Here is a 57,671-nt window from a genome sequence, read left to right on the forward strand (position 1 = left end):
CCTTCGCGGCTACGCTCGGGCACCTGCAGTGCCGGCACCAGCGCCGCACACCCCAGCCATAACAATAGCCCCAGCCACAGCAGTTGGTAAAAGCGCTTATCTTCTGTTTGCCAGCTGTGCTGGCTTACTGCTGCCGCTGTCATGGTACCTCCGGCTTAGCCGGCGCCAGTGCTTCCACCGCCAGTGACAAGTCGCGGTATTCAGTAGCGGCACAAATCGCCATAAGCTGGCGCAACAAACCGTAGGGGGTGGCCGCATCGCCTAAAATAGTCAACGGCCGGCCGACAGCTTGCTGTGTCTCGTCAAGCGCACCGGCGCGGCTGGCCAGGTAATTCAGCTCAGCGGTTAATGCTTGCGTTAACTGCGGCAGCCACAGGCTGCTGTCTTGTTGCCAGTCGCCCTGCCATACCGGTTTACCCTGCACCAAAATGCCGTTGCCGGTAATGGTCAGCATCACTTTTTCTGTGGGTAACTGCTCTGATACCGAGCGTGGCAGGCTGATATCTTTATTACTCTGCAGCACTTTAACTTCAGACTGATTCACCATCAGGAAAAACACCAGTATGGTGAAAATGTCCATCAGTGCCACCAGATTCAGCTTACTGGCCTGTGCCAGGCGCTGATTTTGCCGCTCCAGGCGCTTAGCGCGAAATGACATCTTCATTCGCTCACCTCCGTCGGCAACGGGCCCAGCGCAATTTGCGGAAACAACTCGGCATCAACCAGCTGGGCCGCGACCACGGCTTTAAACGAGCGCACCGTGTCCATCGCGCTGACCAGGGTTTGATAGTCCAGATCGTCCGCGGCCAGAATACTGATATCCTGCTTATCAATATTTTTTTGCTGCAAGGTCAGCTTCAAGTCCTGTAAAAACAGGCTTAAAGCGGCAAAGTCATAGTGGCCCTGAGCATTAAGCGGAAATACCCGCAGCGGCTGGCCGGCCGGATAATTCAGCCTTAACCGGTCGGGGTGAATTTCCAGCTCCAGCTGCTGCGGTTGCTGCTGCTCTTGCTGTAATTGCTGTTCGGTTAACGGCGGCAGCTGAATATTCAGCACCCGGATTTGCGCAAACACCAGGCTGAGTAATAACACCGGCACCAGCACGATCATCAGGTTCATAAAAGACGTGATATCTAGCTCAGCCTCGGTGAGCAGGTTTTTACGCCGCTTGATCATCCCGCCCACCGTCTGTTTGCTTGGCAATGCTGTTCATCAGTTTAATACCGACCATTTCCATGGTGTCGATAATGGTCGCGGTTTTGCCCTGCAGCAACGCATGGACAAATACCAGTGGAATAGCGGTAATAAGACCAAAAGCCGTGGTGTTCATCGCCACCGAAATACTGGACGATAACAGGCTGGCTTTTTCCGACGGATCGGCATTGGCTACCGCCGAAAAGGCCGCAATAAGCCCCATAATGGTACCCAACAGCCCGAGCAGGGTGGCCACGTTGGCCAGTGTTGCCAGAAACGGCGTGCGCTTTTGCAGCCGCAGGCTGTATTCCAGCACCACCTCTTCCATCGCGTATTCCATATCTTCGCGCCGTTTTGACGAGCGCAACCGGTGTACGCCACTGGCCAGCATGGCAATCAGCGGCGCACTGCTTTGCTGTGCCAACTGCAGAATTTTACCGGTATCGGCCTGCGCCAGTGCCGGCTGCACCTGCGCCAGTGCCCGTTGGTTTACCGCATAGACCGAGCGTAAAAACCACCAGCGCTCAACGGCAATCACTATGCCTAACACCAGAATAAAGGCGATAGGATAGATAAAGACACCACCTTCCTGTAAAAACCGAACTATGCCGTTGAACAACTCCATGAAACCTGTCCTCTTATTGCTGTTTTTCGTTAACTGTGGTTGGGTTTAGTGCGCTGTTATTGTCTTGCTTCAGCGCGATAAAGCGTAAAAATTGCGGCCGATCGAGCGGCGACAAGGTGATTTTTCGCGCGGCCAAAGGCTCGGCCGCAATACGAATTTCGCCGACCGGGCTTTGCCAGGGCAGCACATAAATCGTTTTCGGCTGCTCCTGATTACCACTGATGGTGCTGTCAATTTGGACTTCGGCAGTTTGCTGTGCCGCTGCTGTGCTGCAAACGCACAGTAACAGCCAGGTTTTAGCGTTCATCGGTTTGCTCCTGCGCTAATTGTTGATCCAGCAGCGCCAGCCAGCCGGCCACCGCCGGATCCTGGCTTAAGGCTTCATATTGCTGATAGTGATAGCGTGCCTGTAATAACTGGCCTAAATATAACTCGTACAAAAATGCCAGGTTTTTATGGGCCGGCGCATACTGGCTATCGGCTGTCAGAGCAGCGCTGAAATACTGCTCAGCGTTGGCAAAGCGGCCCTGCTGGCGTGCCAGCACACCGGCTAAATTCAGCGCCGGCGCATACTGCTGTAACGATGGTAGCCTGGTTAAGGTCTGCTCGGCGCTATCAGTATCGCCCGAGCGCCACTGGCTTAATGCCAGATTATAAGCCACACCGGGCGCCTCTGGCAGTTGCTGCTGTAATAACGTAAAAGCGCTGACGGCGCTGGCAAAGTCGCCCTGGCGCAGCAAGGCGGCTGCGGCTGAAAACTGCGCTTGTTCGGCATCGGTCAGGCGTTGAGGCGCCAGCACCGGGCTTTTAACTACCTGATGCTGCTGTGCTGGCTCTGGCGCTTGCGGCGTATCTGGCAAGGCCGTTGTTGACGGTGTCTGGCTACAGGCCGCCAGTAACACCGCTAACATCAGGGTAAGACTGCGATTAATAGGCCGCATCGGCAGCTCCGCTATAAGCTTCAGGTTTATTAAATTTTGCCGGCAATAACTGCGCCAGGCGTTCAAAGCTCTGCGCTATCCAGCTGTCCCACAGTTGCTGCTGAGTAAGCCGGGTGTTTTGCTGATAAATGGCAATGGCCTGCTCTTCAAACGGGTAAGCCTGCTCCTCCAGCAATAGCTCGTATTCCTCCAGCGCCAGCTCGTCCAGGCCCTTTGGCCGGTCTGACGCTAAAATGGCTTTGGCCATTTGCTGATACAACTCTGCCACCTGAAACTGCGCTTCGCTAACCAGCTCTGCCACACCAAACTGCATACTTTGCTGGTACTGCTTAATGGCAGTACTCATATGTTGCTGTTTGGCTTTCAGGCTTTTGTTAAGTGGATGGCTCAGCGCTACGCCACGAAACAACAGGCTGTTGTGCCGGCCCAGCTCTAACAGCGCCTGCGCCGCCAGCTGCTGGCTGCGGCTATTACCGTCACTGGCGTATTGCTGCTCGAAGCTGGCAATTTTTTCCCGCCAGAAGTTTTGCCGGTACAGATCCTGCTGTTGTTGATACAGCGCCACTAATTGAGCGCGGGCTTCCTGCGCCAACAGATGCGGCTGCGGGTAACGGTTTGCGTAACTGCGCCAGCTATCCAGTGCCTGCTGCTGCGCACCGGCGCGCTGGTAGTACTGCGCCGCCAGATACAACGCCTCGCGCTGCTGCTCAGGCGCAGTACTATTTGCCGCCAGATAGCTCAGCTCGTCGGCTGCGGCTTGCCACTGCTCTGCCTGCTCGTAGCTGTCCAGCAGCATGGCACGGGCGCTAAGTAGGCGCTCGCTTTGCGGGTAACGCTGTATAAACTGCTTAAGCGATAAGATAGCGTGCTGATGCTGGCCTTGCTGGCGCAGCAAGGTTATTTGCTCAAAGGCCGCAGCCTGGTGATAGGCCGAGTCTGGCAGCACACTTTGTAGCCGCTGTAAGTGGCTTAAGATCTGCTCCGGGCTTTGCGCTGGCAGCTGAGCCTGCTGATAAATACTGGACGCCAGTTGCTCGGTTAACAGCTGACGGCGCTCTGCTGTCAGGTTGCTTTGCAGCAAGGCACTGATGCTTTGCTCAGCGGCGCTATACTGCGCCAGTGCCAGCTCGCTCTGGCAGTGCAAAAACTGCGCCTCGGCCACTAAAGCCGGCGTGCTTGGCGTTGGCCACTGCGTTACCACACTACTAAGCGTGAGCACCGCCTGATAGTCTTTTGCCTGATAGGCTTGCTGCAGCTGCTGTAGCGCCACTTGCTGCGCGGCAGGATGAGCACTGTGGTAGCGGACAAAGTCATGCTGCTGGCGCTGCCATTGCAGTATCTCTGCCTCAGTGGCGGTCTCACTTTGCGCCAGTTGTTCACTGAGCAACAGGGCTTTATAAGCTGCGTCGGGCGCACTAAACAGGCTGGCGTTAAGCTGTTGCGCATAACCGAGCGCCGTGTACAGGCTTAACGCCGCCTGCCACTGCTTAGCACCAAAGTGTGACTCGGCCAGCAAATAGCGCAGATCATCGGCCTGATAGCTGTTAGCTACCGCAGCGCGCTTAAGACGGGGTTCTTCCAGCACCTGTAACATTTGCTGCCACAGCGGCACCACAGCGGCATAGGCTGCCTGCTGCTGTGCCTGTGGCAGCGATTGGGCATTGGCATAACCACTGCGGGCAAAGTAATCCAGATATTGCAGCAAATAAGGCTGCACTTCACTAAGTGCAGTGCTATCGGCCTGCTGCCAGAAGGCAGCGGACGGGCCAAACAGGCTGATATACTGCTGCTGCGCTGCCAGCGCCGCACTGGCGTTGGCGTCTGACAAATGGTAACTGATGATATTAAGCTGCATTCGCGCTGCCAGCACTGAGCCGGGGTAGCGCTCAACAAAGGCGGCATAGCTTGCCAGTGCCGCGGCAGCTAACTGTTTCTCCAGCAGAAAATCGGCCAGTGCCTGATACAGCTGGGCCACCATTGGCAGCGGCCGCTGGTTGCCTTTAAAACTTACCCGCTCAATCAGCGCCGTTAAGCTGTCGGCCTGCGCCTGATAACTGAGTGAAATACTTAAGGTGCGCAGCACTTCCTGCTGGATGCTCTGGCGGCTGTCGTCCGCCGGCGTAATGGCATCACTGTACAGGCTGTCTAACAGCTGTAAAAACTGCTCGTCGGCGCGCTCAAACTGCTGCTGTTTAAAGTAGCTCCAGCCTGCCATATAGCGTGCCTGTGCCTGCAAACTGTGCTCACCGGTTTGTAGCACAGCCAGGTAGCCCTGCAGCGCCTGGTCATAGGCGGCGCGGCTGTAATAAATATCGGCCAGCCGAAACCAGGCTTCAGCGGCGAAGGCCGAGTCAGGATATTGCTGTAACAGGATTGTCAGCTGGTCCAGACAGGCCTGCTGCTCGCCAAGCAAGTCGTAGCTTCGCGCCAGCTGATAGCGGATAAGCTCGTTATTCGGATCCTGCGGGTATTCGCTAAGCAACTGCTGATAGCGCTGCACCAGCTGCCACAAGGCGTCACGCTCCTGTGCGGCCGGCAGCGTCTGGCGCTCCAGTTGGCTGGTATGCAGCTGCGACAAGCGGTATAAAATTTTCTGCCGGGTGGCTTCAGCGGGCGCTAACGCCAGTATTTGCTGATACAGCTTATCCAGTTGCTGCTCCGTCACCGCCGGGGCCTGTTGCAAGATGCTTTGGTCAAAGGCCGGCAAATCGGCCAGCCCAGGCCGTGCCATTAGGCGTTGCTCAGAGGCGCAGCCCGCCAGCAGCGCACTGCACAGGCTAAGCGAGACCAATAATGCCGGTTGACGCAGCTGAAATAGGCTCATCGGCTCACCTCAGCTTGTGTCAGTGCTGCCGGCAACAGCCGCTCCATCATGCGCGCCATCGACTGTTTATTGTGGCGCTGCAACTCGGTTAACCGCGCCAGTTGCGCTTTGCGCTGCTGCTGCAGTTGCTGGTTTAACTGTGCCAGTAACTGTTGCTGCTGGCTTAGCAGTGTCAGGTTTAGCTGCTGCTGCGACGCACTTAACTGCGCCAGGCGTTGTTGCTGGGCTTTTAAACGCTCGGTGCTGCTGCCCTGTGCGGCCAGCTGCGCCAATTGCTGCTCTGCCGTTTGCAGGGCGCTGCTGATTGCGGCCAGTTGCTGGCGGCGCTGATAGCGCCCCTGGGCACTATTATCACTGTAATGCCAATGCAATAAGCCACGCAGCCGCGCCAGCCGCTGGGCATAATTGTTGTCATAGTTGTTATCGCTATTAAGCGCGTTTTCTATACTGGCAAAACGCTGCCCGGCTTGCTCAACGCGGCGCAGCTGCTGATAGGTGTCGCCGTCGGTCAGGCTCAGCGCCAGCGGTTGCTGCTCGGCGTCAGCAATTTGCCGGCGCAAATCGTCATAACGCTGCTTGAGTGTGGCTGCAAGGCCGGTCAGCTGTGGCAGGCGGCTACTGAGTAATTGTTGTTGCTGGCCTAATTTAAACTGCACCACCTGGGTAAGCCGCTGCAGGCGCTGCTGGCGCACTGGCGCCGCCGCTAGCTGCTGCTCGACGGTTAAAATGTCCTGGCTAAGCCGGTACAAGTCATTGTGCTCGGTCAGCTGTAACTGTTGCCAGTCTGATAAGCCTTGTTGTAGCTGACTCACCTGTAACGGCCTGGCTTGCTGGTTAATTAAGCTGCTTTGCTGCTGATAATATTGCTCAGCCCATTGGTACGCTGCCAGCGCGTCGGAAAAGTTCGCTTGTCGCTCCAGTTGTTCGCCCAGGCGGGTGGCCCCCTGCCAGGCTGTCAGACTAAACGGCTGCTGCTTAATTTGCTGCTGCAAAACGGCCAATAGGGATGGAATATGGCGCTGCTCGGTCAGAATATGGCTGTATAAGCCAAGCGCGGTGTCACTAAGCACACTGTCGAGCGGAAAGCTTGCCAGCAGTGCCTCGGCATCTGCCAGCTCCTGCCGGTCGATATGCAGCTGAGCTTTGAGCAGGGTGACATAATCGCTCAGTGCTGCTTTTTCTGCCGCCGGATAAATAAAGCCAGCCGGCGCGCGCAGCGAGCGCCACTGACCGCTGAACAGCAGCGCCCAAAAACCACGCTGCTCCGGCACCCTTAACTGTTGCTGCAGCTGGTTAAGCCAGTTAAGCGCCACATCTGACTGGCCGGCCCTTGCCAGCGCCAGTGCCTGATTGCTGACGATATAGGGCATTTCACTCTGGCCTGCCAGCGCGCGAATCGGCGGCGTTTCAGGCAAGCTGATATCAGGCCAGTAGATTAACTGACTCAGTAACTGCTGCTCACCCAGCCACTGGCCGTCGGCGCCTATTTGCACCTGCGCCAGGTAGCGTTGTGCCAGCGCTTTGTTACCCAGCTCCAGCTGGTAACGGGCAAACTGCAATAAGGCAACATTACGCAGCGTACGCGGTAAAGCGTTATCGCCAACATCGTCTTGGTTTAGCAAGTGCTGCAGAATAACAGCGGCATGCTGCGGCATAGCCAGTTGCAGGTACAAGCCTGCTTCAAGCAGCGCGGTGCGCGGGTCTTGTGCTTTGGCCAGCTGCAGGGTTTCCAGCGCCTGTTCAGGCTGTTGCAAATAAAACGCCCAGGCCGCCTGACGGTAATGCCAGTTGTCGGGGATAACGGGTGACGCCGCCAGCAGTGAGGATGGCAGTAGCAGCGTCAGCAACAGGGCGCGGCTTAGTCGTTGGACCATGGCTTAACGACAAAATCAGGTTGATAATCACTGCTGCGATCATTGATCTGCAGCTCCAGCAGCACCGCGTCTTCGGCTTTGGTAAATGTATGGCTGACCGCACGGCGATAATCACGGTTATCCGGCCCTTTGCCAACAAATACCGCGGTCAGGTGATGCTCGCCGGCTTTAATATTGCCCTTATACAGCGGCTGAATAGCGCCACGCTTGATCGCGTCCCACTGCTGAGCAGTATACAAATGTGACTCAACCGGTGTGTCGTTTAACAGCAGTTGCACGCTGTCGAGCTGGAAAAACTGGCCGGCATCGGCCGATACAAACACCGCCAGCTGAGTTTGTGGCGGAAACAGCAACTCTTCTTCCAGCAGGAATAATTCGCGATTTAACTGGATAACCTGCTGCTTCAGCTGCTCCAGCTCAGTGGCCACCGGCAGCTGATCCGCGCGGGCCAGCAGGCTGGCAAACAACAAGGCAATACACACTAGCACTTTCATCTGGTTATCCTGTTAAAAATAAAGGCTAAAAAAGGCCCGCACTACATTGGCATCCAACCGGTATAACGGCTCCTGCCCCGGCTGCGCCTCGGTAATGGTGACATTACGAAAATTCTGATAGCTAAAACGGATATGATCCCACTGCAGGTTAAGCTCGGGTTTGGCAGCAGGCCAGAACGACCACAGCGGCAGCGCATAACTGGCGCCCAGCCCCAGGGTAATATTGCTAAACTCGCTGAGCTCTTTGTCGCGCGCCATAAAGTTTTGCTGATTGGCAAAGTCGAACAGGTCACGGTAAAACTCGGCCTGGCCCTGCGCATACCAGCGCAGTTTGGCTTCCAGTGTCCAGTCGGCATTTAGCGGGTGCACATACTCAAGCTCGGCATCTAATGCGCGGATATCCCAGCTATCCTGATAATGTCTGAGGTTGAAACTCAGCGCAGCGCGATAAGGCAGGTACACTTTATTCACCAGCGAGATGGCCAGCGCATTACGGGTGTCAGGGTAGACTTCACTCTGGTAGCTATAGCCGAGCGGGGCTGTGTTATCGCGGTAACGCACACTGCGATAGGGGTTATTTAAAAAGCCTTCGTCTAAATCGACCTGCATATTAAGCGCCGCTATCCAGCTGCTGCTCAGCACCTGTGTCCAACCCAGTTTATAGTTATAGCGCTTTACACCGGCAGTAAAACTGTCGTCGCCATTGCGCCCCACCGTATCATCGCCAAAGCCCGCTTCCAGGCTCAGCGTCGTCATGCCGCCAAAGGTGTCATGGGCGATGGCAAAGGACATCGATTTGGCGTTGTAATCATCTTCATCGCTTTGCGCGTAGTTCAGGCTGAGGATACTGTTACCGGCCAGATAATCGACACCTACGCGTTTTTCGTGCCGGGTTTCGGTATAGGCAGAGGCTGTTGCCTGCACATCAATAGAGGCACCCGAGACAGTATCAATGTAATAGTAGCCGGACAGTGACACAGTCTGGCCCACTTTTTTACGCAGCATCAGCGCCGGGCCATCAATAGATACACCGCCGCCCTGATAACCGTGATACATCAAGTCAGCTCTGTCCTGCGGCAATACCGCAGCCTGTAGCAGCGGGCTTAGCAGAAATAGTGCGGCAAACACCCCAAACGGCCAAAGCCCCCTAGTTACAGCCACAGCCGCCTCCGCCACTGCCATTGGCGCCTTTAGCCGCCTCACGCGAGTCCTGCACATGTACGATATGTTGCAGCGCTACCGGATGACGGCCAAACGCCATGATAGGGTCAGCCAGCTTGTCGCGCTCATAGGGTTTTACCCAGGGCTCTAAGCTGGCACAGCCACTAAGCAGCAATACAGGCACTAAACCCAGCACCCGCTTATTCACGCAGCAAGCCTTTGATATCGTTTTCATATTTCTTCTCATAACCCGGCTGATAACCGCGATGCACGCTGCGCACTGCACCGTTTTTGTCAACAATGACGGTGGTCGGCATCGCTTCTACCTGAAACGCCTTGGACACGCTGTTATCGACATCAAACAGCACCGGAAAACCGACCGGCACCTTGTTCAGATAAGCCAGCGCCGCTTTGCTGTCGTTTTCTACATTAACGCCCCACACCTGCACACCCAGCATCTGATATTTCTGTGCCAGTTTATCCAGTGCCGGCATTTCCTGAATACAAGGGCCACACCAGCTGGCCCAGAAGTTAATCAGCATAATGTCACCACGCTGTTCAGCCAGGCGCAGGTTGTTGCCATCCAGTGCCTTCAGGGTAAAATCCGGCGCCTGCGCCGCCTGCAGCGGCAGTGCCAGAGCGGCCAGTACTAATGTGATGATGCGAAGTTTCATGCTAGTTCACCTTCTCTATACAGCTAAAAATACAGCGCCAGCCCAAGCGACAAACTTAAGTTATGCGTGGTTTTGCTGCGCGCTAAAATAGTGGTTTCAAAAATATAATCGCTAAAGGTCAGCTCCACTGCCAGCCAGTCGGTGGCATACAACCTGAACTGACTGCCCAGGTGCAGTGCAAACACTTTATCGCCGGCAAAATCAACATTACCGCCGCCGGCAAACAGCGCCAAGCCGCTGTTCAGCGCGAAATCACGCGTTAAAAACACTTCGCCCGGCAACAACATATAGCCAACATGGGCACCGTAGTATTGCCATTTGCGCTGCTCGTCGGTTAACAGCGGTGCGGCGCCACTTAATTCTTCAAACGAGGTGCGACCCGCTTTGGCAAAGGCATACTCGGCACTGAGATAAAAGTCTTCGTTGATCTGGTAGCTTAATTGCAACGCCCCCAGCGCACTGCTGCCAAAATCTTCAATGCTAAGCACCCCGGCGCGCACCCCCAGCAGCCAATTTTCACTATCCAGCACATCTTCGTTAATGATGGTGCGCTCAATATCCGGTGTCACCTGTTGTGCGCCGGCCCAGACGGGGGCCAAACACAGCACTAAAAAAATACGCTGAAGCCAAGTTTCCATGTATCAATCTCTTCGTTGTCATTACGGTCGGTGACGATTACGCTGCGCCGGTAGCCGGCACGGGCAATAAAATTGCGGCTGATATAGTAACGCAGGCCAAGTTCGCTGCTGGCCAGCGTATTGTTGCGATCCGGCGTTTGCACCAGCACAGTGCGCGGCGTGGTACGCAGTACACCACCACCGATGCCAAAATAAGGCGATAAGCGCCAGTGTGGCATGGGGCTTAGGTAAATACTCAGCTCTGCCGACAGGTTATCCGCCTGCTGGCCATTGGCCTGGCCCAGCGCCAGTTCGGCCTGCACAAATTCGCTAAACAGATAAGATACAGACAGCTGATAGTAACTGCTGCCGTTAAAATCACCAAAGGCGACACCCGCTTCAAACTGACGCTGCCTGTACGCATCCAGTTTGTCGTCGCTGACACTAAAACGCGCACCGTCCTCGCTTTGTAACGCCATCAGATCAGTGCGTGCCAGCCAGTAACGTTGCTGCTTAAATTCTACCTGCACCCAATCCTGCCGCCGGCTAACTAAGGTTAACCTTTCTTGCTTTATCGCCACCTGTACAATCGGATAACCGCGGCCGGGGCCGGAATGTAAATTGACAAAATCGGTCTGCACCGTCACCTGCAGCGGCTCTGCCAATAGCGGCTTTGCCTGTAGCGACGAGCCTATCAATACCAGCAGAGCAAAAACGAAGCTGCGCATTTATTGCTCCGGTACGGCAAAGGGCGAGTTGTAATACTGGGCGCCGATATCTAACCAGTCCGCCAGCAGTTTTAGCTCGGCGGCTGTCAGGTAGCCCTGATGGCTGCCGCTTTGGCCAAAGCGGCTGAAAAACGCTGTACTTTGCAGGGCGCTGCCCGCGCGCATACTGGCGTTTACCGTAACGGTGACCATTAATGGGATCGGATTGCCGTTATCGTCGAGGATCAGATTGCCGTCTTCATCGGTGACAAACAGCAGGTTGCCGTCAGCGTCTGTCGCCTGCACCAGGCGGTCGACCAGTACGCCACCGACTAACTCCTGTTCATTGTCATTGCTTAACAGCTCACGGTAACTGCGATAGTGCGCAGCTTCCAGATCTGAGGGTTCAGCATCCAGCTCCAGTTGGGCTACCGGTATGCGGGCATTACCATCGGCATCGGTGCGGCTGTGACAGCTGACACAGGTATTATCGGCTATCAGCTCATTGCTTTGGCCATCAAAGCGGCGCCGATCCAGGCTCCACAGTGGCTGGATATGGGTCGGATAGTCAATGCGCAGCCGGCAACTGGCCAGCCATTGCTCAAAGCAGGCGACGCCGACCGGTAGCGCTGTGGTTAAGTCCTGATAACTGACTAACTCAGCTGCATCCGGTGCGCGCCGGGCCGGATCGGTCCAGATATCAATATAGCGCAGCGCTTCATCAAGCTCTGGCACACCATTAATACGGGCTGCGGTTTGCGCCATGGTTTCCCCCGGCAGGGCAATCAGTTGCGGGTTAGCATTGGCAAAAGGTGCCATAGCGCCTGCGCCACCATTGGCGGGGTCCGCCTCGCCGACGCCGTCAACCCGGCCATGCGGCGCAGTGCTGTCGGCGGTATGGCAGCCATTACAGCTGCGGGTTTCGCCCGGCCGTAAACTGAGCCATTGTTGGTGCAGCGGCGACACCGCCTGGCCCTGGGCATTTAACAGCGCTAAATTAAACGGCACATCGGCCGGCACCTTCACCAGTACTGAACCGTCTGGCTCGACCGCGACGGTACCGAGAATGTCGCGCATTAACTGGCGCCGGCTAACGCCAAAGGCAAAATCCGGCGTATCTAATACCTCTTCCGGCGGCAACGGCACGCCGCGCACTAAACGCAAATACCTGACCGGCCGTTCGCTGGCGGTGTTTTGCATCGGGTCCGCCAGGCTGGCAAGGTCGACACTGCTGCTACCGGCAAAATCATACACACTGCGGATCTCTAAAATAGCGGCGTTTTCATCAATCAGTGTAGTGTCCAGTGTTGGCTTGGCGGGTAAAAAAGCGCCATTGTCATAAGCCTGCAGCACCACCGGCTCACTGACCAAAAGCCCTTCCTGCCCCGGCCGGACCGGTACCTGAGTTTGCTTTACCGTATCGAACAACCAGAGGCCGTAGAGCGGCTGTGCCAGTTCCAGTTCGCTGGCGTCTTCCACCTGAGCACAGCTTAACACTTGCTCTGCCACAACAAGCCGGCACGGTGACCAGCTTACCAGGTAGCGGCCACTGCCATCTTTTAACGGCACATAGCTGTTTATCGCACCGGCGCGCTCGGTACGGCCGGTATTATCAAAAGCCCAGGGAAACAGCGGCGTTTGCGCCGGTTCAACCAAGGTCTGTCCGGCCAGCGGCTGGCTATTGTCGCTGGCAATATCAATAGCAATACGCTGGGGCCAGCTGTTGTAATAGGGCGCATCAACACTGCTTAATGCCAGCGATACACTGCCATCGTCCAAGACAATCGCCTTGCCAAACTCCACCCGGCTTTGCTCGGCGCCGCTATTATGTGAATGCCAGCCATAAACTAACTGGTTGTCAGTGCCATCCGGGCGCATTTGGTACCAGTTCAGCATATTGCGATCGCTTTGGTTATCCCAGCGGCTGTAGATAATGTGGCCATCCGGCAGCAGTGTCGGGTAAAGATCGTGGCTGAGATTAAAGGTTAATTGCTCAAGGCCAGTACCGTCGGCATTGATCACATGTAAGTTAAACGCCGGCGCATTTAAATCCTCATCTAACGCAGTGTACTGCGGCTTAAATTCGTCCAGCAGAATTTGCCGGGATTTTAGCTGGCGGGTAGAGCTGAAAATAATACGGCCGTCGGCTAAAAATGCCGGGCTGACATCATGGCCGCGCTGTGCCTGTTGCTGATCGGCTATCAGCGGGCTTAAACTGGCACTAGCCACATCATAACGCCATAAGTCCCATTTGGGCTGCAGCTCGTCCGGCACATTGTCGATATCGGGTGCACGCAGTGCAAACAGCAGCGTTTTGCCATCAGGCGATGCCACCAGATCTTTTACATCGTATAACGCATCGTCAGGGAATAACGCACTGGTTAAATCACGCTCGGGTGAGTCGGCAAAGGCATTTTGTTTCAGGATAAGGCGGGCACCTGGGTTAAAGGCACTGGGGTCAAATACCTGTGGCGCGAAGGGTTCGTCTTCGCTAATCAGCAGCGGACGCTCGACAAATGCCAGCGCAATTTCCTGCACTACAGGGTCAACAGGCTCTTGCTGCACACTGATGTCGGCTTTGCAGCCAAGCAGTGACAAGCAGACTGAAAGAAGGCATGCTCTTGTTATTATTATCATTTCTAATACCAGCTTGCTTCTACTGCGTGGGCAGGATGGCGCAACAGTTTAACTTACCATACCGACAGCTTATCGCTGGCTTAACAACACAGCAAGATAAAATTTATTACAAAAAAAGCCAGCATAGGCTGGCTTTATTAACGTTAGATGAACAGCTGTTATAAGTCGGCTTCAAACGCCTCAGGAATGGCCTGCTCTACCGGTGTTTCACCCGGCTTTAACAGCAGGCGGGCACGCAGCTCTTTTTCAATTTCATCTGCCACCGCCGGGTTGTCCTGCAAAAATTTCATTGCATTGGCTTTACCCTGGCCAATTTTATTGCCCTGATAGGCATACCAGGCGCCGGCTTTATCTACCAGGCCTTGTGCGACACCTAAATCAATCAGTTCGCCTAACTTATTAATGCCGGCGCCGTACTGAATAATAAACTCGGCTTGTTTAAACGGCGGTGCGACTTTGTTTTTCACCACTTTAACGCGGGTTTCGTTACCGGTAATTTCATCACCTTCTTTTACCGAGCCGATACGGCGAATATCCAGACGCACAGAAGCGTAGAATTTCAGTGCGTTACCACCGGTAGTGGTTTCCGGGTTACCAAACATCACACCAATTTTCATGCGGATCTGATTGATGAAAATACACAGCGTATTAGAGCGTTTAATGTTGGCGGTTAACTTACGCAGCGCCTGTGACATTAAACGTGCCTGCAAGCCCATGTGGCTGTCACCCATATCACCTTCAATCTCAGCTTTGGGCGTTAACGCCGCTACCGAGTCAACGATGACCACGTCTACCGCTGCAGAGCGTACCAACATGTCACAAATTTCTAAGGCCTGCTCACCGGTGTCGGGTTGAGATACCAACAGGGCATCCACATCAACACCCAGTTTTTTCGCGTATACCGGGTCCAGCGCGTGCTCAGCGTCGATAAAAGCACAGGTTTTGCCAGAGCGCTGCGCTTCAGCAATCACCTGCAGCGTTAAGGTGGTTTTACCGGAAGACTCAGGACCATAAATTTCAACAATACGGCCATAAGGTAAACCGCCGATGCCAAGGGCAATATCCAGCCCCAGTGAACCGGTCGATACGGCTTCGATATCCAGGGCGGTACTGTCGCCAAGGCGCATAATAGAGCCTTTACCAAACTGACGTTCAATCTGGCCTAAAGCGGCAGCAAGGGCTTTTTGTTTGTTGTCGTCCATTTTTATATCCATGGTTGCGCCGGCGTCACCGGACAATTAACACTGTATGCTCGTACAGTAGTCTAGTTTGCTTCTGCTGTCAACAGCGCAATACTCTGTTTCAGCGCGTAATGAATGGCTTGCTGGCGCACGGCAGCCCGGTCGCCGGCAAACACCAGCTGACTGCTGGCCAACTGGCCGTTAAGATAAAAACCAAAACAGACGGTGCCCACCGGCTTATAGGCCGAGCCACCGTCTGGCCCGGCGATGCCGGACACGGCAATCGCCATGTCAGCGCCGGCTGCAGTGGCCGCGCCCTGCGCCATCTCGCACACCGTTTGCTCGCTTACTGCGCCGTATTGCAATAAGGTGGCGCTGCGCACCGCCAGTAACTGCTGTTTGGCTTTGTTGCTGTAGGTAATAAAACCACGATCAATATAAGCCGAGCTGCCGGGCACGGCGGTTAAACTATAAGCAATACCGCCACCGGTGCAGGATTCAGCAGTGGTGATACTGTACTTTTTCCGTAATAATAGCTGGCCTAAATCTGTCGCCAGCTGCAGGCTGTCTGCTGCGACCGTCATAGCTTATCCAACAGGGAATACACAACGCCATTATGCCGTCAGAGATGAAAACGGAGCAAGCCTTAAGCGCACATACCCCGATGATGCAGCAATACCTGGGGTTAAAAGCCCAGCACCCGGACATTTTACTGTTTTACCGCATGGGTGATTTTTATGAGCTGTTTTACGACGATGCAAAACGCGCCGCAGCGCTGTTGGATATCTCGCTGACCAAGCGCGGCCAAAGTGCCGGCACGCCAATCCCGATGGCGGGCGTGCCCTATCATGCGGTGGAAGGCTATCTGGCACGGCTGGTGCAATTAGGCGAGTCGGTGGCCATTTGCGAGCAAATTGGCGATCCGGCGACCAGCAAAGGCCCGGTCGAGCGCAAAGTGGTGCGCATTGTCACGCCAGGTACGGTTACCGATGAAGCCTTACTAAACGAGCGGCAGGATAACCTGCTGTGTGCTATCTATCAGCAGCGCGGCCAGTATGGTCTGGCACAGCTGGATTTAACCAGCGGCCGCTTTTTATTAAACCAGGTGGATAACAGTGACGATTTAGCGGCCTTACTGCAGCGGTTAAACCCGGCAGAGCTGTTGTACCCGGAAGATTTCAGTGACAGTTACCTGACTGAAAAACGCAAAGGCGCACGGCGCCGGCCAGAGTGGGAATTTGAGCTGGCCAGTGCCAAACGGCTATTGTGCCAGCAGTTTGCCACCAAAGACTTACTCAGTTTTGGTGTGGAGGATGCCCCGGTGGCACTGATGGCTGCCGGCTGCGTCATGCAGTATGTAAAAGACACCCAGCGCGCGGCACTGCCGCATATCCGCGCCATCGCACTGGAGCGCAGCCAGGACAATATCGTACTGGATGCCGCGACCCGGCGTAACCTGGAGCTGACGCAAAACCTGGCCGGCAACTATGAGCATACGCTGGCCGCAGTGCTGGATCGCAGCCAGACGGCGATGGGCTCGCGCCTGTTAAAACGTTGGATCCACGCGCCGCTTCGCCAGCAGGCCCAGGTGAATGCCCGCTTAGACGCGGTAGCCGAATTACAGCCGCAGTATGACGAGCTACAGCCACTGCTAAAACAGATTGGCGATATCGAGCGGGTGATTGCCCGTTTAGCACTGCGTAGCGCCAGGCCGCGTGATTTTGCCAGGCTGCGCCAGGCATTAAGCCAACTGCCCGAGCTGGCGCCGTTATTACAGCCACAGCAAAGCGCTCTGCTGCGGCAGATCTGCCAGCACAGCCAGCCGCTGCCCGACTTGCAGCAACTGTTGCAACAGGCCATCGTTGAAACGCCGCCGGTGCTCATTCGTGATGGCGGTGTCATTGCCCCTGGCTACAACGCCGAGCTGGATCAATGGCGTGCGCTGGCCAGCGGCGCCACAGATTACCTGGAGCAACTGGAGCGGCGTGAGCGCGAGCGCACCGGCATCGCATCTTTAAAGGTAGGGTTTAATAAAATTCATGGTTATTACATTGAAACCGGCCGCAGTGCTGATACCAAGGTGCCGGCAGACTATGTGCGCCGCCAGACGCTGAAAAATAACGAGCGTTATATTATTCCCGAGCTAAAAGAGTATGAAGACAAGGTGCTGGGCAGCCAGAGCAAAGCGTTAGCGCTGGAAAAACAATTGTATGAGCAGCTGTTTGAGTTAACCGCGCCCTATTTGGCCGCGCTGCAGCAGTTAGCGCAGGCACTGGCTGAGCTTGACGTACTGTGCTGCTTTAGCGAACGTGCCGACAGCTTGCGTTATTGCCGGCCGAAACTGGTCAGCCAAACCGGCATTAAGCTTGAGCAGGCGCGCCACCCGGTGGTAGAGCAGGTATTAACCGAGCCTTTTATTGCCAACCCTTTAACGCTCAACAGCAGCCGGCGCATGCTAATGATTACCGGCCCCAATATGGGCGGTAAATCAACCTACATGCGCCAAACCGCGCTTATTGTGTTAATGGCCTACATCGGCTGCTTTGTGCCGGCCGACAGTGCCGAAATTGGCCCGGTCGATCGTATTTTCACCCGCATTGGCGCCTCAGATGATTTAGCCTCAGGCCGCTCGACCTTTATGGTAGAGATGACCGAAACCGCCACCATTTTGCACCATGCCACCGAGCACAGCCTGGTGCTGATGGACGAAATTGGCCGCGGCACCAGTACCTACGACGGCCTGAGTTTAGCCTGGGCCTGTGCCGATTACTTAGCCAGCCAGATCAAAGCCTTAACCCTGTTTGCCACCCATTATTTTGAATTAACCGAGCTGGCCAGCACTCTACCGGGCTTAGCCAACGTGCACTTAGACGCGGTAGAGCACGGTGATGATATCGTGTTTATGCACCATGTACAGGAAGGCGCTGCCAGTAAGAGTTTTGGTTTGCAGGTCGCCCAGCTGGCAGGCGTACCTAAAGCAGTTATACAGCGCGCACGGCATAAACTCAGCGAGCTGGAGCAGCATAACCAAAATGCTACACCAGAGGTTACGGCTACAGCAGCACAACCCCAGCTTGAACTGCTACCGGCTGAGCACCCTGTGCTGGAACAACTACGCGGCCTGGATCCGGATCACCTCAGTGCCCGCCAGGCATTAGAGCTGTTGTATCAGTTAAAACAGCAGTTATAACTTGACATAAAATGTATACATTTTAAATTAGGTATACTTTTTATCGTTGAGTGTTGCTATGCGAGTCAAAGATCTGAGTCTGTCGGCGATAGTTGCCGGCTTTGTCGCCGTGCTGGTAGGCTTTGCCAGTTCGGTGGCCATAGTGCTGCAAGCAGCCAGTGCGGCCGGTGCCAGTCAGGACATGATGGCCTCCTGGCTGTTGGCACTGGGTATAGGTATGGCCGCCACCTGTATCGGCCTGTCGTGGTATTACAAAGCGCCCATTATTACCGCCTGGTCTACGCCGGGCGCAGCCCTGCTCGCCACCAGTCTGCAAGGGTTAACCATCAACGAAGCCATAGGGGTGTTTATCTTTACCGCGGCCTTGGGTGTGGTTATTGGCCTAAGCGGCTGGTTTGATAAACTCACTCGGCTTATTCCGCTACCCCTGGCCAGCGCCATGCTGGCTGGCATTCTGCTGCAGTTTGGCCTGAGTATTTTTAGCTCGCTGCAAAGCCAGGCGGTACTGGTTGGCATAATGTGCCTCAGTTACCTGCTGGCGAAACGGCTGTCACCACGTTATGCCATTTTATGGGTGTTAGTCACGGGTTTACTCTGTGTGGTAACACAGGGCCAGTTTAACTTCAGCGCCGTGACGCTAAGTGTTACCACGCCGGTGTGGGTAACACCGCACTGGTCACTGAGCGCCCTGTTGGGGGTTGGCTTGCCATTGCTGTTGGTGACCATGGCGTCACAAAATATTCCGGGCATTGCCGTTATCCGCACCAGCGGTTATCAGACGCCGGTGTCACCGCTTATTAGCAGCACAGCGCTGGCGACCCTGCTGCTGGCGCCCTGGGGCGCCTTTTCTATTAACTTAGCCGCTATTACAGCGGCTATCTGCACCGGCCCGGAGGCGCACCCACAGCAAAGCAAACGCTATATCGCCGGTATCGCAGCAGGCATATTTTACCTGCTAGCGGGTCTGGCGGGCGCGACCGTAGTGGCGCTGTTTGCTGCCTTTCCCAAAGAGATGATTGCCGCCCTGGCAGGTCTGGCGCTGCTTGGCACCATAGGGGCTAATCTGGCGGTAGCCAGCAGCGATGGCGAGCACCGCGAAGCGGCCATAGTGACCTTGCTGGTTACCGCCAGTGGTGTCAGTTTCTTTGGCGTGGCCGCTGCATTCTGGGGCCTGATTGCCGGCGCAGTAACGCTGCTGGTGGTTAATGGCCTGCGCCGGAGCAGAGCATGCTAAAAAAACAGCAGCTGTATCAGCAGTTAAAGCAGGATATTCAGCTGCAATACTGGGCACCGGCACAGGTGCTGACACAGCAACAGCTGGCGGCACATTATGCGGTAAGTCGTATCGTGGTGCGCGATGTGCAGCAGCAACTGATGAACGAAGGCTGGCTTGATGCCCATGGTAAAGCCGGTATGCAGGTGGCCGGTTTTAGCGCTGCGGAAGCAGAGGAGCTGTGTTTGCTGCGGCTGCAACTGGAGCCGTTAGCCCTGCAGTTAGCTGCCCCAGCACTGAGTTTCAGCCAGCTGGGTCAGGCTGAAGATCTGCTGACACAGTTAGCGGCGCACACGGCCTTGCCTGCCTATCAGCGCGGCGAATTAAACTGGCAGTTTCACCGCCTGCTGTATCAAAGCTGTGGCAAACCGCATTTACTGCGCTTGCTGGATTTATTACACCAACAGGTGGCGCGCTATCTGGGCTATCAGGAGCAGGCTCTGGCCTACACCGATACCAGTGCTGGCGAGCATCAGCAACTGGTCACACTGTTACGCAGCGGTCACACGGCTGCCGCTTGTCACTTGCTGACAGAGCACATCAGCGCTGCCAGTGCCCTGCTGGTCCAATATCTGAAAAACACAAAAGGCGCCTGACAGCGCCTTTTGTGTTTATGTTAGTTAATACTCTTGCTTAACCTGTACCTGCGCTATTCCTGAAACAGCGTTTCGATATTCAGCCCCTGATGGGTAACTATTTCACGCAGCCGCCGCAGGGCTTCTACCTGAATTTGCCGCACCCGCTCGCGGGTTAAACCAATTTCGTGGCCAACATCTTCCAGCGTTGACGGTTCATAGCCGAGCAAACCAAAGCGGCGGGCTAATACCTCGCGCTGTTTCGGATTAAGCTCGTTTAACCACACCACCAGATGCTGACGAATGTCTTCATCCTGCAGCTCGGTTTCCGGCCCCAGCTCTTTTTCATCGGCAATCACATCCAGCAGTTGTTTCTCTGATGCCCCTGCCACCGGCGTGTCAACCGAAGTGATTTTTTCATTTAGCTTGAGCATTTTGCGCACTTCATCAACCGGCCGGTCCAGCGCGGACGCTATTTCTTCCGGTGTTGGCTCATGATCAAGCTTTTGCGACAACTCGCGCGCGGCGCGCAGGTAAATGTTCAGCTCTTTTACCACATGGATCGGCAGCCGGATGGTGCGGGTTTGGTTCATGATGGCCCGCTCAATGGTCTGCCGGATCCACCAGGTGGCATAGGTAGAAAAACGAAAACCGCGCTCGGGGTCAAACTTCTCCACCGCACGTATCAGGCCCAGGTTACCCTCTTCAATTAAATCCAGCAGTGCCAGGCCACGGTTGATATAACGGCGGGCAATTTTCACCACTAAGCGCAGGTTACTCTCGATCATGCGTTTGCGCGCCGCCTGATCGCCTTTTAACGCCAGACGGGAAAAATACACTTCTTCTTCGGCGGACAACAGCGGCGAAAAACCAATTTCACCCAGATAAATCTGCGTCGCATCCATGGTTTTCTGGCTATCGTCGCGGGTGAAGATATCATCAGTGCTGCTGTCTTCACTGGCCAGTGCAGCGGCATCCGGCTCTATCTCATCTTCCAGCAGGGTTTCTTCTGACAACTCATCTTCTTTAAACTCTAATACGTCATCGTCACTTTTTTGTCCCATATCCTTTCTCCCACGTCTACAGGGTGTTGGGGCTTTGCAAGCGCTATCGCATCCATTCCTGATAATACTTGTTGTCAATCTTATTATTTTGGCAAATATTTTAACGGGTCTACTGAACTGCCACGAAAACGGATCTCAAAATGTAACCGGGGATCTGTGGCGTCAGTACTGCCCAATTCGGCGATCTGCTGTCCTGCGGTAACCATTTGTTTTTCTTTTACCAGCAATTTACGGTTATGCGCATAAGCACTTAAGTAATCTTCGTTATGTTTTATGATAACCAGATTACCGTAACCGCGTAGGGCATTACCGGCATACACCACCTGCCCACTTGCCGCCGCGTTAACCCTGGCACCGTCCCGCCCGGCAATATCGATACCTTTATTACCGTGCTGCTGACTGGAGAAGCCGGAAATAATTTTACCTTTTACCGGCCACTGCCATTGCACCAAGTCCCTATTCAAGGTAGGATGCGCGGTTTTTTCTGGCGTTTTCGCTGTAGTCTGAACATAACCCTTTTGATTTTTTGGCGCAACAGGTTTAGCCGGTTTTACCGAACTATTTGATTTTGCTTGGCTTGAACTATTCTTATTTGTGTTTTTGGTCGGGGTTGTTTTCGTAATTACCGGTGTGGTGTTGGCACTGGCCTTTGGCAGCGGGCCAGATAATTTCAGACGCTGGCCAGGGTAAATAGTATAGGGGCTGGCAATACCGTTAATACTGGCCAGTTGCCGCACATCTTTGCCGGCACGAAAGGCTATCGCATACAGGGTGTCGCCGCGCTGCACGGTGTAACTGCTGCCACTTAGGCTACCGCGGTTACGCTCCTGATAAAAATTTTCCCTAAGCTCCAGCGTGGTCACGGGTGCCGGCGCGGTGCGCGATGAGCAGCCTGGCAATACCCACAACCCAGCCAATAACAAAGCCAATAACGCGCCTTTGCCGTAGCATAGCCCGGCAGCGTCCTTGTAGCAGCCAGTTATCAGATTAACAACGCAGCGGATAACGCACTCCTTTTACCGCCCAGCATCGCCGGGGCCTTGGGCTTAATCTGCCTGCCGCTGCCCGCTTACCGGTGCACTGGTTTTAAGCCATTTTTCCATATTCAGTAACAGTAACATTATTACCACGCCAAGCACTGCACTGGCAAACGCCGCCACGGCATCGGCCGGTGCCACCTCACGGGCATACTGCCAGGGCCAATACAATTGCTGTGCACTCTGCCAGGGCCAGATACGATAAAAAGCCCCTATTACAACGCCAATCAGTAGCGCCAGGCTGGCATCATGATAATGCCCTAACAACCAATTGAGTAAACGGGAGAAGCTCAGCAGCCCGACAATACAGCCCAGCATAAACAATAACAAAATGCCGACTTGCAGCTGTGTCACCGCCAGTAGCACAGGGGCATACATACCCGACATCAGCAGGATAAAGCTGCCGGAAATACCGGGTAAAATCATGGCGCAAATAGCCACAGCGCCGGCGACAAAGAACATCCAGGCCTGGGGCTCCAGCTCACGCGGCGTCAGCATGCCCACCAGCACGGCGAAAGCAATACCGAGCGCACACAATACCAAGCGCCACAGCGTCCAGCGCAGCGTACGGCATAAATGAGGCAAGGCAGTTACTATCAAGGCACAAAATAACGCCCACAGCGGAATGGGCCGCTGTTCAAGAAAATAGCTGATAAGCCCGGCCAGCGAGAAAATACTGGCCAAGACGCCGCCAAACAGACAGAGTAAAAAAGTACCATCAATATGGCGCCAGAATGCCTGAAGACGGCCACGACTCAGTAGCTGTAGCGCCTGTAAGTTACAACTGCTGATGGCCGCCAGTAAGCGCTCATAAATCCCCAGAATAAACGCCAGGGTGCCACCGGACACGCCGGGCACCACATCGGCTGCGCCCATTGCCAGCCCTTTGATAATCCATTGTAGATACTGCATGGCTACTCCTGCCTCAGGCCAAACTACCTGGTACCAGCGGCACAAAACGCACCGCTTCGATGTCCTGCGCGCTAATATCATCACCGCTGCGCTGATACACCCTAAGCACTTGCTCCTGTGCGCCAACCGGGATCACCAGCCGGCCACCGTCGCTTAATTGCTGTAGCAAAGCTACCGGCACTTCGGTGGGCGCCGCTGTGACAATAATGCTGTCAAACGGTGCTTTACTGGGCCAGCCTTGCCAGCCATCACCATGCTTCATCGACACATTATGTAAGTCGAGCTGCTGCAGGCGCCTTTTAGCCTGAAACTGCAGCGCTTTAATACGCTCTACGGTACAAACGTGCGGAAACAGCCGCGCCAGTATTGCCGTTTGGTAGCCCGAGCCGGTACCAATTTCCAGTAATTTGCCCGGCGCCTTATCTTGCAGCAACAACTCGGTCATGCGCGCCACGATGTAGGGCTGAGAAATGGTCTGGCCCTGGCCTATTGGCAGGGCGGTATTTTCATAGGCTTTATGCGCCAGCACCGCTTCGACAAACAGGTGTCTGGGGGTATGGGCGATAGCGGCTAATACCTGTTGCTGTTTAATGCCTTCGCTTTGAAGTTTCTGCGCCAATACCGCGGCGCTGCGTGATGTTGCTACTGCCATGTTACAGCCGGATCCCCTCTAACCAGGTTTGTAGTCTGTCCATACTTTTGTAGGCCGTCATATCAATTTGCAATGGTGTAATAGACGCATAACCATTTGCAATAGCATAAAAATCGGTGCCTTCACCGGCATCCAGCTCGGGCCCCAAGGATCCATACCAGTAGATGTTACGCCCCCAGGGATCGGTAGCGCTGGTCATGGTTTCGGCTTTGTGACGCCGGCCCAGCCGGGTTACCTGTATACCTTTTAACTGCTCAATCGGCACGGCCGGCACATTGATATTAAGGATCTGATCGGCCGGTAGCGGGTGCGATTTCAGCTTTTTAATCACCTGCACGGTAACATAGGCTGCGGTGGTAAAATGCGTCTCATCGCGCCCGGCCAACGACACTGCCAGCGCTGGCAACCCCAGGTGGCGGCCTTCCGTTGCCGCGGCAACTGTACCGGAGTACAGCACGTCATCACCTAAGTTAGCACCATGGTTAATGCCAGCCACCACCAGATCCGGCGTAAAATCCAGCAACTGACTGATCGCCAGATGGACGCAATCGGTCGGGGTGCCGTTTACCGCCATAAAACCGTTGTCCAGTTGCTGTACCCTAAGCGGGTTAATCAACGTCAGTGAGTTACTGGCGCCGCTGCAATTGCGGTCCGGCCCGACAGTGGTCACTTCAGCAATTTGACTCAGCGCCTGCTGCAGCACCTGTATGCCTTTGGCATGCACACCATCATCGTTACTTAAAAGAATTCGCATTTGTTACTCCAAATCCTGCGTTTTGCTGCAATCGCGGTACTGCACTAACTCGCGCAATACGCTGGTGGCAAAACAGCCCGGGGGCAAAGCAAAGCTCAGCACCATATCACTGCCCTGCACACTGGATGTCAGTTGCTGCGGCAGCAGCCTGATGGCACGACGCTCTGCACTTAAACGGTAGTCAATCAGCCCCTGCACCAACTCACTGTGCTGCGCCAGCACCTGTTGCTCAAATACCGCTGCGTCGGCGCTGACCATCGGCTCACCCAGGCCCGGCAGACAGGCCGTTAGGTGCACATCCAAGTCAGTTAACCGCTGCTGCAAACCGGCCTCTGCCAGCGGCACCCGAAATACCGAGCCTGAGCCATTTAACTGCAACACGTCGCCATTTAGCACAGTGTTAAACATAGCGGCAGTGATACGGGCCGACACCTGCTGGTTAAATACAAAAGAGCGTGCGGCCGATAGCGCCAGGCCGCGCAGTTTCCTATCGCTGATGCTCTGGCCGGCAAACAGCTGACGGGCCAGTTCCAGGTTGCCACCATTGATGCCAAAACGCTGCTCACCATAATAATTCGGCACACCCTGGCTTACCTGCTCAATGCGTTTAAGCACGCTGCTGGCCTCTGACACCTGGCGCAGCCTTATCTGAAAGTGGTTGGCTTTCAGCGCGCCTAAGCGCAGTTTGCGGTAGTGGCGTTGTATCTGCAGGATCTGACAACCGGGCAGTACCCAGTGCTGCGTATTCAGCTCAGCTTTAATTGGCCATTTAAAACAAAACCACTGACGGGTCACGGCGTGACGATCTTTTAAACCAGCATAACTAATATCTCGGGCGCGTAAACCAGTCAGCTCGGCCAGTTGTTTGGCAACGAATTGGGTATTCTGGCCGGTTTTCTCGATATACAACAGCACATGCTCGCCGCTGCCGCTGGGGGTAAAATTCAGCTGCTCTTCGACAATAAAATCATCGGCTTGCTGGCGCAGTAAGGCGCTAGCGTCTGGCTTACCATACAAATAGGCTAACGGCGCTACACTCATGCGCCAACCAGCAGTACCACAGCTTCGGCTGCAATACCCTCTTTACGGCCAACAAAACCCAGCTTTTCGGTGGTGGTGGCCTTTACATTGACCTGGCTGATAGCACAGGCTAAATCATCGGCGATACACCGGCGCATTGCCGGAATATGCGGCGCCATTTTCGGTGCCTGCGCCATAATGGTCATGTCGACATTACCGATAGCAAAACCGCGCGCTTTGACCTCACTAAACACTTTACGCAGCAAAATACGGCTGTCTATGCCTTTATAAGCAGCGTCGGTATCAGGAAAGTGATGGCCGATATCGCCCAGCGCCAAAGCACCCAGTAGCGCATCCGAAAGTGCATGTAACAACACATCGCCGTCAGAATGGGCCAGCAAACCCTGTTCGCAGGCAATTTTTACACCGCCCAGCGTAATTGGGCCCTCTCCACCAAATGCATGGACATCAAAGCCATGGCCAATGCGCATTGTCATTGTGCTAACTGCTCCAGATAAAATGCTGCCAGCGCCAGATCGGCCGGCTGAGTAATTTTAATATTGTCACTACGCCCCTCGACCAGCAGCACCTTATGGCCGGCCCACTCCATGGCAGAGGCTTCATCGGTTACCGCGACACCGGCCTGAATGGCATCTTTCAGCGCCGCCTTTAGCATAGCGGTAGGAAAAAACTGCGGCGTCAGCGCATGCCATAAATGCTCACGGCTGACGGTTTCTGCTACGCAGAGCTCACCACGTTTCATGGTATCGCGCACTCTGCAGGCCAAAATGCCGCCCTCATTGGCCGCTAAGCACTGTGTGATCAGCTTTTCAATGTCGTCAGGGCGCACCAGTGGCCGGGCGGCATCATGCACTAAAACCCAGGGATAATGATGCTCGTCAATAAACTGCAGCGCGTTTAGCACCGAGTGCATCCGCTCGGCGCCGCCTTTAACGCGCTGAATATCACTGTGCGCTAGCGCCGTGGCGGCAAAATAGCTGTCATCAGGCGCCAGCGCCAGCCAAATGGCGCTTACCGCTGGCACCGCCTGTAACCGCGCTACGCTATGCTCCAACAGAGTTTTACCATGCAGCTGCAGATATTGTTTTGGCAGCGCCGCTTGCATGCGGCTGCCAATACCCGCCGCCGGCATAATAGCAGCAATCGCCGGCCACTCAGGGTTTTGCATTATTGCCCCCGCCGCTTTGGCTAAATACGCGGAAAAACACTTCATCCTGGCGGATCAGCCCAAGCTCGTTGCGGGCCCGCTCTTCAATAGCGTCCAGGCCTTGTTGTAAGTCTTTTACGTCGGCGCGCAGTACCCGGTTACGCTTTTCCAGCTCCAGATTACTGGCCTGCTGGCTGCGTAGCTCTTCTTGCTGGCGGAAATAATCGGCAATACTGTGCTGACCAAACCACAGCCGGTATTGCAGCAGCGCCAGCACAATCAGTAACAGGGCAGTAAGTAAGCGCATAAAACAGCTTCATTTGACAGGATGTGGCTATTATGAAGCCTGAGCGGGCGATTGCAAAGCCTGAAACACCACATCAGGTTAACAAGGCCGGCAGCGGCTTAGCAAAATTGTGCCAGTTAATCCGACTGGCCAGTAACAACTCACGCAGGCTGAGCAAACGCGGCGGCTTTTTATCACCATTTAACCACTGGTGGCCACAACAGGCGGCGGTAATAATGGCTTTAGCCGGTTTTAGCAAAAATTTATCGCTGTTGCCGGTTTCCAGCGGCGTACCGCCGAAGCTAAACCAACCTTGCTCATTACAATGCAGGCGCATGCCTTCGCTATCGACTTCATCAACACTATCGAGCACTATTTGTTCGTGCGTCAGCTGGGTTATGTAAACCGGCACAATTAAACCGGGTTTAGCGTATTTGCGGTAAAACGCATCTATCGGATCGGCCTGCTGCTTGCGCGCCGGGCAACTGCCAGCCTGTTTGGCAAACCAGGACGCGTTCTGGCTGTCTAACTGCAGCTCGGTTTGCTGCTGCAAGATATTGCTGGCAGCACGGCGAATATAAAAAGGCAAACTGGCCAGCCGGTTTGGCAAGCGCAATAGTTGCTCGGTGCTGAGCTGTGACAGGCGCAGCAGTTCACGCTCATACAAAGCGTTACACAGCTCGGTATAAGTCTGGTTTTCTCTGGACACCTGCCAGAAATGCGGTTGGGTTGCGCCGGCATCGATCATGGCCAGATGTTAGCCAATCCGCCGGGGCTTGTACAAGCAAATCCTGCGCGGGTAAGCGATAAATTCACCTGCCACCATAGCCGCAGCCGGGCAAATCGATTAGTCTGCTATAAACAGCAGTGAGGCTTTATGAACAGACGGCAATTTCTGCAGCTTGCACTGGCGGCTCCGGCAGCGGCTATTATTGGCACCAAAGTAGCGGCTATGGCGCGCCACTATCCGCTTGAGCAATTAGTGCTAACGTTGAAAAGGCTGCCTGCAAATAAGCTAAGCAGCAGTGGCATTTGGAATGTCAGCGAAATTTTTCAGCATCTGGCGCAAAGCGTACGCTATTCCCGCTTGGGGTATCCGCTGGCTAACAGCACGCTGTTTCAATATACCGCCGGAAGTTTAGCCTTTAACGCCTTTGCGGCGGCCGGCACTATGCAGCACCCTTTGGACGAAGCCATTCCCGGCGCCCCAGCGCTGGTTAACGCTGTGCCTGCCGATGTTGCGCTGGCCGAGCTTATTCATGAACTTGAGCTTTTTATCAGCTGGCAGGGCGATTTAACGCCGCACTTTGCTTATGGCAATTTAACCAAACAGCAGTATTACAGCGCGCATTACTTGCATATACAAAACCACTTAGAGCAAATCAGCCTGTCATGACCTTAGGGCTTACGCCGTCAGATAAAGCGGCTAGATGATTAGGCACCCTGCGCTTGTTGCAAAACACAGCAGAGCCCGTAATCTTTTTGGCTTGCTGCTTGGCATCCGATGCCAACGCAGCGACATCATGATGGTTACTGCATTGGCTGAGATCGGGCGTCGCCAAACCTATCGACAAGGTTAACAAGGGATAAAAGCACGGGCTGCCGAGCCGATCGGTGGCGTAGAACCCTGCGCTAGCCAGATGCTCAGGTAAATAGTAACTGGCCATGCGCTGCTCAAAGCGCTTGCAAATTCGCTCTGCCCGCACAGTGGCATCTTCACCGACGAACAACACTATAAAATCATCACCGCCGATATGGCCGACAAAATCGTGCTGGCTTACTTCAGCTTGAATGATCTGCGCCAGCAGTTCGATAATCAAATCGCCTTTACTATAACCATAAACATCATTGTATGGCTTAAAGCTGTCTATATCGATATAACCAATGGTGAAAGCGGTAGCACTGCCCAGCAACTGATCAATATGCCGGTTAATAGGCACATTGCCCGGCAACATCGTCAAAGGGTTGGCATAGCGCGCCAATTGAATTTTGTGCTCACTAAGCTGGCGTAATACTTTACGCACCGACCCCAGGCCATAATAACGGCCCTGCTCAGTGACAATAAAATACGGGCTGGCATCATCGTTCACCTCTGCCGTCAGCACGCCACTTAAGTCATCCATAGATAAAGTGCGCTCGACTATGATGGCCGGCTCCATACACTGATGGATAGGTTTTTTTTCGTAAAGCGCCCGGCCAAAAGGATGCGAAAAACGCTCGTTAATCATACTGCGGCTTACCAAACCAAGTGGTAACTGCTCTTTGTTTACCACCGCCACACAGGCCAATTGTTTATCAGCGGCAAACAGCGCAGCCACTTGCTGCGCAGCCAGCTGAGCAGGCACAGCTACTACCTTAGTTACCACCGGCTCTAAGGATTCATTTAACGATAAGGCTTTGTCCTGCCGTAGCAGTGATAATGCTGCCAAGGGTACTTCGACACAGTCAGCGTTTGGCCTACCCAGCAAATAGCCCTGGCCGATATCGGCCCCCAGCTCGCGGCAAAACAGTAACTCTTCACTGGTTTCTATGCCTTCAGCGACGATCAATGAGCCGGTACTTTTTGCCAGTTCAATAATATTTTTTACAAAGGCTTTTTTTATTGGGTCGCTGTGCAGTTGGTCGACAAAATAGCGGTCAATCTTGACGATATCAGGCCGCAGTTCAGACCACAGTTTTAAGCCGGAGAAGCCACTGCCCAGATCATCAATAGCAATTTTGAAACCAAATTCACGGTAGTGCTTAACGGCGCTGATAAACAAGTCGGTGTCTTCAACCTGAAACTGCTCAGATAACTCAATAACTATCCGCTCCGGTGCCAGGCCCGCCTGTTGGATATAGCTTTTTGTCAGACCCGACGGATGATCTGATGTTAATAACAGCATGGGGTTAACATTAATAAACAACTGACCAGCAGCGCCGCTGTCAGCAAACGCCTGAATACTCAGCTGGCGGCACAGCAACTCGAGTGGTTCCAACAAATCGAAGCTTTGTGCCGTTTTAAACAACAATAACGGCGAGTGCAGCGCACTATCAGACGGACCGCGGATCAGCGCTTCGTAACCCAAAATGCTACCGTCTACCAAAGAAACTAACGGCTGAAACAATGGCGTAAGCAGCCTGCCACTGATGATCCGCTGCAGTTCCTGGCGGTGAAAATCACTGAGTCCCAAATTTACTTACCCGGCTAATACATTACAGGCCAGAGCTGTCCGATGCCAACGATTATCGTCCTGATAACGGTGCCGATAATAAGACGCCGCGATGACTGTTTTATGACAACCTGGCTCGGTTAAGTGATTTATTAAGGCTTTTTCATATGCCGGGCTAAGGCGCGATCAATAAAGCCGGTACGATGGGCTTCGCGGATAAAGGCATCAAGCCGCGGTTTTAACCGCGTCCATTTCGGGTGTAATGCCAATGTCAGCTCAGTTTTATCGGCGGCCTGATGCTGGCGGTAAAAGGTGTGCGCAGAAAAATGATTATTTACCAGCCAGCTGGCGACATGTTCATTCATATAAGCCAGTTGACAGCGGTTATTCACTAACATATTAAATTGATCAAATTCAGATTCAGCGTCAATTCTGATCAGGTCACCGCTTTGCAGCGCAGCGTTTATTGCGCTGTAAATGTAATGCCGGCGCAGGCAGATGGTTTTGCCGGTCAAACTGGCCGGCTCATCATTTAAAGGGCTGGTAGCATATAAATAGTCACGATGTTCAAGCACGGGCTGGGAAAACAACAAGTCTTCAGGTTGCATGGTCCATTTGGCTGACAACACCGACGCATCGTACTTGCCGTCGTACAGGCCAACTTCGGCCCGGTAGCGGTTTTCATACACGTATTGCAAGGTATAGGGTTGTTGTGCGAAAAAAGCGTTTAATAGCTCAGGGATCACGCCCTGTGGCGTATTATTCTTACCGGCATACATATAAGGCGGCACCTGCGGGTAATAAATAGCCACCCGAAATGCCGGCTCGGCCTGAGCTGGCAGGATAAAAAAGGCACTGCTAAACCAAAGCAATACAGCATAATATGGATACAACCGGTTTCGCATTATCCTTTCCGCCAGCTTAAGTTACATTAGCGTGTTCCTATATTGCCGTCACCATATGCCAAAAGCCGGCGCAGTGCAAATTTTGTTCAGCTAAGCGCTAATGGCGTCATTTAAAACAACAAAGCCACCTTGCGGTGGCTTTGTTTGTGCTAATGATTGCTGGCCTCTTACTACTGGCCTTTAATTTCGCTGCGGCCTTTGTACGGCACCTTGCCGCCCAGTTCCTGCTCGATACGCAGTAACTGATTGTACTTCGACACCCGATCAGAACGGCACAGTGAACCGGTTTTGATCTGCCCTGCTGCCGTGCCTACGGCCAAATCGGCAATAAAAGCATCTTCGGTCTCACCGCTGCGGTGTGAAATAACGGCAGTAAAGCCGGCGTCTTTGGCCATTTTAATCGCTGCCAGGGTTTCGGTTAACGAACCTATCTGGTTGAATTTAATTAAGATAGAGTTACCAATACCCTGCTCAATACCGCGGGTTAAAATTTTGGTGTTGGTAACGAATAAATCATCGCCCACCAGCTGTACCTTGCTACCAATTTTATTGGTTAAGTCTTTCCAGCCATCCCAGTCGCTTTCATCCAGGCCATCTTCAATCGATACGATGGGGTAACGCTGGGTTAAACCGGCTAAATAGTCGTTAAAGCCGTAAGAGTCAAAACTCTTGTTCTCGCCGCTTAATACGTACTTGCCGTCTTTATAAAACTCAGACGCCGCACAGTCCAGCGCCAGCGTCACATCTTTATTCATTTCGTAACCGGCCGCTTTAACCGCGTCTACAATTACAGACAGTGCTTCTTCGTTTGATTTTAAATCTGGCGCAAAACCACCTTCATCACCCACAGCGGTATTTAAGCCGCGCTTTTGCAGCTCTTTTTTCAGGCTGTGGAAAATTTCCGCGCCCATGCGCAGCGCTTCGGCAAAGCTTTTGGCGCCCACCGGCTGCACCATAAATTCCTGAATGTCGACGTTGTTATCCGCATGTTCACCACCGTTGATAATATTCATCATCGGCACTGGCATGCTGTATACGCCTGGTGTGCCGTTTAAGTCGGCAATGTGCTGATACAGTGGGATCTTTTTATCGGCTGCCGCAGCGCGTGCTACGGCTAATGACACCGCCAGAATGGCGTTAGCACCCAGCTTGCTTTTGCTTTCAGTGCCGTCTAAGTCGATCATGATCTGGTCGATTTGCGCCTGGTTATAGGCATTTTGACCTTTCAGGGCGGCCTGAATAGGGCCATCAATATTGGCCACGGCTTTGGTTACGCCTTTGCCCAGATAACGGCTTTTATCGCCGTCACGCAGCTCTAACGCTTCGCGTGAACCGGTAGAGGCACCTGATGGCGCGCAGCCACGGCCCATAGCACCACTGGCTAAATACACATCGGCTTCAACGGTTGGGTTGCCGCGGGAATCCATGATTTCACGGGCGATAATTTTTACAATTTCAGACATGCTTAATTTTCCCTGTTAAAACGAAAAAAGCCGTACTGGAAGGCACGGCTTAGCAAAGTTATACGCGTTGCTGCTTTTGCGCTTTGTATGCCGCGGCAACAAAGGCCTGAAACAGCGGATGACCATCGCGCGGTGTCGAATTAAATTCCGGGTGGAACTGGCCGGCGACAAAAAACGGGTGCGACGGTATTTCAATCATCTCCACCAGCTGGTTGTCGGCCGACAAACCCGATACCACTAATCCTGCCTCTTCTAATTTCGGCCGTAAGTGGTTATTCACTTCATAGCGGTGACGATGCCGCTCCTGAATAACCGCTTTGCCATAAATTTCCCGGGCTTTGGTTTTCTCTATAAGGTTACAGTTCTGGCTGCCTAAACGCATGGTGCCGCCAAGGTCAGACTTATCAGTGCGTTTTTCTACCGAGCCATCAGCATCACGCCATTCGGTAATCAGGCCCACTACCGGATAGTCGGTGTCTTTATTAAATTCGGTTGAATGGGCACCGGCCATGCCCGCCACGTTACGGGCATACTCAATCAGCGCCACCTGCATCCCTAAACAGATACCTAAATACGGCACCTTGTTTTCACGGGCGTATTGCGCCGCCAGTATTTTACCTTCAACGCCGCGCTCACCAAAGCCGCCGGGTACTAAAATGCCGTCTACGCTGGCAAGGATAGCCACGCCTTTGCTTTCCACATCCTGCGAGTCGATGTATTTGATATTCACCGTGACACGGTTTTTCAGGCCGGCATGGCCCAGCGCTTCGTTAACTGATTTATAGGCATCGGGCAGCTCAACATATTTACCCACCATACCAATGGTAATCTCGCCGGTAGGGTTAGACTCCTGATACAGCACCTGCTCCCATTCAGATAAGTCGGCTTCTGGCGCATCAATGTAAAAACGGCGGCAGACTAAATCATCCAGGCCCTGTGATTTTAACAGCGCCGGAATTTGGTAAATGCTGGACACGTCTTTTAGCGAAATTACGGCTTTTTCTTCCACGTTAGTGAACAGGGCAATTTTTGCCCGCTCATTTGACGGAATAGCACGGTCTGAACGGCACACCAGAATATCCGGCTGAATACCGATAGAGCGCAGCTCTTTTACTGAATGCTGCGTTGGTTTGGTTTTAATCTCGCCGGCCGTGCCTAAATACGGCACCAGCGTCAGGTGCATATATAAAGTGCGCTCACGCCCCACTTCCGTGCCTAACTGGCGAATGGCTTCTAAAAACGGCAGTGACTCGATGTCGCCCACCGTGCCGCCAATTTCAACGATAGCAATATCAAAGCCTTCAGCACCGGCGACCACACGGCTTTTAATCTCATTGGTAATATGCGGAATCACCTGAATAGTGGCACCCAGGTAGTCGCCACGGCGCTCACGGCGCAACACGTCGGCGTAAATACGGCCCTGGGTAAAGTTATTCAGCTTGCTCATCTTGGTGCGGATAAAGCGCTCGTAGTGGCCTAAATCCAGGTCGGTTTCGGCGCCATCTTCGGTGACAAACACTTCACCGTGCTGAATCGGGCTCATGGTGCCCGGATCTACGTTAATGTAGGGGTCAAGTTTAAGGATGGTAACCTTTAGGCCACGTGCTTCTAAAATGGCGGCTAAAGATGCTGCAGCAATGCCTTTACCTAAGGAGGAAACCACACCACCCGTCACAAAGATATATCTTGTAGTCATAAGACCCCTGAGACCTTGTTAATCAATAAATGAATACCAAAACTGCAAAAAAGTCAGCGCCCGGTGCGGTAAACACAGGGGGATAACGGTTGTGCAAGAATTGGTATCAGGACGGGAGGCAAGTATAGCAAAGCGTCTGGCACCACTCAACGTAAAGCTACCGCTGCAGGCGATTTTAACGAATAAAGTTAGCCGCAGGCCTTGATGTAACACGATAGCATCGCCAGATATTGCTAAGCAGATGGAAACCTTTCGACGCCGACAGGGTCTGCTTAATGGTACATACTGCCGACTTAAGTCAACACAGGAGTAGCCTATGCAAGTTCAAGTTCATACAGACCGTCATATTCAGTCAGACGAACGGCTAGCTGAATTTATCAGTGATACGCTGCAAAACAAGCTAAGCCGCTTTACTGATCATCTCACCCGTATTGAAGTGCACTTAGGCGATGAAAACGGCCAGCAAAAACGCGACAGCGCCGATAAGCGTTGTTTACTCGAAGCCCGCTTTGAAGGCTTAGATCCAGTGGCTGTTACCGAACACGCCGCCAGCGTAGGCCAGGCCATCAATGGCGCCGCCGATAAACTGCAGCGCAAGCTGGCCACCGTAACCGGGAAATTGCGCGCTAAACATATTCGTAACAGTAGCCTTAGTACTGAGAGTGAAGTGGTCTAACGGCATCAGGCAGAAGCGGGAATACCGCTTCTGCTTATGAAGAGTTAAGGTTTATAAACTGGATGCTGTTTGCTCGGTTTGTTGTTTCATAGCGTCAAGCAGCTGTTCAAAACGAAGCTGTAAAGCTTGGATATCAACGTTTTTCATGGTTTGCCAGCTTTGACCAAAATCACTGGTGCTAATGATATCCCCTTCAGTGCAGAGCAAATGTAGGGTTTGCTGATAGGTCAGCTCAGGCAACAATATATTGCAATCTTCACGCACTGCCCCACGCCGTTGCCAACTGCTTTTAACGTTCAGTTTGCCACCTTCTGCGCTCATCAAATACATTTGGCTGCTTTGTTTTGCACTATCCCGCTCCCGACTGAGCGTAACCAGAGTACCGTCAGCCAGTTTAGCTGCCAACCCGGCTTCAGCGGCTCTGTCGCCAAACATACCAAGATTACGGCGCAGCGGCTGCCAGCTTACGCCATCATCGACACTCAGTTGCTGGTCGCCAATACCATCCCATTGGCTAACGGCCACACCAAGCAGACTGCCATCCACTAACTGTGTCAGTTTCACCATGGCTTGCGATTTATTTTTGCGCCATTGCCCGGATACCTCGTCATAGTGGTTAAGCTCACTGTCATTGAGCACTTTGAGCTTGCCTTGCCGGTCGAGAAATGCGAACACGCCCCCATATTGCACTAAGAAGCTAAACTCCTTGCGCTTAAACTGACCGATCTGTTGCCACCCCTGCTGCAACGAGGAGGTCTGATACACCGTAAAGGCCGATGAAGACTGCGTCATCGCGTAATAACGATCCGCGCCTTTGCGCAGCCAAACAATAGCCTCAGCAGATGACACCGGCGTATATTTCTGCCAACCACTTTGCCATGACGATGCCACAAACAACTGCCCCCGCTCAGCGCCGACTGCAATGTAATCCGGCGTATCAACAACGGACGTTAGCTGGGCATTAGTATCCAGCTTGGTACTGTGCCAGTCGCCTCGTTTGTCCAGGTAATGCAGTAAGCCAAAGCGCGACATCAGTACCGCATGTCCATGATGCGACAAGGGTAATGCCAGATTACCCCAGGCATTTTTCTGTGCCTCTTCAGCCAGTTGCTGGCGTAGGTTATCAAAGCCATCTGGTTGCCAGGTCAGCGGCTGCTCCACATTCAGTGATGACCGCAGATGAGGATATTTAGCCAGCACATAATCGGTCAGCGCCTGCTCCGGTACCCTTGTCACAAAAGCCTTTTGTGAGCTCGAATTACTCCAGAAACTCTCAGACTTTACATCCAGTAAGGGTTGAAACACCAAGGTGCCCAGGCTGGTCAGTTCAGCCGGTTTAATGTGAAACACGCCCGCGGCATGCCTTACCGGCATCTGGATCCAGGCGGATACATTACCGTCAGAATAATGCGCGTACAGCCCGGCAATCATATATTCACCGGCTGGCATAGTGCCGACAAACAGCTGGCTACTCACTACGCCTTCAGCTGAGGGCGCCAGCGTATAAATATCCGGGCTCCAATCCACTTTAGCTTCATCAAAACGTTTTTTTTCTGCTTCAGCTTTTGCTTTCGCCGCCGCAATAGCTTGTTCGCGCAGCTGGTCACGGTTATCCAGCCTGACGGCCAGCACTTCGGTCCAATCAGCGTGATAGCGTGATAAACGCTCAGTGTTATTTACCAGTTGCAAGGCAACAACACCGTGTCCATCACTGAGTTGCTTAACCTGATCGATACGGGTGGTTTTTATCGTATTGCTGGCGCAAGCGGTTAACACCAGACAACAAAATGACGCAATCATTTTCTTAAGCATATCATGACCTTGTGGTTATTATTCTTCCATGCAGATACAACAAAACCCGCCATCAGGCGGGTTTTGTTGTATCTGTCGCTATTGTTATATCAATTTACCAACATTAACACAATCGTTTCATTTTCTGCCACAGCGCATCCATTTCGGCTAAGTCTGACTGCTCGGGCATTTTGCCTTGTTCTGCTAAGGCCTGCTCTACCGCGCAAAAGCGTTTTTGTAGAAAAGGGGCGGAGCTAATTAACCAACCCCAAAATTGCTCCGCCCCCTTTCTCACATTTTCAGTTAAATAACTTAATTTTTTGTGCACAAACGCTCCGAACATCGGCCGAGTAGAGAGAGGTCTGATTGCCTCGGACTGTTAAATTTTTTATACATTGTCACGAAAAAAACAGATGTACTTAACGAAAAGCTCAGCGATATAATGTGCTTTATTAAATAATTCTTTCCTTTCATGCTCACTAGGTGTCTTTCCATGAGCCCTATTGTTTCTTTCTTCTCTTAGTGTATTCAGATGATGTCCTTTTGTAACAATGCCTTCTCTAACCACACAGTCAATCATGTTCGATAATTTTGCCATATCCTTTGAACTTACATCAAGTGCTCCACTCGCTTTTTTATTTGTTAAATAGTCTTTTACGCTTGTTTCAAATATCAGCCCTAACTCAAACAAAGCTATATCAACGTTCTCTATCGTCAACAATGACAATGGCCTATTAAGCATGGAAATGGTCTTACTGTTTGCTGTATATTTTGTTATATCGATACCAATCTTTTCTACATCCTCGTTATGATAATAAACCGCATAGTAATTATTTCCTTCTTTGTACTTATGAATATCTTTCATTCTTTCCAGATACTGATAGAACGTTGGACGAATGCATTCTACGTTCTTCGATACCTCTTTAAAAAGATCTCCTTTTTTAATTGGGATATTCGGCTGCTCGAACAAAATTGATCTAATTTCTTGCTGAACCTGATCTAGGAGAAGGGTTCGTTCCTCAACCCTTGCACTCAATTCATCTATGTCTTTGCAATAAACTATTTTATTTCTCCCACCATTTTTCTGAGTTATTTGAAGCGCATTGGTAGAGCATACCCTTTGCCTAACACTTACCTCAGACAGACCAGTGGATGCAGACACGGCTCGTATCAAATCAGAAAGATCTATGGGGTTTCTATCTCCAATAACGGCTTTTATGACCTCATTAAATTCTGAAACTAGAATGTATTCACTCTTTTTGGCTTTTTCTACTGATTGGAGCCTCCATGCACTTAGAGCATACTCACCACGCCCAACTCTCGAAAATTTTGATTGGTCACTTAAATAGACTTTTAAAGATCTTGGGGAGGCATCTGGCCTAATTTTTTCTAAAGCTAGCTTTATCTCGATAAACTTAAGCGGCTTTCCCGCTGTGTGCAAAATGTTCTCAATAGCTTGCACTATCGTTATATTGGCTACATTTTCCCAAGCTGCCAGCGCCCATTCCCCGCTCTTTCCAATAGGAACAAATCTGTCATCAGCAACCAACTGATTCTTCAAGTTTGTTTCTTTGATCAAATCTGAATAAACGGATGATTTTGACAAAAAATTTATTTCCTGAGAGATCTTTGAAAAGTGCATAGGCTTTCCGGAGGATTCGAGAACGCGAAAAGCCTTATCTGCAGCGCTTCGAAGCCTTGAGAACTTTACAAGAATGCTATCATCGTGTATTTCAATATCTTTGGTGGCAGATAGCGCAATTTTTATAGAGTCATTCGAAATGCTCGATTTCTTTCCACTTTTTCGCTTTGCGCTCACTATTAAATCGAAAACAGGCAAAGAATTAGCTCTATCATATATATGATCAAGAGCTTGAAAAACAGATTCAATCTCATGCTTTTCGTATTTTTCAGCAATACACCAGGCTTCTGATATCTCCCCTCTGAATCCGACAATATTTTTAGGAAGTTTTGTGTATCCAGATACTTCCATAAGTAAATCTAAATACTCTTCACTTAGGGTTTCCCCACACTTTTCAACGAATATTCTTTCTATATCTTCTTTTAAAATCAACCACTCATATACTTTCATACTCTCTTGAAACGATTTGTAAGCTGCATATATTTGAGGAGATAGTTTCCAAGTGCTTTTTCTTAATTCGTCCATTAAAGCCAACTTTAGCTCTTTAATAGACTTTTCTTCAATTTGCCTTATCCTTTCCCGTGTGACGTCATAAAACGCACCAAGATCCTCCAATGTGTATCTTTTATTTCCATTTAAACCAAAACGCTTTTTAATAACATCAGTATCCCGTTTAATATTAGATGATTTCTTTCTTGATAGATACAGCTCAACAATCGCTGGAAATGCTTCAACAAGATTACCATTTGTCGACGAGAGAAATTCTTCTCTAGGATCAACATAGCGTTTTATTTTTTCGTCCGAAGCTGACTCGACCTCTTGTATGAATTTATAAACTGCAGAGCTTGTCTCTGCAACTGTCTTAACACCAACACCCTCCGATTCGGATAGCTCGGACAAAGCCAGAAGCACAGCTTCATAGCTATTTCGGGCTCCAAGAGAGATTAGAACATTACGAGCGCGCGTTGGTAATCCAATAACATCTATAGGAATTAGGGAGGCTCTTTCCTTAAATATTGGAGATATTTCTTGTAAAATTTCGTTTTTTCCAACATCCATAGTAGATTCGACTCCAGATTTGAAATTGTTTTTACTCAACGGAAAATCCGTATTTAATCACGGATATCTCTGCCTTTGTAAATATAATGTACAGAACACTACATTGCTTTTGCATAACTTACAACAGGTTATAGGTACAGTGGGTATTTGTGTTTGCGATAACTGAGGATGAATCCGTCTGATTAACAAAAGCCAGAAATGGCGTTGAAGCAAATTAACCAAATAAATTGCTCCGTTCCCACTTTAACGGTAAAACGATTGGTCGATATGGCTGGAAAAAAGACACCCTGGATGCTGGATCCTCGGCCAAACTCCTATATTGGGGAGTTCAGAGACGACTATACCGACCTAGACTATCACCCTAAATAAAAGAAACTCGTTATTGAGGGTCTTGGAGAGTTTTCAGCATGAAGCGGATTTTCACCTGTATAGTTATTCTGTTTTTAATTGCCTGCCAACCGGTAACCAGCTCTGAGCCAGAGTTCAGGCCCGAGCCTGTGCCGGTTTCTGCCCTTTGGATAGGTGGCGCTGATGGTGGTGTTTATGTTGATATAAGCCGCGATGATAAAAACTATTCCGGTACGGTTTACACAGACAGCACTGGCGATGTTTGGTACAGCGGCAGCTTTACCTATAGTGGCACCGCAGAGTTTGACGTTAAGTCTGCAGAATCTTATACAGGCTGGGACGGTGAAATGCTCTATCTGGCTAATGGTGAGTATCTTAAAGCAGAGTAGCTATAACCTGGCTTAGGTTTCAATAATTATCAGGAAAATAGAAAGGCCTGCTGCACGCCGGCCTTATCGTCAGCTTACGAACTAGACGAGGGAGCAAAGACAGCTAAGAAAAGTACTCCACTTCCATTGTAATGTCATGGTACCAAGCGGCTACATCGTCCGCATCTCGACGTTAGAACTACTATCTTGCAGACACTAGCGCGGTGTTTGCTTTTTAACCTGATTCCAAAGCGCATCCATTTCCGTAATGGGCGGATTGGTCAGAGGTTTTGCAAAAAAACCTGAGTTAATAATACCTCTGAGGCAACCCAACCGGCAAAATTAACACTAAAAAAACATCTTTAACATCATTAAGCAAAGTATTAAGATATCAGCAATCAAAAAATAAACAGGATTGTAGAAATGCTTGGATGGCAGCCTGCTTGCCAAAAGGCAATCGCCGTTGGCTTAGGGCTTATACTTTCTGTGCTAACAACAAAGGTGGAGGCAGGTGTGTTTGATTGGTTAAGAGGGACTGAAATCCAGTGGTCGCCGGAAATACGCGGGATCATTAGGGAAAATGGCACACCAGTTTCCGGTTTAAAAGTAGTACGGGAACTCTACTACGAAGATGACGAATTTAACGACAGTACAGTAACAGATAATGAAGGTCGCTTTAGTTTCCCACGCAAAACATTAAGAACACGTAGGGTTTTATTTGACTACAGCATAGGGTTATTTTTATCCGTGTCTGATCATCCCATTGCAGGTGGACAAAACCGTTTTTTTGATATCCGCTGGGGTAACCAACTGGATGGCAAGGCGCTCAATTTATTGATGTCAGATATGCAGTGTGAACTGACCGCAGAAGAAAAGAATTTTAGCCTTAGAAACTTAGAAACACCCGACGGTGCAGCACCTTGGTTTGGCGCAAAGTGTACCTTCACTCATGCCAGTATTGCAGTGTATTCAGATGAAGAGCTAGAAGAACAACGCCTTGAGCGAGAGCGAGAGCTTGATGAACAGGATCGTATTCTTAATGAACAAAACAAGGAAAGTAAATCATGAATACATTAACACCAAGAATAGCAGTTTGGTTAGCCAGGGAACCTTATGAAGCTCAAAAAATAGCAGCTGGGCGGCGTTTCACTCCTAAATCAGAAGCATTAACAGATTACTTTGACTTTAGCCAAACCGGCGGCGTGATACATGCTACTTCTGGCAGTGTCTTGTCGACATTGTTTAACCGCACTACTGGCTTTGCTATTGTTGGCAAAGGTAAGGGAAGGTTTAGCTCTGACGTTGCCCTGGGTATTCGTGGCACCAATATGAAAAGTGGCCGAGACTGGTTTAGTAATGCCAATGCAAGTTTAGCCACCGCCGATAACAACAGCGCTGTGCACTCCGGTTTTCAAAAGGTGTTTAAGAGCATGCAACCGGCGCTTGAAAAGCAATTGGCTCCGTTACTAAATACCAACAGTAACGGTGTTGTACATTGTGCTGGTCACAGTTTAGGCGGAGCCTTAGCCAGCCTTGCTGCTATCTGGATAAAACAGCGTTTCGGTAATCGTGTAGCGCTTTATACCTATGGCGCGCCACGGGTAGGCTTAAACGATTTTGCCCTTAAATCTTCAGGCAGCATAGATAAGATATACCGGTGTTTGCATGGCGATGATCCTGTGCCTATGGTGCCAGTATGGCCGTTCTATCATGCTCCGCTTAATGGTAGTAGCGTACTGCTGACGGCTGCAACGGGTATCAATATTTCGTCGCATTCTATGATGGAAAATCCGGGTTATGTCACAACATCTCGTGGTCAATGGGATGACTTACAACGTCGTGGTGATGTGGTTAAAGCGGTGCGTTTAGCATACGAGCGTCGTTTTGAATGTAGCTTTAGCACTCACTGGCAAGAGCGTCTAAGCCATGCATTGATTACCTTATTAAAAGACGCTGGTATGTTAGCAGCGGTATCCGTGCAAATGACTATTAGCGGCATTATGACATTTTATGATGTGCTGGCAATGACAGTAGAAAAAATTGCAAATATAAGCAGCCAGTTTGCCGAGCAGGTTAAAGGCTTACTGGGCCATATGTTGGTATTTGCCGGTAAAGTGACAACGGCGGTTACCGAGCTTACTGTTCGTTTTATTCGCTGGGTGTTTAAGGTAACACTGGAGGCTATGTATCGTGTAGCTCGCAAAGCAATTGAATTGGTGAGCTAATTTGTATTAGTCCCAACTTCAGCTTTCAAAGCATCATCGGCAAAAATAGAAAGGCCTGCTGCACGCAGGCCTTATCGTTAGCTTAAACGTAAGACCAGGGGGCAAAACCGATTAACCAGTGAAGTGCTCAGACTGCATTTTCATGTCATCCGACGAATAATGATTTTTCTTTAAAGTAGCGTAACTTGGTTTCATAAATTCCCTTTACATGCACTCAGTTCAATCAATGCTGCTTCGATTACCGATGAAGCACGCTGTTGCAGCTGCGACTCGGTTAGCTTATTAAAATAGCCATTTAAGTAATCACGCAGCGAGAGGGTTTTAAACTGCTGGTAGCTACACCAGGTTTTACCCTCAGTGGCATCCATCACGCCGAGTAAATAATGTCTTGCAGCATATTTATCAGCTGGAAGATTGCTGGTGTAAGCGCGCCAGAACATTTCAGCTGAGAGATTATTGCTATCGATAGAAATTATCTCTGGCTTTTCAAAGACAGTCGGCGTCTCATCAGCATGACCTTGGCTAAATGTTGACAGCAGCAACAGCGGCACTGCGATGACAAGTTGATAGCGAAACATAAAATCTCCATCGGTTAGAGCACCACACTCTAATGATGAAAAGACACCAAATCAACAAAATGCTAACAACTATGTTTTAACGCTTGCCACAGCGCTTCCATTTCGGCAAGGTCTGACTGCTCGGGCGTTTTGCCTTGTTCTGCTAAGGCCTGCTCTACCGCGCAAAAGCGTTTTTCGAATTTGCTGTTAGCGGCGCGCAGCACGGCTTCGGGGTCGAGTTTATGTTTACGTACGACATTTACCAGCGCGAACATTAAATCACCCAGCTCTTCAGCAAGCGCTTCACTGCCAGCTTCACACTGCTCCACTTCGATAATTTCTTCTTTGACTTTATCCCAGCAGCCTTGTACATCGGGCCAGTCGAAACCGACATTGGCGCAGCGCTTTTGTAGCTTATAGGCACGGCTAAGCGCGGGCATGGCCTGCGGGATGTTATCGAGCACGCTGTGCTGGCCGACATCTTTGCGCTCGGCGCTTTTTAGCGCTTCCCAGTTCTTTAAAACCGCTTCGGCATTGTCGGCGCTCACATCACCAAACACATGCGGGTGACGCCGCTCTAACTTATCGCAAATGGCCGCCACACAGTCATCAAATTCAAAGCGGCCTTGCTCTTTAGCCATTTGGGCGTAAAACACCACCTGAAACAGCAAGTCACCCAGCTCGTCTTTTAGCTCGTCAAAGCTCTCACGGGCAATGGCGTCGGCCACTTCGTAGGCCTCTTCCAGCGTGTAAGGCACGATAGTGGCGTAGGTTTGCTTAAGATCCCACGGGCAGCCGCCTTGCGGGTCGCGCAGGCGGCTCATAATATTGAGTAAACGTTGAATATTGTCTGACACTGCAGGCCTTTACACTTAGTGGTGGAAGCGCTTGGCTTCCACTACATCATCTATCTGGCTGATTTTACTCAGCAGTTTATTCAAGGAGTCAAGGTTATACAGCTCCAGCGTCATATTAATCACCGCCGTTTGCGCTTTAATATCCGAGCTGCTGCTCATCTTGGTCACGTTGGCCTTTTCGTTGGCTAGAATACTGGTGATATCGCGCAGCAAGCCGTTGCGATCGTGCGCCACGATGCGGATATCTACCTCATAGCCCGAGGCATATTTATCGCCCCAGGTGGCATCGACCACCCGCTCGGGGTGGCTGTCCTGCAGGGTTTTAAACTGGTCACAGTCGTCGCGGTGAATGGCAATACCGCGGCCCTGGGTAATGTAACCGATAATGGCATCGCCCGGCAGCGGGTGACAACAACCGGCCATATGGGTTAGCAGGTTACCCACGCCCTGCACCACCACGTCGCTTTTCGCCTTGGCAGGTGCCAACGGCTTAGTGATTAAACGCGGGTCAATTTCCGGCTCTTCCGCTTTGGCATACTGGCTTTGAATAAAGTGCACCACCTGGGTCACTTTTATTTCGCCACCGCCAATGCCAACCAGCAACTCTTCCATGCTGTTGACATTAAAGCGGCTTAGCACCTTGGCCGGGTATTCCATCACCAGGTTCAGCCGGGTCAGTTCAGTGTCCAGCAGCTCTTTACCGGCCGCCAGGTTTTTATCTCTGTCCTGCAGGCGGAACCAGTACTGCACTTTGGAGCGCGCCCGGCTGGATTTTAAATAGCCCAGATGCGGGTTTAACCAGTCGCGGCTGGGGTTGGGCTCGCGTCCGGTCAGAATTTCCACCTGATCGCCGGTTTTAAGCTGATAGGTAAAAGGCACAATACGGCCGGAGACCTTGGCGCCGATACAGCGATGGCCGACGTTAGAGTGCACATAGTAAGCAAAATCCAGCGGGGTGGAGCCCATCGGCAAATCGACAATATCGCCTTTGGGGGTAAACACATAGACCCTGTCTTCAATCACCTGATTACGCAGCTCTTCGGCTAAGTCACTGCTGTCGACCACGTCTTCCTGCCACTGCAGAATTTTACGCAGCCAGCCGATTTTTTCATCGTTGGCGCCGTCTTTGCCGGCGGCGGCGCCTTCTTTGTAGCGCCAGTGCGCCGCTACACCCAGCTCGGAGTCTTCGTGCATCTGCCGGGTGCGGATCTGAATCTCTACCGGCCGGCCCTGTGGGCCTAATACCACGGTATGAATAGACTGATAGCCGTTTTGCTTGGGCGTGGCAATATAATCGTCAAACTCTTTGGGCAGGTGGCGCCAGCTGGTGTGTACCAGGCCTAAGGCGGCGTAGCAGTCCTGCACCCGCTCGGTAATAATGCGTACCGCCCGGATGTCGTACAGCTGATCAAACGCCAGCTGCTTTTTCTGCATTTTTTTCCAGATACTAAAAATATGTTTCGGCCGGCCATACACCTCGGCCTGCAGGTTAGCATCCGCCATTTTCTGCCGCACACTGGCGACAAAGTCCTGCATATATTGCTCGCGGTCCAGCCGCTTTTCTTCCAGCAGGCTGGCAATTTGTTTGTACAGTTGTGGGTGCAGATAGCGAAAGGCTAAATCTTCCAGCTCCCATTTTAACTGGCCGATGCCCAAACGGTTGGCCAGGGGCGCAAAGATGGCGTTGGTTTCTTTGGCAGCCAATACCCGGGTTTCTTCATCGGCATTTTTCACTTCCCGCAGATAACAGATCTGCGCCGCCAGCTTAATCACCACAGCGCGCACATCTTCCACCATCGCCAACAGCATACGGCGCAAATTATCGGCTTGCTGCGGGTTAACACTTTGATTAGGGCCGGTGGGTATGGTGCGAATGGCTTCCATTTGCTGCACCGAGCGCAGCAGGCTTACCACCTGACTGCTAAAGGCCGCTTCTACCTGCACACTGCTGATAAGCCCGGCGTCTAACAGCGGGAATAACAGCGCGGCCTGCAGCGAGTCGCTGTCCATTTTCAGCTCAGCGAGGATTTCGACCATTTCCCAGCCGTGGCGTACTGCCGTTTCACTGTCGGTCAGCTGATGCTGCTTTAAAAACTCGGCCGCCTGCATCAGGCTGCTGATTTTTTTCTCTGTCAGTCCCAGCGAGCAAAGCCACTCCAGCGTCTCTCCGCTGTTGTAGTCTGTTGTATGCGACTGACGAACCCTAACCATGTGCGCTTTCCTCTGTACTACCGGCTGAATAAGGCCATTAACTCAAGATGGCTGGTGTAACTAAACATATCGGCGCCGCCGATTTTCTGCAGCTGATAGCCCTGCTGCAGCAACACTTTGGCGTCACGGGCGAAGGTAGCCGCATTGCAGGACACGTACAATATCTGTGCCGGCTTTAAGCGGCATAATTGCTCCACCGCGCCCACCGCACCGGCCCGGGCCGGATCCAGCAACGCTTTACTGTAGCGTGGCCGGTTCCAGTCTGCTTTAGGCCAGGCTAAATGCAAATCGGCCTGTTGTGCCACTACGTTGCTAAGACCGTTTACCTTAGCATTGGTTGCCAGCTGTTGCACCATTTTGGCCATGCCTTCCAGCGCCTGCACACTTTTAGCGCGCTGCGCCAGCGCCAGGGTAAAGTTACCCATGCCGGCATACAGCTCCAGTACGTTATCGTCAGGCGTCGGGTTCAGCCAGTGCAGCGCCTGATCGACCATCAGCTGGTTAACCGCAGCATTGACCTGAATAAAATCGTCCGGCGCAAACTCCAGCTGCAGCCCCTGCTTTAGGCCATAGCTCAGTGCCTTAGGCTGTTGCCAGTAATCAAACTGGCCGCTGTGCGCCTCACCCAGCCACAATGCTTCAGGCCAGGCGGCGATAAAGCGCTGACGCTGTTCAGTGGTGAGTGCTTTGGTATGACGCAGGATCACCACCGGCTGGCTATCTGTTAGCAGCACTTCGGCATGGGTAATGATAGTCGGATCCGCCAATGTCGGCACCAGCTGCTGTAACACAGTAAAAATCGGCTGTAGCGGCGCCGCCAGCACCATGCAGCTGGCCACATCGGTAATCTGCTTATCGCCCTGCTGGCGAAACCCGACGCTTAAGCGCCGCTGCTTTTTGTCATACCACAAGCCTATGCGGGCACGGCGCCGGTAGCCGCTGTCATCGGCTACCAACATCGGCTGCCAGGGCAGCGCACTCAGCCCGGTTTGATGGCGGATAAGCTTATCAATGCCCTGCTGCTTTAACTGCCGTTGATTGTCCGGGCTGATATGTTGCAGCTGACAGCCACCACAGCTGGCCGCGTAGGGGCAAAGCGGCGTAATACGTAACGCAGAGGCGCTTAACACCTTTACCGTACTGGCTTTGATAAAACCGGCTTTATCTTCGCTGACACGCGCCTGCACCTCTTCACCGGGCAAAGCAGCACTGATAAAAGCAATCTTATTGCCCTGCTGGCTGATGCCGTGTACTTCGTAATCGTGATCAGTGATGGTAAAAGGTAAGACTTTACCCTGCAGACTGGCTTTGGGTTTGGCTTTGTATATGTTAACCATGAGCTCTCTGTTGCTGTTTTGCGTGCGTGGCGTGTAGGCAAGCGCGATGTCTTATGTCATTATCCGGTCTTGCCTTTTTAGCATTTTGCCAGCCGGTGACGACAATGAGTTTACGTTCTTGGTTACTGCTTTGTAGCTTGCTGCCAGCCTTGCTGGTTAGTGTAAGCTGTGCCGGTTATTTTAGCTATGTTCGCTACCAGGAGTTAGTACTTTCTTTTCAAAACCGCGCGCAGGATATCGCCCTGCCGCTGGCGATAAGCAGCCAGGATTTACTCTCGCGCCAACAGCTGACCGAACTGACCAATTTACTCAGCACCGCCCACCGCTTACACTCGCCGACACTGAGCAATATCAGCCTGTTAAGCTCACAGCATCAGCTTATCGTGCAAACCAATCCGCAGCAGGCGATAGCCCTGCCAACGCCACAGAGCAAGGCGCACAGCCAGCAACGGCTTTACCCCGACAACAATGCAGAATATCTGCTGCTGTATCAGCAGTTACCCCAAGCAGAACAGGCCGCCGGCTATCTGGTGCTGCAACTGCCACTCACCACACTGCAACTGGCAAAACAGCAGTTGCTGCTGCAGGCACTGCTGGTGGCCTTCGGCTGCCTGCTCTGTATTGGTTTGCCGTTATATCTGCTGCTGCGTCTGTTATACCCGCAGCTACACAGCAGCCGCCGGCAACTGCAGCAATTATTATCCAACAGCCCGGTGCAGGCTGGCAGCCACAGCGTCATCCGCGAGTTTAATGAGCTACAACAAGGGCTTGTGCAATTAGGCCAGCGCCGGCTGCAGCAAGAGCAGGATATGCAAAGCCAGATTGAGCAGGTTACCGGCGACTTGCAGCAAAGTATGGAGCAGCTGGAAGTGCAGAATATCCAGCTGGATTTTGCCCGGCGCAAAGCACAGGAAGAAAACCGGCAAAAATCCGAATTTTTAGCCAAGATGAGCCATGAACTGCGCACGCCGCTAAATGGCGTTATCGGTTTTACCCGTCAGCTGCTAAAAACCCAGCTGTCAGCCAGCCAGCACGATTATCTGACTACCATTCAAAAATCAGCCAACAGTTTACTGCATCTGGTCAACGACGTGCTGGATTTCTCCAAACTGGAAGAAGGCCGGCTGTCGATTAACCCTGAGCCTTTTTCGCTGCGCGATTTACTCAATGACGCCATTGAGCTGCTGGCGGCCAATGCCTTTGATAAACATTTAGAGCTGGTGCTGATGGTCGATCCATCCTGCCCGGACGATCTGGTTGCCGATCCGGCGCGCTTCGTGCAGGTGCTGATGAACATTGCCGGCAATGCGATTAAATTTACCGATCACGGCAGCATAGTGGTGCGGGTGTCGGCCACCTTGTTAAACGAAGATCAGCTTAGCCTGCACTGCTCGGTCCAGGATACCGGTCGCGGTATCAGCGACGAGCAACAGCAGCAGCTGTTTTTAGGCTTTACCCCCCACGAGCAGCGCAGCCATCAGAGTGGCTCGGGCCTGGGCCTGATGATTTCACAGCGGCTGGTGAAGGCGATGGGCGGTAATATCGGCTTTGAAAGTAAACCCGCTGAGGGCTCCACCTTCTGGTTTACCATTAAATGTCTGCGCCACCAGCTGAGCGTCGCCGAGCCGCTGCCGCTGGACGTGCTGGAAAACAAACAGCTGCTGTACTTTGAACCGCAGCAGTATTCCCGCGAAGCCACGTTAAACCTGCTGCACAGCTGGGGTTTGCAGGTCACCGCCTGTGCCACCAAAGGCCAGCTGCAACAGGCGCTGGCCCACCAGCAACACTATGACATCGGCCTGATTGGCCGCACGGTAGCGATTAATCAGGTTAATCAGGTGATGGCGCTGATCCCGCAGTTAAAAGCGCAGTGCAGCTATACCTATTTGCTGGTAAATGCACTGTCACCACACCTGCGGGAAACCTTGTTAAAATCCGGTGCTGATGCCTGTTTATCTAAACCGCCCCATCAGCGCAAGCTGGCTGCCACCCTGGCACAGCCCTATTTACAGGCAAAAACGGCCCAGAGCGAGCAACAAGCCGCCCGGCCAGCCAGCCTGAAGGTGCTAACCGTTGATGATAACGATGCCAACCTGAAGCTGATTAACACCCTGCTGGCCGAGCAGGTAGAGCATATCGACTCTGCCCGTGATGGTGCCGAAGCCTGGCACAAGGCCACGCAGCACGCTTACGACATTATTTTTATGGACATTAATATGCCGGTAATGGACGGCGTAACGGCTTGTCAGCGCATCCGGCAAAGCTCATTAAACGAACACACGCCTATAGTTGCTGTAACCGCCCATGCGGTAGACGGCGAACGCGCCCGTCTGCTGACACTGGGCTTTAATGAGTTTTTAACCAAACCGCTGGATGAAAAAATGCTGCACTGCAGCCTGCAGGAATTCTGCCCGGCCAGCCGGCTTAGCGCGCCGGCGCAGCAGTGGCCCGACAGTAAACTGGTCGATTGGCCGCAGGCGCTGGAACGGGCCGGCGGTAAATGCCAGCTGATGAAAGATATGCTGCAAATGCTGCTGGCCAGTTTACCGGCCAGCCGTGACGCGCTGCAGCGCGCTGTGGCGGCAAATGATAGCGCTGCCCTGCTGCAGCAGATCCACAAGTTACACGGCGCCTGCTGTTATACCGGCGTACCCCGGTTAAAACAGTTGGCCGAACTGTTAGAAACCCAGCTAAAACAAGGCAAAAGCCTGACAGCACTGGAGCCGGAATTATTAGAGCTGGACGATATTATGCAGGCGCTGCTTGAGGAAAGTCAGCACTGGGCCCAGTGGTAACATGGCAGACCCAACCTTAGCGTGGTACCGCCAGGCCTGATGCGGCCTTATTGCCGCTCCAGGATAACCGTGGCCACCGCATAGGCCTGCTCATCACTCAGCGACAGCCAAATATGATTAACGCCCAGCTGGGCGGCGCGCTGTGCAGCGCCATCGCTCAGGCTAAGCAGTGGTGCACCGTCGCTGTTATTACTGACATGAAAATGCTGGAACGACACCCCGCGGCCAATGCCCGTACCCAGCGCCTTGGCTGCAGCTTCTTTTACGGCAAAACGTTTGGCAAAATAGCGCGCGGCGTTATCCGCGTTAGCCTGCGCCAATTCGTGGTATATCGCCTGCTCTGCTGGTGTCAGCACCCGTTTTACCAGCGCCGGGCTGCGGCTTAAGCTTTGGCTTATCCGGCTTATTTCTACAATGTCGGTGCCAAGGCCCACTATCGCCATCTTAGCGGCGCGCCTCCACCATTAGGCGTTTCATCTCCCGCACCGCCGCATCTAAGCCGCTGAATACCGCGCGCGCTACGATGGCATGGCCAATGTTCAGCTCGTGCATCTGCGGTATCGCTGCTATCGGTTGTACATTATGGTAGTGCAGCCCGTGGCCGGCGTTAACAATCAGCCCAAGCGACGCAGCAAAGGCCGCCGCTTCACTAATGCGCTTTAGCTCCGCTTGTGCCACAGCGGCCTCCTGAGTTTCAGCGTACTTACCGGTGTGAATTTCAATATAGGGCGCGCCGGCTTTGGCCGCCGCTTCAATTTGTTTGTGGTCAGCATCAATAAACAGCGATACCAGAATATTGTGCTCGCGCATTTGCGTCACCGCCTCGGTAATACGGCTTAACTGGCCAGCCACTTCCAGGCCGCCTTCGGTGGTCAGCTCCTGGCGTTTTTCCGGTACAAAGCAGGCAAAATGGGGCTTTAGCTCACTGGCAATGCCCAGCATTTCGTCAGTCACCGCCATTTCAAAATTCAGCCGGGTGGCAATAGTCTGGCGCAGTACAAACACATCGCGGTCAATAATGTGGCGGCGATCTTCGCGCAGGTGCACAGTAATGCCGTCGGCACCGGCCTGCTCGGCCACTAAGGCGGCATGCACCGGCTCAGGATAATAAGTGCCGCGCGCCTGGCGTAATGTTGCAACGTGGTCAATGTTAACACCCAGAAAAATAGGATTATGCATGCTTACTCCAGCGTAAAAATTAACGGCCAGCAAACAGGGCGCGGCTGGCCAGTGGCTTATTGCCTAATAAGGGTGCCAGCAGTTGCCGGCTTAGCTGCTTTGCTGCCTGTCGGGTGGCCGCATCCTGCCAGTTGGCGGCACCGATATTCAACAGCTGCGCGCCGGCAAATCCGCCCGCCGCCGGCACAAAACCTTGCTCGTGCTGCCACTGATAACACAGGTTTGTCGTTATCGGCTCGCCCAGTGCATCATACTGCCAGTCAACCGGCTGGCCCAGCTCGGTCAGCAAGGCAAATTCAAACTCGCGCAAACAGGGCTCCAGCTCAGCTTTGGCTTGCTGCACGGCCTGTAACTGCGTAAGGCAATGCTGATACAGCTGAAACAACTGCTCAGCAGCCAGATTATCCGGCCACAACCGGCACACCAGTTCATTAATATACAGCCCGCTGTATAACACCTTGCCGCTAAACAGCAGCGCCGGGCCGGCTTCATCCAGGCTTTTTACGGTTTTAAGTTCGCTGCGGCCCATCAGCTGCAGGCTATATAACTGAAACGGCTGCAATGCCTGGCGGGCTTTACCCTGACGCTTGCGCACCACCGCCGATAACCGCCCCAACTGCGGCAATAATAACTGCAGGATCAGCTTATCTTCACCCAGCGGCCTGCTGTGTAAAATGTAGCCTGGCCAGAGCGCTGCCTGCATAGCGGTTTAGTCTTCACCATAACCCAGGCTGCGCAGTGCCCGCTCGTCATCGGCCCAGCCCGATTTTACCTTGACCCAAATTTGTAAAAACACCGGCTGCTCCAGCATATTGGCCATATCCAGCCGCGCTTCGGTAGCGATGGTTTTAATGCGCTCGCCTTTATTGCCAATCACCATTTTTTTCTGGCTGTCGCGCTCAACCAGCACTAAGGCCGCGATATGATAGTGTTTTTCTTCCCATTTAAAGCGTTCAATCTCTACCGTTACCGAATAGGGCAACTCGTCGCCTAAAAAGCGCATCAGCTTTTCGCGCACAATTTCTGCCGCCATAAAGCGCATGGAGCGGTCGGTGACATAGTCATCCGGGAAGAAAAACTCACAGGGCGGCAGGTGTTTTTGCACCACAGCGCGCAGCGCCTCTATATTGTCGCCGGTTTCGGCGGACAGCGGCACCACATCAACAAAGTTCAGCTGACTGCCAAGCCATTGCAAATGCGGCAACAGGGTGTCTTTATCGCGGTATAAATCGACTTTATTTACCACCAGTACCACCGGCTTTTTCGCCGCGATAAGCCGGTTTAATACCATTTGATCATCATCAGTCCAGCGCGTGCCCTCGACCACAAACAGCACAAACTCAACATCTAAAATCGAGCTGGCGGCCGCTTTGTTCATCAAACGGTTAATGGCGCGCTTTTCTTCGCTGTGCAGGCCCGGTGTGTCGACATAGACGGTCTGATAATTATCCCGCGTATCAATACCGACAATGCGGTGGCGCGTGGTTTGTGGCTTTTTCGACGTAATGCTGACCTTTTGCCCCACCAGCTTGTTCAATAAGGTGGATTTACCCACATTGGGTCGCCCGACAATGGCAACCAAGGCAGCATAAGTGGGTAAGGTAGTGTTATCTGTCATTTTTTAACTGTTCCAGCGCCATGTGAGCGGCGTCCTGCTCTGCCTTGCGGCGTGAACTGCCGGTAGCGGTTATCGGGGCCATGCCGGCAATGCTGCAGCGCACGGTAAAGGTTTGCTGATGCGCCTCGCCGACAGTGGCTATCACATCGTACACCGGCAAGGCTAAGCGTAGCCCCTGCAGGTATTCCTGCAAGCGGGTTTTGGAGTCTTTCTGCTCGCCCGGGGTAATGGTGTCCAGCCGGCTGCCAAACCAGAGTAAAATCCGCGCTTTACAGGCCGCCATACCGCTGTCGAGGTAAATGGCGCCCAAAATGGCTTCTACTGCATCGGCTAAAATGGACTCGCGGCGAAAACCGCCGCTTTTCAGCTCGCCCGGCCCTAAGCGCAAATACTCTGACAACCGCAGCTCCTGGGCAATTTCAGCCAGGGTGACGCCTTTTACCAGGGTAGCCCGCATCCGGGTCAGGTCGCCCTCGCGCGCTTTGGGGAAATGGCTATACAGCGTTTCGGCAATGACCAGGCTAAGCACCGCATCGCCTAAGAACTCCAACCGTTCGTTGTGTTGGCCTTTGCAGCTGCGGTGCGTCAGTGCCTGCTCCAGCAGGCTAGTATCAGAAAACTGATAGCCCAGACGGGCCATCAGTGGGGTTAACGATTTTTGCATTACTGTCTCGTGTCTGCTGTTAGCGCGGCTTAGTGGATAGCGCCCAGCCGCTCAAAACGCACACCTGTCGGCACCCAGCCGGGTAACCAGCTGTCCGGATCGTCGCTAAATTCAAAACTCATCCAGATAAACACCGCTTTCCCCACCATATTGTGCTCGGGCACAAAGCCCCAGAAGCGGCCATCGCGGCTGTTATCGCGATTATCGCCCAGCACAAAATAGTGGCCTTCGGGCACGATAAATTCGTCTATTGCCGTGCCGCGCTGTTTAAAGAAAAACTCGGTGTGTTCACGCCGGGCTGGCGTTTGCAGGATATCAAAGCTCACCTCGCCTAACTGCTCAGTGTAACGGCGCTGCGGGTACTGCTCCTGATAAAACTCACCTTCATTTTTCAGGGTTTGCGGCACCATCTCCAGCGTACCACAATCGCTGCTTTGGCCAGCCTGACAGGCCTTTTCAATAAACAGCTGTTTATTACGGTAGATGATCCTGTCGCCCGGCACGCCGATAATGCGTTTAATGTAGTCTACCGTCGGTTGCTCCGGGTATTTAAACACCGCCACATCGCCACGCTGCGGCTTGTTGTTGCTGTACAGCGTAGTGCGCCAGACCGGATCTTTAACGTCGTATGAGAATTTTTCTACCAGTATAAAGTCACCGACCAGCAAGGTTGGCATCATAGAGCCAGACGGAATTTGAAACGGCTCATAAATAAAAGAGCGAAAAATGGTAATAAGGGCAATCACCGGGAAGATTGACTTGGCGGTTTCCACAATTTGTGGCTCTTTGGTCAGCTCTTCACTGGCCTTAAGCGGCAGCTCGCCAGCGCTGGATGCCTGCGCCAGTGCAAGCTTTTGCTGGCGTTTAGGTGCCAGTACCAGCGCATCAAGCAACCAGATTAACCCGCTGGCCAGCGTCAGCAGCACCAGAAAAATTGCAAAATAACCCGCCATGCTAAACCCTTTTATTTACCCACTTTCAATATGGCCAGGAAGGCTTCTTGTGGCACTTCCACATTACCCACCTGCTTCATGCGTTTCTTACCTTCTTTTTGCTTTTGCAGCAGCTTTTTCTTGCGGCTGACGTCACCGCCGTAACACTTGGCTAATACGTTTTTACGCATTTGCTTAATGGTGGTACGGGCAATCACGTGGTTACCAATAGCGGCCTGAATGGCAATATCAAACATTTGGCGTGGGATAAGTTCTTTCAGCTTTTCCGCCAGCTCACGGCCACGGCCCTGGGCAAAATCGATATGGCTGATAATGGCCAGCGCATCAACACGCTCACCGTTGATCAGAATATCCACCCGCTGCATGTTCGAGGTCTGGAAGCGCTTAAAGCTGTAATCCAGTGACGCATAACCGCGGCTGGTCGACTTTAAGCGGTCGAAGAAGTCCATGACCACTTCGGCCATTGGCAGCTCATAGGTTACCGCCACCTGACGGCCGTGATACAGCATATTGGTTTGTACACCGCGCTTTTCGATACACAGGGTAATAACGTTACCCAGATATTCCTGCGGCACCAGGATATGCGCTTCCACGATAGGCTCACGAATTTCATCAATATCGTTAGTAGGCGGCAGGCTACTGGGGTTGTCTACCATGACGATATCGCCGTTTTTCTTCACCACTTCATACACAACGGTCGGCGCTGTGGTAATCAGGTCTAAATCGTATTCGCGCTCTAAGCGCTCCTGAATAATTTCCATGTGCAACATGCCAAGGAAACCGATGCGGAAACCAAAACCCAGTGCACCGGAGTTTTCCGGCTCGTAAAACAGTGATGAGTCATTCAGGCTGAGTTTGGCCAGCGCATCACGGAAATCTTCGTAGTCATCGCTTGATACCGGAAACACACCGGCATACACCTGCGGCTTAATGCGTTTAAAGCCGGGTAACGGCTTTTCTGCCGCATTTTTCGCCAGCGTTAAGGTATCGCCTACCGGCGCGCCTTTAATTTCTTTAATACCGGCGATAACAAAGCCTACTTCGCCGGTTTTCAGCTCGCCGGTGTTGGTGGCTTTAGGGCTGAAGACCCCGACTTTGTCCACTTCGTAGGTTTGGCCGGTCGACATCACCTTAATTTTGTCTTTTTCTTTAATACTGCCGTGCTTAACCCGCACTAAAGAGACCACGCCCTGGTAAGAGTCGAACCAGGAGTCGATAATCAGTGCCTGGGTAGGCTGCTCCGGCTCACCTTCCGGTGGCGGAATTTTCTTCACGATAGTTTCCAGCACATCTTTAATGCCCAGGCCAGTTTTGGCTGAGCACTGCACTGCGCCTACCGCTTCAATGCCGATAATATCTTCAATTTCCTGCGCTACCCGATCCGGATCGGCCTGCGGCAAATCAATTTTATTCAGTACCGGCAGCACCTCTAAATTCATATCCAGCGCGGTGTAACAGTTAGCTACCGTTTGCGCTTCTACGCCCTGACCGGCATCAACCACCAGCAGTGCGCCCTCACAGGCGGCCAGCGAGCGGCTGACTTCATAGGTAAAGTCGACATGGCCCGGCGTGTCGATAAAATTCAGCTGATAAGTTTCACCGTCATCAGCCTTATAATGCAGCGTCACACTTTGCGCTTTAATGGTAATACCGCGCTCGCGCTCTAAGTCCATCGAGTCCAGCACCTGCTGCTGCATTTCGCGGTCAGACAGGCCACCACAGTACTGAATTAACCGATCAGACAGTGTCGATTTACCGTGGTCAATGTGGGCGATGATAGAAAAGTTTCTGATATGAGTGAGTTTAGGCATCTTGTCCGCAAAAAACAGTAGGCGTAACACAGGGCGCTATGGTGTTGGTTAACCAGAACCTGCAGCAGTGAAACGCGGGTTATTCCGATAAATTAGCGCGAATTGTACTCTATCCGGCGCGCGCTTGCTATGTGTTATTGCTGCACGCCAACCGATGGCAGCACCTGCAGGATCACCACCTGACTGTGCTTTTCCTGCTGTTTGCCGTAGCGGCGCGCCAGCATAAAACCCACTGCAGCACCCAACAGCGCCAGCAGCATCAGGTAGCCCTCGCTCAGTCCGGCGCCAGCGCCGGCTAACGCCAGGGTTAACAGCAACACCAGCGGCAGCAAATATACCATCAGGGCAGCAACTATCAGTTGTTGCTCACTCAGGCCCACTTTTACCTGCTCACCGGGTAAGAGGTTTAACCGGGTGGGGACAAAAAACTGCTGGCTGCGCGCCGTTAAGGTTTTGGCCACTATGCCGGTGCCACAATCACTGGACACCTGACAAGCGTTGCAACTGGCCACCGGGGTAGAGCTTAACCAGACGCCGCCCTGCTCGACACGCAGCACCGTCGCAATTTGCTCGACCATCAGCGCACCGCTGCCGCCAGTTGCCGGGCAGTATCAATACTGACCGGGCCTATTACCGTTACTTCCAGTTGGGCATTGGTTTGTACATAAATGGTGGTGGCACCGTCTCGATATGCCTGGGTAGGTAACCGCTGTGAGTTTTGCACAAACACCGACACCTGGTGCAAGCCATCGCTTAACAGCCAGTAACTTAGCAGGCTGCCTTCAAGCTGCGGTATGCTGGCCGGCTCTGCCACCGGCTGGTACCCTTCCGGCAACCAGGTTAACTGGTGGCTGCTGTTAAAGGCCGCGGCAACGCTGTTATCGGCCGGTTGCGGTAAGTCGGCGGCCATTAAGGCGCGTAAATTTTCCGGCAGCTCAGGGCTTATCTGCATATGGGTAACCAGCCAACGCTCCAACGCATTCTGGTTATCTGACAGGGTATCTATGCGTAGCGGAAAACCGGTTTGTGCGTCTAACCACAACCAATAGTGGTAGCGTCCGCCTTGTTTGGCGGTCAGGCGCAGCAGCTGAGCACTGCGCCCTGACATCACCGAGCTGCTGCCTGCCACGGCGTTATATAGCTGACGAATGGTGTCTTTGTCTTCAAACAACAATGCCGGCAGCTCTGGAATATGGCTGGCGCGGGTGACAAAGGCCGGCCTGTCGGTTAACAGATAATACACCAGCGCATCACGGCGCAGAATGTCTACGCCACTGGTATCGAGCGGAATAAGATGCTCTATTTCCTGCCCGGCTGTCTGGCCATGTAACCAGCGGTAGGTGTCAACTTTACTGCCTTTTAACACCACAAAAGAGGTGTCAAAGTTGTAGTGCTTAACCGCATACTGCACTTTATCAAACAACTGCCAGCCTACCTGCTCGGCCTGAGCCAGGGCAGACAGCAGCATTAATACAATGGCACTACATACGCCAGAGGTTCGCAT

55 protein-coding genes (1 of these 55 running past the window's edge) are annotated in these 57,671 nt (G+C 52.5%); 9 read left to right on the plus strand and 46 right to left on the minus strand.

Translation table 11 applies throughout. The features are described 5' to 3' along the window. Positions 1-139 precede the first annotated feature (139 nt). The 16 genes from RNAN_RS14865 to RNAN_RS14940 form a co-directional block, all read right to left on the minus strand. A complete protein-coding gene (locus tag RNAN_RS14865; protein WP_008223270.1) occupies positions 140-664 on the minus strand; it encodes an ExbD/TolR family protein in 525 nt (174 codons plus the stop codon). Beyond that, a complete protein-coding gene (locus tag RNAN_RS14870; protein ID WP_008223271.1) occupies positions 661-1,176 on the minus strand; it encodes a biopolymer transporter ExbD in 516 nt (171 codons plus the stop codon). Before RNAN_RS14870 ends, RNAN_RS14865 begins: the two co-directional genes overlap by 4 nt. Beyond that, positions 1,160-1,819, minus strand: coding sequence for a MotA/TolQ/ExbB proton channel family protein (locus RNAN_RS14875; RefSeq protein ID WP_008223273.1), 660 nt, complete (start codon positions 1,817-1,819; stop codon positions 1,160-1,162). Before RNAN_RS14875 ends, RNAN_RS14870 begins: the two co-directional genes overlap by 17 nt. Positions 1,820-1,832: 13 nt before the next feature. Continuing rightward, positions 1,833-2,126 (minus strand): hypothetical protein, encoded by a 294-nt coding sequence (locus RNAN_RS14880; RefSeq protein WP_008223275.1) that lies wholly within the window; start codon positions 2,124-2,126, stop codon positions 1,833-1,835. Then, positions 2,116-2,760: a tetratricopeptide repeat protein gene (locus RNAN_RS18765; RefSeq protein WP_008223277.1), complete on the minus strand. Its 645-nt coding sequence runs from the start codon at positions 2,758-2,760 to the stop codon at positions 2,116-2,118. Before RNAN_RS18765 ends, RNAN_RS14880 begins: the two co-directional genes overlap by 11 nt. After that, positions 2,747-5,584, minus strand: a complete 2,838-nt coding sequence (locus RNAN_RS14890; RefSeq protein WP_008223279.1) for a tetratricopeptide repeat protein — start codon at positions 5,582-5,584, stop codon at positions 2,747-2,749. Before RNAN_RS14890 ends, RNAN_RS18765 begins: the two co-directional genes overlap by 14 nt. Further along, positions 5,581-7,458: a tetratricopeptide repeat protein gene (locus tag RNAN_RS14895; protein ID WP_040552272.1), complete on the minus strand. Its 1,878-nt coding sequence runs from the start codon at positions 7,456-7,458 to the stop codon at positions 5,581-5,583. Before RNAN_RS14895 ends, RNAN_RS14890 begins: the two co-directional genes overlap by 4 nt. Further along, positions 7,443-7,952: a hypothetical protein gene (locus tag RNAN_RS14900; RefSeq protein ID WP_008223283.1), complete on the minus strand. Its 510-nt coding sequence runs from the start codon at positions 7,950-7,952 to the stop codon at positions 7,443-7,445. The genes RNAN_RS14895 and RNAN_RS14900 overlap by 16 nt, the downstream gene beginning before the upstream one ends. Positions 7,953-7,964: 12 nt before the next feature. Continuing rightward, on the minus strand, positions 7,965-9,113 hold the full coding sequence (locus RNAN_RS14905) for a DUF3570 domain-containing protein (protein WP_040552289.1): 1,149 nt from the start codon (positions 9,111-9,113) through the stop codon (positions 7,965-7,967). Continuing rightward, positions 9,100-9,321 carry a DUF4266 domain-containing protein gene (locus RNAN_RS14910; protein WP_008223288.1) on the minus strand — a complete coding sequence of 74 codons (222 nt, stop codon included), beginning with the start codon at positions 9,319-9,321 and terminating at the stop codon, positions 9,100-9,102. The genes RNAN_RS14905 and RNAN_RS14910 overlap by 14 nt, the downstream gene beginning before the upstream one ends. Continuing rightward, positions 9,314-9,787 carry a TlpA disulfide reductase family protein gene (locus RNAN_RS14915; RefSeq protein ID WP_008223289.1) on the minus strand — a complete coding sequence of 158 codons (474 nt, stop codon included), beginning with the start codon at positions 9,785-9,787 and terminating at the stop codon, positions 9,314-9,316. Before RNAN_RS14915 ends, RNAN_RS14910 begins: the two co-directional genes overlap by 8 nt. A 23-nt stretch (positions 9,788-9,810) precedes the next feature. Continuing rightward, on the minus strand, positions 9,811-10,425 hold the full coding sequence (locus tag RNAN_RS14920) for an outer membrane beta-barrel domain-containing protein (RefSeq protein ID WP_008223290.1): 615 nt from the start codon (positions 10,423-10,425) through the stop codon (positions 9,811-9,813). Continuing rightward, positions 10,395-11,132 carry an SH3 domain-containing protein gene (locus RNAN_RS14925; protein ID WP_008223292.1) on the minus strand — a complete coding sequence of 246 codons (738 nt, stop codon included), beginning with the start codon at positions 11,130-11,132 and terminating at the stop codon, positions 10,395-10,397. Before RNAN_RS14925 ends, RNAN_RS14920 begins: the two co-directional genes overlap by 31 nt. Beyond that, positions 11,133-13,676: an HzsA-related protein gene (locus tag RNAN_RS14930; protein ID WP_237739935.1), complete on the minus strand. Its 2,544-nt coding sequence runs from the start codon at positions 13,674-13,676 to the stop codon at positions 11,133-11,135. Between the two features lie 230 nt (positions 13,677-13,906). Continuing rightward, positions 13,907-14,950: a recombinase RecA gene (recA, locus tag RNAN_RS14935; protein ID WP_008223297.1), complete on the minus strand. Its 1,044-nt coding sequence runs from the start codon at positions 14,948-14,950 to the stop codon at positions 13,907-13,909. A gap of 62 nt (positions 14,951-15,012) precedes the next feature. Then, complete coding sequence (locus tag RNAN_RS14940; protein ID WP_008223298.1) at positions 15,013-15,513, minus strand: nicotinamide-nucleotide amidohydrolase family protein; 501 nt, start codon at positions 15,511-15,513, stop codon at positions 15,013-15,015. 32 nt (positions 15,514-15,545) lie between these two features. Here RNAN_RS14940 and mutS point away from each other — a divergent pair, with 32 nt between their 5' ends. The 3 genes from mutS to RNAN_RS14955 are packed head-to-tail and all read left to right on the plus strand — an operon-like array spanning position 15,546 to position 19,988. Next, positions 15,546-18,119, plus strand: coding sequence for a DNA mismatch repair protein MutS (gene mutS / locus RNAN_RS14945; protein ID WP_008223299.1), 2,574 nt, complete (start codon positions 15,546-15,548; stop codon positions 18,117-18,119). A gap of 46 nt (positions 18,120-18,165) precedes the next feature. After that, on the plus strand, positions 18,166-19,353 hold the full coding sequence (locus tag RNAN_RS14950) for a benzoate/H(+) symporter BenE family transporter (protein WP_008223300.1): 1,188 nt from the start codon (positions 18,166-18,168) through the stop codon (positions 19,351-19,353). After that, on the plus strand, positions 19,347-19,988 hold the full coding sequence (locus tag RNAN_RS14955) for a GntR family transcriptional regulator (protein ID WP_008223301.1): 642 nt from the start codon (positions 19,347-19,349) through the stop codon (positions 19,986-19,988). The genes RNAN_RS14950 and RNAN_RS14955 overlap by 7 nt, the downstream gene beginning before the upstream one ends. Before the next feature lie 53 nt (positions 19,989-20,041). Here the strand turns inward: RNAN_RS14955 and rpoS are convergent, their stop codons facing one another. The 10 genes from rpoS to RNAN_RS15005 all read right to left on the minus strand — a co-directional run bounded on the left by rpoS (position 20,042) and on the right by RNAN_RS15005 (position 27,608). Next, the gene (gene rpoS / locus RNAN_RS14960) at positions 20,042-21,031 is read right to left on the minus strand and encodes an RNA polymerase sigma factor RpoS (protein WP_008223302.1); all 990 of its coding nucleotides are present in this window, start codon (positions 21,029-21,031) and stop codon (positions 20,042-20,044) included. Positions 21,032-21,114: 83 nt separating this feature from the next. Continuing rightward, the gene (locus RNAN_RS14965; protein ID WP_008223303.1) at positions 21,115-21,960 is read right to left on the minus strand and encodes a peptidoglycan DD-metalloendopeptidase family protein; all 846 of its coding nucleotides are present in this window, start codon (positions 21,958-21,960) and stop codon (positions 21,115-21,117) included. A 117-nt stretch (positions 21,961-22,077) separates the two neighbouring features. Further along, entirely contained in the window at positions 22,078-22,980 is a 903-nt protein-coding gene (locus RNAN_RS14970) for a DUF368 domain-containing protein (protein ID WP_008223304.1), read from the minus strand. Between the two features lie 13 nt (positions 22,981-22,993). Next, positions 22,994-23,632, minus strand: coding sequence for a protein-L-isoaspartate(D-aspartate) O-methyltransferase (locus tag RNAN_RS14975; RefSeq protein ID WP_008223307.1), 639 nt, complete (start codon positions 23,630-23,632; stop codon positions 22,994-22,996). Between the two features lies 1 nt (position 23,633). Then, a complete protein-coding gene (gene surE, locus RNAN_RS14980) occupies positions 23,634-24,386 on the minus strand; it encodes a 5'/3'-nucleotidase SurE (RefSeq protein ID WP_008223309.1) in 753 nt (250 codons plus the stop codon). A 3-nt stretch (positions 24,387-24,389) separates the two neighbouring features. Continuing rightward, on the minus strand, positions 24,390-25,427 hold the full coding sequence (truD, locus tag RNAN_RS14985) for a tRNA pseudouridine(13) synthase TruD (protein WP_008223311.1): 1,038 nt from the start codon (positions 25,425-25,427) through the stop codon (positions 24,390-24,392). Continuing rightward, complete coding sequence (ispF, locus tag RNAN_RS14990) at positions 25,424-25,903, minus strand: 2-C-methyl-D-erythritol 2,4-cyclodiphosphate synthase (RefSeq protein WP_008223312.1); 480 nt, start codon at positions 25,901-25,903, stop codon at positions 25,424-25,426. Before ispF ends, truD begins: the two co-directional genes overlap by 4 nt. Then, positions 25,900-26,595, minus strand: coding sequence for a 2-C-methyl-D-erythritol 4-phosphate cytidylyltransferase (gene ispD / locus RNAN_RS14995; protein ID WP_008223314.1), 696 nt, complete (start codon positions 26,593-26,595; stop codon positions 25,900-25,902). Before ispD ends, ispF begins: the two co-directional genes overlap by 4 nt. Then, complete coding sequence (gene ftsB, locus RNAN_RS15000) at positions 26,582-26,881, minus strand: cell division protein FtsB (RefSeq protein WP_008223315.1); 300 nt, start codon at positions 26,879-26,881, stop codon at positions 26,582-26,584. The genes ispD and ftsB overlap by 14 nt, the downstream gene beginning before the upstream one ends. A 73-nt stretch (positions 26,882-26,954) precedes the next feature. After that, the gene (locus RNAN_RS15005) at positions 26,955-27,608 is read right to left on the minus strand and encodes a hypothetical protein (protein WP_008223317.1); all 654 of its coding nucleotides are present in this window, start codon (positions 27,606-27,608) and stop codon (positions 26,955-26,957) included. 129 nt (positions 27,609-27,737) lie between these two features. Between RNAN_RS15005 and RNAN_RS15010 the strand changes: the two genes are divergently transcribed. Continuing rightward, a complete protein-coding gene (locus tag RNAN_RS15010) occupies positions 27,738-28,256 on the plus strand; it encodes a DUF1569 domain-containing protein (protein WP_008223319.1) in 519 nt (172 codons plus the stop codon). Here RNAN_RS15010 and RNAN_RS15015 read toward each other — a convergent pair. The 4 genes from RNAN_RS15015 to pyrG all read right to left on the minus strand — a co-directional run bounded on the left by RNAN_RS15015 (position 28,243) and on the right by pyrG (position 34,076). Beyond that, positions 28,243-30,033, minus strand: a complete 1,791-nt coding sequence (locus RNAN_RS15015) for a GGDEF domain-containing protein (protein WP_008223322.1) — start codon at positions 30,031-30,033, stop codon at positions 28,243-28,245. The genes RNAN_RS15010 and RNAN_RS15015 overlap by 14 nt on opposite strands. Before the next feature lie 131 nt (positions 30,034-30,164). Continuing rightward, positions 30,165-30,917, minus strand: coding sequence for a substrate-binding periplasmic protein (locus RNAN_RS15020; protein WP_040552279.1), 753 nt, complete (start codon positions 30,915-30,917; stop codon positions 30,165-30,167). A 170-nt stretch (positions 30,918-31,087) separates the two neighbouring features. Next, the gene (eno, locus tag RNAN_RS15025; RefSeq protein WP_008223326.1) at positions 31,088-32,380 is read right to left on the minus strand and encodes a phosphopyruvate hydratase; all 1,293 of its coding nucleotides are present in this window, start codon (positions 32,378-32,380) and stop codon (positions 31,088-31,090) included. A 58-nt stretch (positions 32,381-32,438) separates the two neighbouring features. Further along, complete coding sequence (pyrG, locus tag RNAN_RS15030; RefSeq protein WP_008223328.1) at positions 32,439-34,076, minus strand: CTP synthase; 1,638 nt, start codon at positions 34,074-34,076, stop codon at positions 32,439-32,441. 316 nt (positions 34,077-34,392) lie between these two features. Between pyrG and RNAN_RS15035 the strand changes: the two genes are divergently transcribed. Next, positions 34,393-34,752, plus strand: coding sequence for an HPF/RaiA family ribosome-associated protein (locus tag RNAN_RS15035; protein ID WP_008223330.1), 360 nt, complete (start codon positions 34,393-34,395; stop codon positions 34,750-34,752). A gap of 51 nt (positions 34,753-34,803) precedes the next feature. Here the strand turns inward: RNAN_RS15035 and RNAN_RS15040 are convergent, their stop codons facing one another. The 3 genes from RNAN_RS15040 to RNAN_RS15050 all read right to left on the minus strand — a co-directional run bounded on the left by RNAN_RS15040 (position 34,804) and on the right by RNAN_RS15050 (position 39,283). Continuing rightward, on the minus strand, positions 34,804-36,564 hold the full coding sequence (locus tag RNAN_RS15040; RefSeq protein WP_008223331.1) for a hypothetical protein: 1,761 nt from the start codon (positions 36,562-36,564) through the stop codon (positions 34,804-34,806). 103 nt (positions 36,565-36,667) lie between these two features. After that, on the minus strand, positions 36,668-36,871 hold the full coding sequence (locus RNAN_RS19365) for a hypothetical protein (RefSeq protein ID WP_008223332.1): 204 nt from the start codon (positions 36,869-36,871) through the stop codon (positions 36,668-36,670). Positions 36,872-36,931: 60 nt separating this feature from the next. Then, on the minus strand, positions 36,932-39,283 hold the full coding sequence (locus RNAN_RS15050; RefSeq protein ID WP_148275757.1) for a sigma factor-like helix-turn-helix DNA-binding protein: 2,352 nt from the start codon (positions 39,281-39,283) through the stop codon (positions 36,932-36,934). 368 nt (positions 39,284-39,651) lie between these two features. Between RNAN_RS15050 and RNAN_RS15055 the strand changes: the two genes are divergently transcribed. The 3 genes from RNAN_RS15055 to RNAN_RS15065 all read left to right on the plus strand — a co-directional run bounded on the left by RNAN_RS15055 (position 39,652) and on the right by RNAN_RS15065 (position 42,185). Next, complete coding sequence (locus tag RNAN_RS15055) at positions 39,652-39,981, plus strand: hypothetical protein (protein WP_008223334.1); 330 nt, start codon at positions 39,652-39,654, stop codon at positions 39,979-39,981. A gap of 402 nt (positions 39,982-40,383) precedes the next feature. Then, a complete protein-coding gene (locus tag RNAN_RS15060) occupies positions 40,384-41,028 on the plus strand; it encodes a DUF6795 domain-containing protein (RefSeq protein ID WP_040552283.1) in 645 nt (214 codons plus the stop codon). Next, positions 41,025-42,185: a lipase family protein gene (locus tag RNAN_RS15065; protein ID WP_008223337.1), complete on the plus strand. Its 1,161-nt coding sequence runs from the start codon at positions 41,025-41,027 to the stop codon at positions 42,183-42,185. Before RNAN_RS15060 ends, RNAN_RS15065 begins: the two co-directional genes overlap by 4 nt. A gap of 191 nt (positions 42,186-42,376) precedes the next feature. Here the strand turns inward: RNAN_RS15065 and RNAN_RS18770 are convergent, their stop codons facing one another. The 4 genes from RNAN_RS18770 to rlmD form a co-directional block, all read right to left on the minus strand. Beyond that, positions 42,377-42,763: a Rap1a/Tai family immunity protein gene (locus RNAN_RS18770; RefSeq protein WP_008223339.1), complete on the minus strand. Its 387-nt coding sequence runs from the start codon at positions 42,761-42,763 to the stop codon at positions 42,377-42,379. A 62-nt stretch (positions 42,764-42,825) separates the two neighbouring features. After that, the gene (gene mazG / locus RNAN_RS15075) at positions 42,826-43,599 is read right to left on the minus strand and encodes a nucleoside triphosphate pyrophosphohydrolase (protein ID WP_008223340.1); all 774 of its coding nucleotides are present in this window, start codon (positions 43,597-43,599) and stop codon (positions 42,826-42,828) included. Positions 43,600-43,614: 15 nt separating this feature from the next. After that, on the minus strand, positions 43,615-45,810 hold the full coding sequence (relA, locus tag RNAN_RS15080; protein WP_008223341.1) for a GTP diphosphokinase: 2,196 nt from the start codon (positions 45,808-45,810) through the stop codon (positions 43,615-43,617). A 17-nt stretch (positions 45,811-45,827) separates the two neighbouring features. Next, a complete protein-coding gene (gene rlmD, locus RNAN_RS15085) occupies positions 45,828-47,147 on the minus strand; it encodes a 23S rRNA (uracil(1939)-C(5))-methyltransferase RlmD (RefSeq protein ID WP_008223343.1) in 1,320 nt (439 codons plus the stop codon). A gap of 104 nt (positions 47,148-47,251) precedes the next feature. Here rlmD and RNAN_RS15090 point away from each other — a divergent pair, with 104 nt between their 5' ends. Continuing rightward, positions 47,252-49,942: a response regulator gene (locus tag RNAN_RS15090; RefSeq protein WP_008223345.1), complete on the plus strand. Its 2,691-nt coding sequence runs from the start codon at positions 47,252-47,254 to the stop codon at positions 49,940-49,942. Between the two features lie 47 nt (positions 49,943-49,989). On the opposite strand, the gene acpS is transcribed toward RNAN_RS15090, so the two are convergent. The 9 genes from acpS to RNAN_RS15135 all read right to left on the minus strand — a co-directional run. Further along, entirely contained in the window at positions 49,990-50,385 is a 396-nt protein-coding gene (gene acpS, locus RNAN_RS15095) for a holo-ACP synthase (RefSeq protein ID WP_008223347.1), read from the minus strand. 1 nt (position 50,386) lies between these two features. Beyond that, the gene (pdxJ, locus tag RNAN_RS15100; RefSeq protein WP_008223349.1) at positions 50,387-51,121 is read right to left on the minus strand and encodes a pyridoxine 5'-phosphate synthase; all 735 of its coding nucleotides are present in this window, start codon (positions 51,119-51,121) and stop codon (positions 50,387-50,389) included. 19 nt (positions 51,122-51,140) lie between these two features. Beyond that, entirely contained in the window at positions 51,141-51,824 is a 684-nt protein-coding gene (gene recO, locus RNAN_RS15105; protein ID WP_008223351.1) for a DNA repair protein RecO, read from the minus strand. A gap of 6 nt (positions 51,825-51,830) precedes the next feature. Then, positions 51,831-52,739 (minus strand): GTPase Era, encoded by a 909-nt coding sequence (gene era / locus RNAN_RS15110; protein WP_008223353.1) that lies wholly within the window; start codon positions 52,737-52,739, stop codon positions 51,831-51,833. After that, positions 52,729-53,403, minus strand: a complete 675-nt coding sequence (gene rnc / locus RNAN_RS15115; protein WP_008223355.1) for a ribonuclease III — start codon at positions 53,401-53,403, stop codon at positions 52,729-52,731. The genes era and rnc overlap by 11 nt, the downstream gene beginning before the upstream one ends. A 29-nt stretch (positions 53,404-53,432) precedes the next feature. Further along, on the minus strand, positions 53,433-54,356 hold the full coding sequence (gene lepB / locus RNAN_RS15120) for a signal peptidase I (RefSeq protein ID WP_008223358.1): 924 nt from the start codon (positions 54,354-54,356) through the stop codon (positions 53,433-53,435). 11 nt (positions 54,357-54,367) lie between these two features. Further along, entirely contained in the window at positions 54,368-56,167 is a 1,800-nt protein-coding gene (lepA, locus tag RNAN_RS15125; protein WP_008223360.1) for a translation elongation factor 4, read from the minus strand. 134 nt (positions 56,168-56,301) lie between these two features. Beyond that, positions 56,302-56,745: a SoxR reducing system RseC family protein gene (locus RNAN_RS15130; protein WP_008223362.1), complete on the minus strand. Its 444-nt coding sequence runs from the start codon at positions 56,743-56,745 to the stop codon at positions 56,302-56,304. Continuing rightward, positions 56,745-57,671: the 3' portion of a MucB/RseB C-terminal domain-containing protein gene (locus RNAN_RS15135; RefSeq protein ID WP_148275758.1), read on the minus strand. 3 nt of this gene lie beyond the right edge of the window; only the last 927 of its 930 coding nucleotides appear in the window; its start codon lies off the right edge, out of view; it ends in the stop codon at positions 56,745-56,747. Before RNAN_RS15135 ends, RNAN_RS15130 begins: the two co-directional genes overlap by 1 nt.

The organism is Rheinheimera nanhaiensis E407-8 (assembly GCF_000296695.1).
GTDB classification, from domain to species: Bacteria; Pseudomonadota; Gammaproteobacteria; order Enterobacterales; family Alteromonadaceae; genus Alishewanella; species Alishewanella nanhaiensis.

Bases quoted from the DNA above. Each gene is read 5' to 3' on its own strand.
- RNAN_RS14865 (WP_008223270.1), bottom strand. From the start codon at position 664: ATGAAGATGTCATTTCGCGCTAAGCGCCTGGAGCGGCAAAATCAGCGC.
- RNAN_RS14870 (WP_008223271.1), bottom strand. From the start codon at position 1,176: ATGATCAAGCGGCGTAAAAACCTGCTCACCGAGGCTGAGCTAGATATC.
- RNAN_RS14875 (WP_008223273.1), bottom strand. From the start codon at position 1,819: ATGGAGTTGTTCAACGGCATAGTTCGGTTTTTACAGGAAGGTGGTGTC.
- RNAN_RS14880 (WP_008223275.1), bottom strand. From the start codon at position 2,126: ATGAACGCTAAAACCTGGCTGTTACTGTGCGTTTGCAGCACAGCAGCG.
- RNAN_RS18765 (WP_008223277.1), bottom strand. From the start codon at position 2,760: ATGCGGCCTATTAATCGCAGTCTTACCCTGATGTTAGCGGTGTTACTG.
- RNAN_RS14890 (WP_008223279.1), bottom strand. From the start codon at position 5,584: ATGAGCCTATTTCAGCTGCGTCAACCGGCATTATTGGTCTCGCTTAGC.
- RNAN_RS14895 (WP_040552272.1), bottom strand. From the start codon at position 7,458: ATGGTCCAACGACTAAGCCGCGCCCTGTTGCTGACGCTGCTACTGCCA.
- RNAN_RS14900 (WP_008223283.1), bottom strand. From the start codon at position 7,952: ATGAAAGTGCTAGTGTGTATTGCCTTGTTGTTTGCCAGCCTGCTGGCC.
- RNAN_RS14915 (WP_008223289.1), bottom strand. From the start codon at position 9,787: ATGAAACTTCGCATCATCACATTAGTACTGGCCGCTCTGGCACTGCCG.
- RNAN_RS14920 (WP_008223290.1), bottom strand. From the start codon at position 10,425: ATGGAAACTTGGCTTCAGCGTATTTTTTTAGTGCTGTGTTTGGCCCCC.
- RNAN_RS14925 (WP_008223292.1), bottom strand. From the start codon at position 11,132: ATGCGCAGCTTCGTTTTTGCTCTGCTGGTATTGATAGGCTCGTCGCTA.
- recA (WP_008223297.1), bottom strand. From the start codon at position 14,950: ATGGACGACAACAAACAAAAAGCCCTTGCTGCCGCTTTAGGCCAGATT.
- RNAN_RS14940 (WP_008223298.1), bottom strand. From the start codon at position 15,513: ATGACGGTCGCAGCAGACAGCCTGCAGCTGGCGACAGATTTAGGCCAG.
- mutS (WP_008223299.1), top strand. From the start codon at position 15,546: ATGCCGTCAGAGATGAAAACGGAGCAAGCCTTAAGCGCACATACCCCG.
- RNAN_RS14955 (WP_008223301.1), top strand. From the start codon at position 19,347: ATGCTAAAAAAACAGCAGCTGTATCAGCAGTTAAAGCAGGATATTCAG.
- rpoS (WP_008223302.1), bottom strand. From the start codon at position 21,031: ATGGGACAAAAAAGTGACGATGACGTATTAGAGTTTAAAGAAGATGAG.
- RNAN_RS14970 (WP_008223304.1), bottom strand. From the start codon at position 22,980: ATGCAGTATCTACAATGGATTATCAAAGGGCTGGCAATGGGCGCAGCC.
- RNAN_RS14975 (WP_008223307.1), bottom strand. From the start codon at position 23,632: ATGGCAGTAGCAACATCACGCAGCGCCGCGGTATTGGCGCAGAAACTT.
- surE (WP_008223309.1), bottom strand. From the start codon at position 24,386: ATGCGAATTCTTTTAAGTAACGATGATGGTGTGCATGCCAAAGGCATA.
- truD (WP_008223311.1), bottom strand. From the start codon at position 25,427: ATGAGTGTAGCGCCGTTAGCCTATTTGTATGGTAAGCCAGACGCTAGC.
- ispF (WP_008223312.1), bottom strand. From the start codon at position 25,903: ATGACAATGCGCATTGGCCATGGCTTTGATGTCCATGCATTTGGTGGA.
- ispD (WP_008223314.1), bottom strand. From the start codon at position 26,595: ATGCAAAACCCTGAGTGGCCGGCGATTGCTGCTATTATGCCGGCGGCG.
- ftsB (WP_008223315.1), bottom strand. From the start codon at position 26,881: ATGCGCTTACTTACTGCCCTGTTACTGATTGTGCTGGCGCTGCTGCAA.
- RNAN_RS15005 (WP_008223317.1), bottom strand. From the start codon at position 27,608: ATGATCGATGCCGGCGCAACCCAACCGCATTTCTGGCAGGTGTCCAGA.
- RNAN_RS15010 (WP_008223319.1), top strand. From the start codon at position 27,738: ATGAACAGACGGCAATTTCTGCAGCTTGCACTGGCGGCTCCGGCAGCG.
- RNAN_RS15020 (WP_040552279.1), bottom strand. From the start codon at position 30,917: ATGCGAAACCGGTTGTATCCATATTATGCTGTATTGCTTTGGTTTAGC.
- eno (WP_008223326.1), bottom strand. From the start codon at position 32,380: ATGTCTGAAATTGTAAAAATTATCGCCCGTGAAATCATGGATTCCCGC.
- pyrG (WP_008223328.1), bottom strand. From the start codon at position 34,076: ATGACTACAAGATATATCTTTGTGACGGGTGGTGTGGTTTCCTCCTTA.
- RNAN_RS15035 (WP_008223330.1), top strand. From the start codon at position 34,393: ATGCAAGTTCAAGTTCATACAGACCGTCATATTCAGTCAGACGAACGG.
- RNAN_RS15040 (WP_008223331.1), bottom strand. From the start codon at position 36,564: ATGCTTAAGAAAATGATTGCGTCATTTTGTTGTCTGGTGTTAACCGCT.
- RNAN_RS15055 (WP_008223334.1), top strand. From the start codon at position 39,652: ATGAAGCGGATTTTCACCTGTATAGTTATTCTGTTTTTAATTGCCTGC.
- RNAN_RS15060 (WP_040552283.1), top strand. From the start codon at position 40,384: ATGCTTGGATGGCAGCCTGCTTGCCAAAAGGCAATCGCCGTTGGCTTA.
- RNAN_RS15065 (WP_008223337.1), top strand. From the start codon at position 41,025: ATGAATACATTAACACCAAGAATAGCAGTTTGGTTAGCCAGGGAACCT.
- RNAN_RS18770 (WP_008223339.1), bottom strand. From the start codon at position 42,763: ATGTTTCGCTATCAACTTGTCATCGCAGTGCCGCTGTTGCTGCTGTCA.
- relA (WP_008223341.1), bottom strand. From the start codon at position 45,810: ATGGTTAGGGTTCGTCAGTCGCATACAACAGACTACAACAGCGGAGAG.
- rlmD (WP_008223343.1), bottom strand. From the start codon at position 47,147: ATGGTTAACATATACAAAGCCAAACCCAAAGCCAGTCTGCAGGGTAAA.
- RNAN_RS15090 (WP_008223345.1), top strand. From the start codon at position 47,252: ATGAGTTTACGTTCTTGGTTACTGCTTTGTAGCTTGCTGCCAGCCTTG.
- acpS (WP_008223347.1), bottom strand. From the start codon at position 50,385: ATGGCGATAGTGGGCCTTGGCACCGACATTGTAGAAATAAGCCGGATA.
- pdxJ (WP_008223349.1), bottom strand. From the start codon at position 51,121: ATGCATAATCCTATTTTTCTGGGTGTTAACATTGACCACGTTGCAACA.
- recO (WP_008223351.1), bottom strand. From the start codon at position 51,824: ATGCAGGCAGCGCTCTGGCCAGGCTACATTTTACACAGCAGGCCGCTG.
- era (WP_008223353.1), bottom strand. From the start codon at position 52,739: ATGACAGATAACACTACCTTACCCACTTATGCTGCCTTGGTTGCCATT.
- rnc (WP_008223355.1), bottom strand. From the start codon at position 53,403: ATGCAAAAATCGTTAACCCCACTGATGGCCCGTCTGGGCTATCAGTTT.
- lepB (WP_008223358.1), bottom strand. From the start codon at position 54,356: ATGGCGGGTTATTTTGCAATTTTTCTGGTGCTGCTGACGCTGGCCAGC.
- lepA (WP_008223360.1), bottom strand. From the start codon at position 56,167: ATGCCTAAACTCACTCATATCAGAAACTTTTCTATCATCGCCCACATT.
- RNAN_RS15130 (WP_008223362.1), bottom strand. From the start codon at position 56,745: ATGGTCGAGCAAATTGCGACGGTGCTGCGTGTCGAGCAGGGCGGCGTC.